Here is a 57,671-nt window from a genome sequence, read left to right on the forward strand (position 1 = left end):
AGATGCCGTGGGAGCCTTGGCGTAGTTGCCAGCGGACCAGTTCGCGTAGTGAGTCGTGGTCGAGGGCGCCCTCGTCGGTGAAGGGGGTCACCACCGGGGCGATGGACCCACGGATCGACGCGGGGTCCGATCGGAATTTCATGAGGCTTCTCCTTGGGTACGGGTATGCGCCACCACGGCGGCCGGGACCGGCCGCCGTATGCTTGCCCGGCCACAGGTCAGCAGGGGTTCCCGGCTCCTGCACTTCAAATCATATACGACATCCTTTAGGTTATGGCATATGCCAAAATATCGACAAACCCCTCCAGACGCCTACACGACACGCATCACGTCCAGAGTGGAGAGGAGACCCCGATGACGCAGATCTCGGACGGTCGTCACCGGCCAGGCAGGAAGGCCGTGTGATGGGAGAGATCGTCCTGGCGGCCAAGATCACTCATGTGCCGTCCATCTGGCTGTCCATTCAGCCCGGCAAGCACTTCGGCATCCGCCGTCCCGCCGAACTGGCCCTCGCCGAGGTCGGCCGGCGGGCCCGCGAGCGCGGCGCGGACACCTTCCTGGTGGCCGACACGCACTGGATGAACAGCATCGGCTTCCATTTGAACGGCAAGGAGCGGCACCGCGCCACCTATGTCAGCCACGAGCTGCCGCACTTCATCCACGACCTGGCCTACGACTACCAGGGCGATCCCGAGCTGGCCGAGCTGATCAGGGAGGAGATCGTCGCCGGCGGCCAGAAGGCCCGCGTGCACACCTACGAGGACCTCGGCCTGGAGTACGCCACGCTGGTCCCGATGTACTTCATGAACGAAGACTCCGGCATCCGGGTCCTGCCCATCGGCTGCAACATCTACTCGACCGTGGAGGAGAACCGCCGGATCGGGGAGGCGCTGCTGCGGGCCGTACGGCGCAGCGACCGCAAGGTGGCGTTCCTGGCCAGCGGCTCCCTGTCGCACGCCTTCCCGCCCAACGAGATCGCCGAATCCCTCCTGGACGACGTCAGCAGTGAGATCAACAAGAACGTCGACCAGGCGGTCCTCGCGATGTGGAACGAGGGGCGGATCGCCGAGTTCCTGGACATGCTGCCCGACTACAACGCGCGCTGCACCGGAGAGGGCGCGATGGCCGACACCGCGATGCTCTTCGGGCTGCTCGGCTGGCGCGACTACACCGGCCGCGGCGAGCAGCTCTGCCCGTACTTCGGCAGCAGCGGCACCGGTCAGGTGGTGGTGGACTTCCCGGTCCCCGCGATGCGCTCCTGAAACGATCCCGCCAAGGGGCCGGCGATCCCGCCCCGCCTCCGGACGGCAGTTTGTCCTACACTGGTAGACGAACGTGCCGGATGGCGTGATCGCCGTGCCCCAGGGGCCCGCAGGGAGGTGCCGAATGCCCAAGATCATCGACCATGACCAGCGTCGCAGCGACATCATCGACGCCACATGGGAGCTGATCGTCAAGGGCGGCATCGAGGCGGCCACCATGCGGGAGATCGCGAGCGCGGCCGGATTCGCCAACGGCGCGCTCAAGCACTACTTCCGGAGCAAGGAAGACATCATCGAGGCGACCTACGAGCGCGCGCTCGCGATGATGAACGAATACGTCTCCATCGAGGGCCGCCGCGGCCTCGACGCCCTGCGCGCGATGTGCGAGGCCGCCATGCCCATCGACGAGGACCGCATCCTCGCCGGCCGGATACTGCTCACCTTCTGGCACACCTCGCTGTGCAACCCCAAGCTGCACGACAAGTACCTGGAGCACCTGCGCGCCTGGCGCGGCACGCTGCACCGGCTGATCGGCGAGGGCCGGGCCGACGGCGACATCGTCACCGCGCTGCCCGACGAACAGCTCGTGGACGAGATCGTGCTGCTCAATGCGGGGGCCAACGTGATGAGCCTGGTCGGGCCCGATTTCTCCACCCTTGAGTTGCAGCGGCGCCACCTGGAGTCCTTCTTCGAGCGGCTCACCCGCCCCTGACGGCAGGTGCGCGCCGCCCCAGTGGGACGGCGCGCACGTTCAGGCGAACACCTCGCGCAGGTAGCCCGCCACCTGCGCGTGCGAGCGGCCGGAGGCGGGCAGCGCGGTGTAGAGCCCGAAGAACCCGTGGATCTGCCCGTCGTACCTGGTCAGTTCGGCCGGCACGCCGCACTCGCCGAGCCGCCGCGCGTACGCCTCGCCCTCGTCCCGCAGCACGTCGAACTCCGCCGTCATCACCAGCGCCGGGGGCAGCCCGGCCAGGTCGGCCGCGCGCAGCGGCAGCGCGTACGGCCGGTCCAGGTCGGCGGGGTCGTGGACGTACTGCTCGAAGAACCACCGCATGATCCCCGCCGTCATCCCGAACCCCTCGGCGAAGGCCGTGTAGGAGCCGAAGCCGTCGTCGGGGTGGCCGAAGACCGGGCAGATCAGCACCTGGGCCGCCAGGCGGGGGCCGCCACGGTCCCTGGACATCATCGAGACCACGGCCGACAGGTTGCCGCCCGCGCTCTCCCCGCCGATCGCCAGCCGCCCGCCGTCCACGCCGATCGACCCGCCGTGCGCGGCCAGCCACTCCACGACGGCGTAGCAGTCCTCGGGCGCGGCGGGGAAGGGGTGCTCGGGCGCGAGCCGGTACTCCACGGCCACCACCGCGACCCCGGCCCCGTTGCACACCGCGCGGGAGGACACCTCGTTCTCCTCGATGGAGCCGATCGTCCAGCCGCCGCCGTGCAGCCACACGAAGGCCGGCACCGGGCCGCCGGATTCGGGCAGGTACACCCGCACCCGGATGTCGCCGCCCGGCCCCGGCACCAGGTGGTCGGTGACCGAGCCGACGGGTTCCAGGTCGGCGGGGAGGTCGATCCCGGCGGCGAAGGCGGCGCGCAGCTCCGGCGCGGACAGTGGCATCGGCGGCGCGCCGCCGCCCGTCTCCGGCGCCATGGCCGCGAGCAGCCCGGCCACGGCCGGGTCCAGTGGCATGGCGCTACTCCTTTCCGGCCGCTTCGGCGACCAGCACGCGGGGGCTGCCGGGCAGGGCCAGCCGGTCCACGGGCCGCCAGCCGGCCTGCTCCAGCCAGCCGCGGACCTGCGACTCCTCATAGACGACGGTCCCGTCGATCACCAGGTACTCCCCGGCGTGCAGGGCGTCGATGGGCCGCTGCCGCTCGTCCTCGTCGAGGAAGAAGTCCAGCAGCAGCAGCGTCGCGCCGGGCGCGGCGGCGGCGCGGGCGTTGCGCAGGATCTGCTCGTTCTGCCCGGCGTCGAAGCGGTGGACGACGTGGTTGACCATCACCAGGTCGAAGGAGCCCTCCGGCCGCGCGGTGGGGGTGGGCTCTCCGGTCACCACCGCCCGGTCGGCGAACCCCGCCTGCTTCACCTGCTCGGCCACCGCGCCGGTGAAGGACGGGTCGTAGACGAAGGTGGCGCGCAGGCCGGGGTTGGCGCGCAGCGCCTCCAGGGCGAACCCGCTGGAAAGGCCGCCGAGGTCCAGCAGGTTCGCGTACCCGGAGAAGTCGAAGGCGGCGCCCAGCATCCTGGCGTGCAGGGCGTTGTAGGTCATGACGCCGGACATGAACGTGCCCCAGCGCTCCTCGTTCATCCCGAGGTCGCCGGGCGCGGTGGTGTCCACGGTCTGGTCGAACTGCAGCCAGTGGCCGTAGCTGATCTCGTTCAGGAAGGTGAGGAAGGGGCCGAGGTCCAGTTCGGACCCCTCGCCGGTCAGGTACGCCGCCGCCTCCGGGCCGAGCCCGTAGCGGCCGTTCGCGCGGGTCAGCAGCCCGAGGGCGGACATCGCGTCGGCCAGGATGCGGGCCATGCGCGGGGTGACCCCGGTGGCGTCGGCGATCTCCGGCGCGCTGCGCTCGCCATCGGCGAGGGCCTGGAACAGCCCGATGCGGCGGGCGGCGAAGAGCTGCTTCGCGCCCATGTAGCCGATCGCGATGTCGACGATCCGGTCCGGGGAGGGTGGTGTGGATGTGCTCACGGAGTGCTCTTTCTTTCGTGGATCGACGTGCGGGTCTTCCTTCGCGCGTCGCCCGCAGCTAATCTCTACGCGCGTAGACGTTAACCATAGGGATGATCGCTCCCCTGCGAAAGCCTCCGTCTACGAACGTGGAATAACCGTTGACAGTGGGGATGCGGTCTGTCAACCTTTGTAGAACTATCTGGCCGGACAAGGATTTCGGCAGCTCAATGCGGGTGCGGACAACCCTGCGGAGCGTTCCATTGACCGGTGCCAGGAAGGGAACTCTCGCGCATGTCGCTGCTCAATCTGACGGATGTGACGATCGGCGTCACCCAGGACACCGCAGGACACGAAGAACGGCTCGACCTCGTCCACGGACTCACCCTCGATGTCGCCGCAGGGCAGACGCTCTGCGTCGTCGGGGAGTCCGGCAGCGGCAAGACCGTGACCGCCCTGTCGGTCGTCCGCCTGCTGGAGTTCGTCGCCCCGGTCTACACCGAGGGCGAGATCGCGGTGGGCGGCGTCGATGTGACCCGGCTCGGCGCGGAGCAGATGCGCGCGTACCGGGGCGCCAGAATCGGAATGATCTTCCAGGAGGCGCTCGACTCGCTCAACCCCGCCCAGCGCGTCGGCGCCCAGCTCCTGGAGGCGTACCGGCCCGACGGCGTACCGGCGCGCGGCGGCCCCAAGGTCCGCCGGGCGGCGGAGGCCAAGGCCAAGGCGCTGCTGGCCGAGGTCGGGCTCACCGACACCGCACGGATCATGGCGCTGTATCCGCACCAGATGTCCGGCGGCATGCAGCAACGGGTCATGATCGCGATGGCGTTGATGTCCGACCCCGACATCCTCATCGCCGACGAGCCGACCACCGCGCTCGACGTGACCACCCAGGCCGAGATCCTGGCGCTGTTCCAGCGGGTGCAGCGCGAGCATCGGACCGCCTGCGTCTTCATCACCCACGACATGGGCGTGGCCGCGGAGATCGCCGACCGGATCGCGGTCATGTACCGCGGCAGGCTGGTGGAGATCGGCGACAAGCTCGACATCCTGACCGCCCCGCGGCACCCCTACACCAGGGCGCTGCTGGAGTGCGTGCCGCGGCTCGGCGTGAGCCGGCGCGAGGGCTTTCCGACGATCTCGGAGGCCAGGCTCAGGGCGGTCACCGAGGGGACGGCCGGCCGCGACGAACCGGTCACCGAGACCCTGCGCCTGCCCGACGCCCCCGCCCCGGTGGGGGACACCCCGCCCCTGGTCATCGACCGGGTCACCAAGGTCTACGGCCGAAGGTCGCGCCTCGCCCGCAGGCCGCCGGTGCGCGCCGTGAACGAGGTCTCGCTGGAGATCGCGCCCGGCGAGTTCTTCGGGCTGGTGGGGGAGTCCGGATCGGGCAAGACGACCCTCGGCCGGATGGTCGCCGCGCTGGAGACGCCCACCTCGGGCCGGATCGCCTTCGGCGAGCACCAGGTCACCCCGGCCGGGCTGAGCGGGAACGAGCGGGCCTTCCGCCGCCAGGCGCAACTCGTCTTCCAGGACCCGCAGAGCTCGCTCGACCCACGGCACACCGTGGCGCGGATCATCGCCGAGCCGCTGCGCGAACTCACCCCGTTGCGCGGCGGCGAACTGGACCGCCGGGTGGCCGAGCTGATCGACGAGGTCGGCCTGCCCGCCGGCTGCGCCGACCGGCTCCCCGCCCAGTTGTCCGGCGGCCAGCGGCAGCGCGTCTCCATCGCCCGCGCCGTCGCCGCCCGCCCGCGGCTCATCGTGGCCGACGAGCCCACCTCCGCCCTGGACGTCTCGGTACAGGGGCAGGTCATGAACCTGCTGCTGCAACTACGGCGCTCCCACGGCATCAGCTTCCTGTTCATCACGCACAACCTCAGCCTGGTGCTGTCCGTCGCCGACCGGGTCGGCGTGATGTACGGCGGCGACCTGATCGAAACCGGTACACCCCACGAGATCGCCACATCCTCCGCCCACGACTACACCCGCCGCCTGCTGGCGGCCAACCCGGACCTGTCGGCGTACGTCGGCAGGCACGGTCACCCCAGCAGGTGACCCCCCTCGAACCATTAGCGAGAACCGAATGAACGTGCTCAACAGCCGACCGCGCCGCCTGCGGGCCGGGCTGGCCGCCGCCGTCACGGCAGGCGTCCTGCTCCTGGCCGGATGCGGAGGCGGCGCCGCGCCGTCCGCCAACACCGCCGCCGACGCCGGACCGCCGGTACGCGGCGGGAACCTGATCGTCGCCGTCCCCACCGATCCGCAGTCCCTCGACATGGTCGCCAACCCCGGGCAGGTGACCGCGCACATCGGCAACCTGCTCTACGAGAAGCTCTTCGAGGTCGACAAGGAGTTCGCGGCCAGGCCCATGCTGGTCGAGACCTACGAGACCAGCTCCGACCGGCTCACCTACACCTTCAAGTTGCGCAAGGGTGTCACGTTCCACGACGGCAGCCCGCTCACCGCGGAGGACGTCGTGGCCAGCCTGCAGCGCTGGCTGAAGAGCCACGTCACCGGCCAGCAGGTCGCGCCCGACGTGGTGACCCTCAAGGCCGACGGCGACGACACGGTCGTGCTGAAGCTGAAGGAGCCCCGCTACCCGCTGATCGACGAGCTGGCCAGCCCGGGCGCGGAGATCTACGCGGCCAAGAACCTCGAGGGCGTGCCCGCCACCGGCTTCACCGACAAGGGCGCGATCGGCACCGGGCCGTACAAGCTGGCCTCCTGGGACATCGGCCGGCAGGTCGTGCTGGAGCGCTACGGCAACTACAAGTCGCGTGCGGACGAGGACTGGGGCGGCCAGGCCGGCGCCAAGCAGGCCTACCTCGACACGATCACCTACAAGGTCGTCGCCGACCAGGACGCCCTGGTCAACGGCCTGCAGACCGGCCAGTGGCAGCACGCCATGCCGGGCAACGACCAGTACACCGCGCTCAAGGAGAACGCCTCCGTCGTGGTGGGGAACGTGGCCGGGGCCAACCAGAACGTGATCATCCCCAACCACGCCAAGGGCTCCAAGTTCGCCGACGTGCGCGCTCGCCAGGCGCTCAACCTGCTCATGGACAAGCCCGCCATGAACGCGGCCACCGGCGGCGGCCCCGACCTCACGGCCGCGGTCGGCGCCATGGTCTCCGAGGACAACGCCGCCCTGTACTCCACCGTCGGCGACGAGGTCTACAAGCAGCACGACCCGGCCAAGGCCAAGGAGCTGTTCGCGCAGGCCGGTGTCAAGGCCGGTGACACGGTACGGATCGTGACCTCCAACAGCTACCCGCAGTTCGCCCAGTGGGCGGTGCTGCTACAGGACCAGCTCGCCCAGATCGACATCAAGACGAAGATCGACACCTACGACTTCCCGACGATGCTGGGCACGATCAACAAGGACCCGGGCGGCTGGGACCTGACCACGCTGTTCTTCAACGCGGCGCTCACCTCCCCGTCGCAGATGCCCGCGGTCACCCTCGGCGCGTTCAACGGCTCGGCCTCGCCGGAGATCGCCGCGCTGGTCCGCGAGTACAACGCGGTCACCTCGCCCGTGCAGGCCAAGGAGGTGATGGACAAGCTCCAGGCGCTGGTGTGGGAGCAGTTGCCCGTCATCACCCTGAGCCAGTCCAGGCTGTACGCGGCCTGGTCGCCCGAACTCAAGGGCTACGACGGGTTCTACCGCGTCTTCTGGAACTCCTGGCTGAAAAAGTGAGAGGGGGCGGACATGGCGGCACTTCTGCTGCGGCGGCTGCGTGACCTCGTACTCATCCTGCTGATCGTGGGCACGATGATGTTCTTCGTCGTGCGCCTGATGCCCGGCGATCCCGCCATGGCCATCCTCGGTCCGACGGCGAGGCCGCAGGACGTCGAGGCGCTCCGGCAGAGCATGGGCCTGACCGGCTCGCTGTGGAACCAGTACCTGAGCTGGCTGGGCAACGTCGTGCAGGGCGACTTCGGCACCTCGATCACCTACCATGCGTCGGTGATCCCCGTGGTGGCCGAGCACTTCCTGCCGACGCTGACGCTGGCCGTGATCAGCACGGCCGTCAGCTTCGTGGTCGCGGTGGTGGTCACCTTCTGGAACGCGGTCGCGCCGCGCAACCCGGTGGCCGCCCTGCTCACCAGGCTGTCCGGGCTGGGCATGGCGATCCCGGACTTCTGGATCGCGCTGATCTTGGTGCTGGTGTTCGCGGTGACGCTGCGCTGGTTCCCCTCCAGCGGGTACGTCAGCATCCTCAGCGACCCGGCCGCCGCCGCGCCGACGCTCGTGCTGCCGGTGATCTGCCTGGTCATCGGGCAGTCGGCGCTGTTCATCCTGACGCTTCGGGAAAGCGTGCTCGGCGAGCTGCCGCAGACCTACCTGCGCACCGCGCGGGTCAAGGGGCTGTCGGAGCGGCAGGTGATGCTCGGCCACGTCCTGCCGAACGCGCTCATGCCGCTGGTCACCCAGCTCGGCAGCAACTTCGCGATGATGATGGGCGGCATTGTGATCATCGAGTCCATCTTCGTGATCCCGGGCCTCGGCTCGCTGCTCCTCGGCGCGGTGTTCACCCGCGACTTCCCGCTGGTGCAAGGAGTGACGTTGTTCGTGGCGCTGATGTTCGTGCTGGTCAACCTGCTGGTCGACCTGTCGTACGCGCTGCTCGACCCGAAGGTGCGTGTCTCGTGACCCCCACCGCCCAGATGGCCGTCCCGGTGTCCGGGCGGGCGGCCTCGCCGCTCGCCCGGACGCTGCGGCGCAACCGGCTGCTCAGCGCGGCCACCGCGCTGCTCGTCCTGATCATCCTCGCCGTGGTGATCCTGCCGCCGTTCCTGCCGGACGCCAACGCCACCGACCCCGTCCACCGGCTGCTGCCGCCGTCCGCCGACCACCTGCTCGGCACCGACTCCTACGGCAGGGACGTGTTCAGCCGGCTGGTGTCCGGCGGGCGGGCCTCGCTCGGCCTGTCGGCGCTCATCACGGTGTGCGCCGCGTTCACCGGCATGGTGATCGGCCTGGTCAGCGGGTTCTACCGGGCGGTGGACGCGGTGGTCATGCGGATCATGGACGCCTGGATGTCGTTCCCCGCGATCATCTTGGCGATGGCGCTGGCGATCGGCCTGGGGGCCAGCATCTGGACCGAGCTGATCGCGCTGACCGTGCTGTTCACGCCGTTCACCGCCCGGGTGATCCGCAGCCGGGTGCTCAGCGTGGCGGCCCGGCAGTACATCGGGGCGGCCAGGGTCTCCGGGATGCGGCCCGCCAAGATCCTGGTGGTCCACGTCCTGCCCAACGTGCTGCCGCTGGCGCTGGTGCAGGTGGTGATCCTTTCGGCGTCGGCGATGCTGGTGGACGGGGCGATGAGCTTCCTCGGCATGGGCATCGCGCCGCCCACCCCGACCTGGGGGAACATGATCGCCGAAGGGCGTTCCTACCTGGTCCAGGCGCCGTGGCTGATCGTGGTGCCGGGCCTGGCGATCATGGCGTGCGTGCTGCTGCTGAACCTCATCGGATCCTCCATGCGCGACGTGGTGGACCCGCGCGCCAGAGCGCTCGGCGACCTGCAACGGCTGCGGGCGCGCGGCGCCGCGCGGTGAGACCCACCGCATTTTCGGCAATATCCCACTCAACCCGTTGAAAGCGATGAAGGTGACAATACCCACGAAGACCACCGCCGCCGTGCTCACCGAGCACGGCGGGCCGCTGGACCTTTCCGACGTGCCGCTGCCCGGCGAGGTCGAGCCGGGCGCCGCGCTGGTCCGCATCACCTGCACGACGCTCTGCGGCACCGACGTCCACCTGTGGGCCGGGCAGATGACGTTCCCCGGGATGCTGCCGATGATCCTGGGCCACGAGATGATCGGCGAGGTCGTCGCCGCGGGGGAGGGGACCACCGACGCGCTCGGCCGCCCGCTCGGCCCCGGCGACCGGATCGGCTGGTCGGAGTCCACCTGCGGGCGCTGCCACGGGTGCGCCGTGCTGCGCGAGCCGGTCGCCTGCGCGAGCCGCGGGTACGGCTTCATGCAGCGCTCGGACCGCCCGCCGTACGCGACCGGGGGCCTGGTCGAGTACTGCTACGTGACGCCGGGCGCGGCCAAGCTGCTGCTGCCCGGCGACGTCAAGGACACCTGGGCGGCGATGTCCGGCTGCGCGGCCAAGACGGTGCTGCGCGCGGTGGACCGGGCGGGCGGCATCCGCGCGGGCTCCACTGTGGTGATCCAGGGCGCGGGCGCGCTCGGCATCTTCGCCACCGCCGTGGCCCGCCTGTCCGGGGCCGGGACGGTCGTGACCGTGGGCGGCCCGGACGACCGCCTCGCCGCGGCCCGGCGGTTCGGCGCGGACGCCACCGTCTCGGTGGACCTCGGCAAGGACGAGCGGATCGCCCGCCTTCGGGAACTCACCGGCGAGCGCGGCGCGGACTACGTCTTCGACCTCGCGGGCGCGCCGACCGTCGCGGAGGAGGCCGTCGCGGTGGCCGCCCAGCGCGGCACCATCGCCGTCGTCGGGACGACCGGGCCGGGGCTCACCGGCGTCCCGCTCGGGACCGTGATGGGCAAGGAGCTGACCGTGGTGGGCTCGCTCAACGGCGACATCGCCGACTACCACCGGGCGGTCGGCTTCTTCCAGACGTTCGCCGCCCGCATGCCGTGGGACGAGCTGTTCAGCGAGCCGGTGGGGCTGTCCGGGGCGAGCGCGAGCGTCGAGTCGATGTCCCGGCTCGGCCAGATCAAGGCCGTCATCGACCCCCGCCTGCCGTGAGACGCAATGAGAGTTGAGGAAAGGGTGAAAGTGAACGACACCACCATCCCGCGCCGCCGGATCGGCCGCAGCGAACTGGAGACGGGGGTGCTGGCCCTCGGGTCCTGGCACACCTACGACCGCATGGACTTCCGCGACGCCGCCACGATGATCCGCGAGGCGGTGGACGCGGGCATCGACCTGTTCGACGTCGGCGTGTACGGCTTCCCCGGGATGCCGCCGGTGTTCACCGACATCATCTTCTCCGCGCTGGTGCGCGCGGCCGGGCTGCGCCGCGAGGACTACCTGCTGTCGTCCAAGCTGTGGCTGGAGGGCTACCCCGAGCGCAGCCTGCGCGCGCAGATGGAGAACGCGCTGTTCCGCGTGGGCGCCGAGCACGCCGACCTGGTGGTGCTCGGCGACGTGCGGGACGAGGGGATGAACCTGCACCGGCTGGTCCTGGACATGGCCGAGCTGTGCGCCGCCGGGCTGGTCAGGACGTGGGGCGTGAACAACTGGTCGGCGGCCAACGTGCAGACGCTGATCAACGCGGCGGCCGGGGAGGGCGTCGCGGGACCGGCCATCGCCCAGCTCAAGTACAGCGTCTCGCGGCGCTCGATCCCGGACGGCGGGCCGTTCGCGCGGATCTTCGAGCAGGGCGTCGGCCTGCAGTCCTCCGACGTGCTCGAAGGCGGGGTGCTGCTCGGCAAGGGCGTGGACCGCCAGGTCGGCCGCGACCCCGGCGGGATCAGGCAGAAGATCGCCGGTTCCGCCCCCGAGCTGGCCCGGATCGCCGCCGACCTGGGGGCGACCGCCGCGCAGGTGTGCGTGGCCTTCACGCTCACCCACCCCGCCAACGTCACCACCCTGTTCGGGGCGACGAGCCTGGACCAGCTACGCGACAACCTGGCCGCCGTGGAGCTGGTCGAACGCGTCGGGGCCGCCGAACTGCGGGCGCGGGTGGAGCCGCTGTGGGCGGACAAGGACGTCGTCGATCCGGAGGGCCCGTGACCTCACCCGCCGGGCCGCCCGCAGGCAGCCGGGGGTACGCGGGCTTCGGCGGGACGGCCGCCGAGCTGACCTCCCGGTCGAGCCCGTGGTGGCCGCCCGCCCGGCGGGCCCGCCCCGGCTCGCCGAACGTGATCGTGGTGCTGGTCGACGACCTGGGCTTCAGCGACCTTTCGCCGTTCGGCGCGGAGATCGACACGCCGTACGTTCAGGCCCTCGCCGACACCGGCTACCGGCTCACCAACTACCACAGCACCCCGCTGTGCTCGCCGTCCCGCGCGGCCCTGCTGACCGGACTCAACCCGCACCGCGCGGGCTTCGCCATGGTCGCCCATGTGGACCCGGGCTACCCCGGCTACCGCATGGAGATCCCGGACGACGTGCCGACGCTGGCGGAGTCGTTCCGGGCGGGCGGGTACGCGACGTTCATGGTCGGCAAGTGGCACCTGACCGCCGAGTCGCGGCTGCACGACGGGGCCGACAAGGGCTCCTGGCCGGTGCAGCGCGGCTTCGACCGCTACCACGGCTCCATGGACGGCTTCACCTCGCTGTTCCACCCGCACCGGCTGATCAGCGACAACGGCCCCGCGCCGGACCAGGAGTACCCCGACGGCTACTACCTGACCGACGCGCTCACCGACCGGGCCATCGAGATGATCAACGGGCTGCGGGCCGGCGACGCCGCCAAGCCCTTCTTCCTGTACTTCGCCCACCAGGCCGTACACGGCCCGGTCCAGGCCAAGGCCGCCGACATCGAGAAGTACCGGGGCCGCTACGACGCCGGCTGGCACCGGATGCGCGAGGAGCGCTTCCGCCGCCAGCTCGCCGACGGGCTGTTCCCCGAGGGCACCGAGATCTCCGGCTCCGATCCCGCCGGCACCCTCGGCGTGCCGCCGTGGGACGAGCTGAGCGCGGAGCAGCGGGCGCTGTACGCCCGCCACATGGAGGTGTACGCCGCGGCGGTGGACGCCGTGGACCAGAGCCTGGGCAAGCTGGTCGAGCACCTGCGCCTGATCGGCGAGTACGACAACACGATCATCGTGGTGACCAGCGACAACGGCGCCACCGGCGAGGGCGGGATCGAGGGCACCCGCAGTTACTTCAGCCGTTTCGTGAACCTCCCCGGGCTGCCCGCCGAATGGTGCCCCGACGTGCCGCGCGACCTCGGCCTCATCGGCGGGCCGCGGGTCCACGGGCACTACCCGCGCGGCTGGGCGCACGTGTCCAACACGCCGTTCCGGTACTACAAGGGCCACACCCACGCGGGGGGCGTCCATGTGCCGTTCCTGCTGTCCTGGCCGGCCGGGCTGCCCAGGGCGCAGGGCGACAGCGGGGTCAGGGACCAGTACGCGTACGTGACCGACGTCGCGCCCACCCTGCTGGCGCTGGCCGGGGTGGACCGCCCGGCCGAGCGCGGCGGGCGGCCGGTCCAGGACGTGGACGGGGTCGCCTTCGGCCACCTGCTGGCCGATCGGCGACAACCGAGCCGGCACCGCTCGCAGTACGTCGAGTGCGCGGGACGGCGCGGCTACTTCGAGGACGGCTACAAGATCATCGATGCCTCCCCGCCCGGCACCGGGGACAACTGGGAGCTGTACGACATCGCCGCCGATCCCGCTGAGACCACTGACCTCGCCGCCGCCGACCCCGCCAGGGTCGCCGCGATGTCCGCGAGCTGGCACCGCGCGGCCTGGCTGAACACCGTCTTCCCGCTGGTGGACGACCCCGCCGCGCTGAACACCCGCCCCTCCACCGAACTGGCGCTGTCGCGGCCGGTGACCATCCATCCGGGCACGCCGGTGCTGGAGCGCTACCGTTCCAGCAAACTGACGACGCTGCGCTCGTTCACCGTGGAGGCGTACCTGGACCACCGGCCCGGCGACGAGGGCGTCATCGTGGCGCACGGCGACCAGGGCGGCGGCTACGTGCTGTTCGCCGAGGACGGCGAGCTGCGGCTGACCTACAACGCCTACGGTCTGCCGCTGCGGGCGGCCGGGCCGATGCCCGGCCCCGGCCCGGTCACGGTGACCGCCCGCTTCACCGCGCTGCCCGAGATGCGCTGGGACATCGACGTGCGGGCGGGCCAGGACCGGGTGCTCGGGCTGGCGGCGGTGCCGCAACTGCTCGGCATGGCCCCGTTCACCGGCATCAGCGTGGGATTCGACCACGGCGGGCCGGTGGACTGGGAGCTGCATGAGCGCCGGGGGGTGTTCCGCTACCGGCGCGGGCTGCTGTGGGTGCGGTACGTCCCGGGGGAGAAGGCCCCCTACAACCCGGAGATCATCGCCATGGTCGAGGAGGCCGCGCGGCGCGCCATCGACTAGCGCGCCGCGCCGGCGGCCTCACAGGTGGTAGGAGTACTCCCCGAACTCCCAGTCGGTGACGTGCCGCCGGAAGCGCGCGATCTCGTCGCGCTTGTAGGCCAGGAACGAGGCGGCGAACTCCTTGCCCAGCAGCTCGGTCAGCTCGGTGTCGGCGGCGAAGGCGTCCAGTGCCTCGCCGAGCGTCATGGGCAGCAGCGCCGCCTTGGACCGGTCGTATCCGTAGCCGACCACGGGCGCGGGCGGCTCCTCGGCCGCCCGCACGCCGAGCAGCGCCGCCGCGATCGTGGCGGCGATCACCAGGTAGGGGTTGGCGCTCGCGTCGCCCAGCCGGACCTCAAGCCGTGACCCCGCCCCCCGCTCCGGCGGGACGCGGACCATGGCGCTGCGGTTGTCCAGCCCCCAGTCGATCAGCCAGGGGGCCGCGGTGTCCGGGCCGAACCGCTTGTAGGAGTTGATCGTCGGGTTGGCCAGGGCGGCCAGCGCGGGCGCGTGGGCGAGTACGCCGGCCATCGCGTGCCTGGCCGCCGCCGCGAGCCCGTACGGCGCGGCGGGGTCGTCGAAGACGTTGCGCCCGTCCTCGTCCACGCACGAAAGATGCAGGTGGAAGCCGGACCCGCCCTGGTCGTTGAACGGCTTGGCCATGAAGGTGGCCAGCCGCCCCTCGGCGCGGGCCAGCTCCTTGACCGCCGTCTTGAACCAGAACGTGCGGTCGGCGGCGTCGAGCGCGGCCGAGTGGGTGAGATTGATCTCGAACTGGCCGCCGCTGAACTCGTGGTTGCCCGCCGACACCCCGATCCCGAGGTCCCGCAGGTGGCGCAGGGTCCGGGTGAGGTGCCCCGCGGGGTCGCCGCGGCGGCCGGCGGTGTAGACGTCGCCGGTGTGGTCGGCGTAGGGCCGCCAGCCGCCGTCCACCGGGTCGCACAGGAAGTATTCGAGCTCGGGGCCGACGACGGGGCGCAGGCCGAGTTCGGCGCACCGGGCCAGGACCCGGCGCAGCACGTCGCGGGGCGACTCGGGGGCGGGCGCGCCGGTGGCGGGGTCGATGACGTCACCGTGGCACCAGGCCACCCCCGGCTCCCACGGCAGCGGGGTGAGGGTGGACAGGTCGGGAATGACGTTGATGTCGGGCAGACCGGCGTCGAGCCCGCCGCTGACGTCCACGGTGTCGCCGCGCGGGCTGGTGTGGTACACCGCCCGGCAGAAGGCGAGCCCGTGCTCGCAGACCGCGGGCAGCGATTCCAGGAGTACGTCGCGGGCTCGATCGGCCCCGGTGAGGTCCGGGTAGGTCACGCGAACCACATCGACGCCGCGTTCGGCCATGCGGTTGATGTGCTCCTGGACCTGGGCGGATGCTGGACCGCTCACAGGCAGATCTCCTCGGAGGGCACGTAATCGTTTGAGGTCAAACGTAATGGTCTCGCATCGCGGGCCGCAAGGTGTTGACCGCGCCGGTCCGCGAAACCTATTTTGTTTGGAGCCAAACGATATATCCGGGAGGACCACCGTGGCGAGTGTCCGCGGCTACTTTTACCCCAAGACGGCGACGGGCCGATCGTCGCTCATCCCCGAGCCCCCGTGGCACTACTCGGGCGACCTGCTGACGATCGAGTACCGCACCGACCCCGCCCGGGTGCGCGAACTGCTCCCCGAGCCGCTGGAACTCGCCCCGGAAGACCCCGGCGCGGTGGCGCTGATCTGGGCCGACTGGCAGTCCTGCGGGGCCTTGCGGGAGGAACTGCTGGACCCGGTGCGCGCGCAGTACAAGGAGGCGTTCGCCGTCGTGCGCTGCTCCTACCGGGGGCGCGTCTACTCCAGGTGCGTCTACATCTGGGTGGACAAGGACTTCGCCGTCGCCCGCGGCATGCACCAGGGATATCCCAAGAAGCTCGGCTCGATCCACCTGACCCGCTCGCATCCGTACGGGCCCGCGCCGCGGATCGAGGCCGGCGCCAGGTTCGGCGCGACCCTGGCGGCGGCGGACCGCCGCCTGGCCCAGGCCGTCGTCACGCTGCGCGAACCATCCGAGACCGCCGGGTTCGTCAACGGCCACCCGATGGCCCACCATCGCTGGCTGCCCGCCATCGGCAAGGGCGGCGGCCTGGCCCTGGACGAGCTGGTGGAGGCCGGGGCGGCAGCCTTCGAGGGCGGCCAACCGTGGACGGGCGACGCCGAGCTGGAACTGTTCGACTCGCCCACCGAGGAGCTGTCCCGCCTCACCGTCCACGAGCCCATCGGGGCGTACTACCGCCAGATCGGCGTCGTGTGGGACGGCGGCACCCTCCTGGAATCCGGCACCTCGGGCGCGGAGTAGCCCGCCCTGACCTTGGAGACACCCGACATGTCCGAACAGATCTCGGTCGGCGGCACGACCGTCGACACCCGGCACTGGATCGGCGGCCGGCGAGTCGCCTCCGCCGCCACCTTCACCGACGTCTCGCCCATCGACGGAGCCGTCCTCGGCGAGATCTCCCGGGGCGGCGGCGAGGAGGCCGGCGCGGCGGTGGCCGCCGCCGCTGCCGCCTTCCCCGGCTGGGCCGCCACCTCCCGCGAACGGCGGGCCGCGCTGCTGCGCGCCATCGCCGACGGCGTGGAAAAGCGCCTTGAGGAACTGGCCGTCGTCGAGACCCTCGACAACGGCGCGCTGTTGCGCTCCCACCGGCGCGGCGTGATGCCCAGGGTCGCGCACAACTTCCGCTTCTTCGCCGAGTGGCTGGAAAGGCTCGGCCACGACGACTTCGACACCCGTGGCCACACCAACCACGTGAGCTGGGACCCGGCCGGGCCCTGTGTCCTGATCACCCCCTGGAACGCTCCCCTCATGCTGGCCACCTGGAAGGTCGCCCCCGCTCTCGCGGCGGGCAACACGGTGGTGCTCAAACCGGCCGAGTGGTCGCCGCTGACGGCCTCACTGCTGGCCGACATCGCCGCGGACGCCGGGCTGCCCCCCGGGGTGCTCAACGTCGTGCAGGGGTACGGCGCGGAGGCCGGGGCGGCGCTCGTCGAGCACCCCGGCGTACGGCGGATCAGCTTCACCGGGTCGGTGCCGACCGCCCGGCACATCTCCGCAGCCGCCGCGCCCAACCTCACCCCGCTCAGCCTGGAACTCGGCGGCAAGTCGCCGCTGCTGGTCTTCGACGACGCCGACCTCGACCTCGCCGTGGACCTGGCCGCCGAGCAGTACGACAACGCCGGGCAGGTCTGCCTGGCGGCCACCCGGCTGCTGGTCCACGCGCCGATCGCCGCGGAGTTCGCCCGGCGGCTCACCGAACGCGCCGAAGCGCTGGTCCAGGGCGACCCCAGGGACGAGGCCACCGGCATCGGCCCCCAGATCCACCCCCGCCAACTGGAGAAGATCGACGGCTTCGTGCGGCGCGCGGTCGCCGATGGCGCCCGGGTGCTGGCCGGCGGCGGCCCCAACACCGCCCTCGGCGGCCTGTACTACCGCCCGACCCTGCTCACGGACGTCCGGCAGGACTCCGAGATCGTCCAGGAGGAGGTCTTCGGCCCGGTCCTGACGCTGCAGACCTTCGACACCGAGGAGGAGGCGGTGGCGCTGGCCAACGACACCCGCTTCGGCCTGGCCGCGACCCTCGCCACCGGCGACCGGGCCCGCGCCGAGCGGGTCACCTCCCGCCTGGTCGCCGGAACGGTCTGGGTGAACTGCTTCTTCGTGCGCGACCTGCGCGCGCCGTTCGGCGGCTCGCGGGAGTCCGGCATCGGGCGCGAGGGCGGCGACTGGAGCTTCGACTTCTACTGCGACCTGAAGAACACCGTCAGCGCTCCGGGGGGATGGCGGGACAATGGGTGAGATCGTCGGCGCGGGGCTGCTCGCGCACGTCCCGACCATCGTGCTGCCCGAGGCCACCCGCCGCGAGCTGAACGACGGCAAGGAGATCAGCCTGGTCACCGGCCTGCGCGAGCTGCGCGAGGAGGTCTTTTCGACCCTCGACTACGACACGGTGGTGGTCCTGGACTCGCACTGGGCCACGACCGTGGAGTTCGTGGTCACCGCGCACGCCCGGCGCGCCGGGCTGTTCACCTCCGAAGAGCTCCCGCGCGGGATGTGCCGGATGCCCTACGACTTCCCCGGCGATCCCGAGCTGGCGCACAGCGTGGCCTCCTTCGCCGGCGCGCACGGCACCTGGATCACCCCCATCGACGACCCGTACCTGCCGATCTACTACGCCACCACCAACCTGTGGAAGTACCTCGGCGAGGGGCTGCCGGACAAGCGGTGGGTCAGCATCGGGGTGTGCCAGACCGGTGACATGGAAGACCACCTGCGGCTGGGCCGGGCGCTGGCCGACGGCATCGCCGCCGTCGGGCGCAAGGTGGTCCTGATCGCCTCCGGCGCGCTTTCGCACACTTTCTGGCCGCTGCGCGAACTGCGCGCGCACGAGGCCAGCGACCCCTCGCACATCTTCACGCCCGAGGCCAGGGCCGCCGACCTGGAACGCATCGGCTGGTTCAGGGAGGGCCGGCACGATCTGGTGCTGGAGACCATGCCGGAGTTCCGCAGGTACAAGCCCGAGGCCGGGTTCGGGCACTACCTGATGATGGCGGGGGCCCTCGGCGAGGAGCGCTGCACGGCCCCGGCGCGGCAGTACGGCGAGTACGAGAACTCCATCGGCACCGGGCAGGCCCTGCTCTGGTTCGACCGCCCGCGCGACGGCTGGGCCGCCGCCCCCGCGTCCCTGGGAGGGGAGCATGCCTGAGTACCGCCGGATCCTGCTCGACGGCGCCGCCGTGCGGGTCGTGCGCGAGGGCGACGTGCTCGTCTCGCCGGACGGCCGCGGCGTCCCCGTGGAGCAGGCGATCCACCTGCCGCCGGTGGAGCCATCCAAGATCATCGCGGTGCACCTCAACCACCGCAGCCGGGTGGCGGAGTTCCAGATCACCCTCCCGGCCGCCCCGACCTACTTCCACAAGCCGACCTCGGCGCTGAACGCGCACAACGGCGCGGTCGTGCGGCCGGAGGGCTGCAAGTGGCTCAACTACGAGGGCGAGGTGGCCATCGTCATCGGCCGGACCTGCCGCAACGTCTCGCCGGAGGAGGCGGGGGAGTACATCGCCGGGTACACCGTCGCCAACGACTTCGGGCTGCACGACTTCCGCGACACCGACGCCGGTTCGATGCTGCGGGTCAAGGGCTCCGACACGCTGTGCCCGCTCGGCCCCGGCCTGGTCACCGACTGGGACTTCCGCGGCAAGTACCTGCGCACGTACGTCAACGGCACGGTCGTCCAGAACGGCTCCACCGACGAGATGGCCTGGGACATGAACTACCTCGTCGCCGACATCGCCCGCACCATCACCCTGCTGCCCGGCGACGTGCTGCTGTCGGGCACCCCGGCCAACTCCCGGCCGGTCGGCCCGGGCGACGTGGTGGAGGTCGAGGTGGAGGGCCTGGGCAGGCTCACCAACCGCATCGTGACCGGCCCCGTCCCGGTACGGCGGGACGTCGGCGCGCAGCCGACCGAGTCGGAGGAGGTGCTGTCCACCGCGCTCGGCGGCGACTGGGAGTTTCGCGGGATACGGCCGCCCCGGCGCGGATAGCTATAATTCGGGCCCGAACGAGCGGCGTGAGGAAGTGACAGGACCAGGTGACAGGTCAGCGTTCCATCACCGAGACGGAGAAGCTGGTCCAGGGCAGGCTCGGCGGGATCGCCATCCGGCACGAGCAGATGGCGGTCGTGGCCAACATCCACCGCGCCGCCGCCGCGGTGCGGCAGCACCTGGAGAACTCCGTGCTGCGCGACGTGGACCTGACCTGGACGGGCTTCGTGGTGCTCTGGGTCATCTGGATCTGGGGCGAGTCGGAGTCGCGGCAGGTCGCCGAGGAGGCGGGCATCTCCAAGGGCACGCTGACCGGTGTGTCGCGCACCCTGGTGTCGCGCGGGCTGATCGCGCGCTCCGAGCACGCCGGTGACCGGCGGCTGGTGCTGCTCGGGCTCACCCCGCGCGGGGAGGAGCTGATGCGCCGGGTGTTCCCCGACTTCAACGCCGAGGAGGCGTTCGTGGCCGAACGCCTCACCCCCGAGGAGTGCCTGACCACCGCGGACGCGCTGCGCCGCATCGTGCGCCAGGTGGAGGAGCACGGCGAGGAGCGGCGGCTGCACCTGCTCGGTGGCGCGCGCCCCGCCCCGCGCCGCAGCGGGCGCCGCCCGAAGGCGTAGCCGGGCTAAACCCGCTCGCGCGCGGCGCGCACCAGGCCGTCGAACAGCGCCTGCTGCGCGGGGTCGCGGGCGGCGGTGTCCTCCGGGTGCCACTGGACGGCGGCGAACCAGCCGGGCAGCGCCGTACCCTCAGCGCCCTCGACGGTGCCGTCGGCGGCGTGCGCGGTGGCGGTCAGGCCGTCGCCGAGGCGGTCCACCCGCTGGTGGTGGTAACAGGACGCGTCCAGCTTGGGCACGCCGGTGACCCGTCCGAGCAGCGATCCCGGCCGCAGGGCGACCGGGTGGACGACATGGCGGTGCTCCAGGCCGGGGCCGCCCATGTCCTGGTGCAGCGTGCCGCCGAGGGCCACGTTGACCACCTGCATGCCGCGGCAGACGGCCAGCGCCGGCATGCCCGCCTCCAGCGCGTACCGGGCCAGGGCGAGGTCGAAGCCGTCCTGCTCGTCGTCCACGTCGTAGACGTCCTCGTGCCGGTCGGCGGCGCCGTACCGGTGCGGGGCCACATCGCCCCCGCCGGGCAGCAGCAGGCCGTCGAACCTGGCCATCCTGGCGGCCACCTCGCCGGGGTCGGCAAGGCCGCCCGGCGCGTGCGGGTGCAGGGTCGCCGGCTCCCCGCCCGCCCGCCACACCGCCTCGACGAGGGCCCTGGCGCTGACCTCCGCGGCGTAACGCAGCGCCGAGGCGGAGGCGGAGAACCGGGCCGGTACGGCGATCAGCGGTCTCATAGCTGGATCCAGGTGGTCTTCAGCTCGGTGTACTTCTCCAGCGCGTGCACGGACTTGTCCCGGCCGTTGCCGGACTGCTTCATCCCGCCGAACGGCACGGTCAGATCGCCCTCCTCGTAGCAGTTCACCCACACCGTCCCGGCCCGCAGCGCCCGGGACACCCGGTGCGCGGTGCGCAGGTCGGCCGTCCAAAGGCCCGCGGCCAGTCCGTACTCGGTGGCGTTGGCCAGCGCGACGGCCTCGTCCACGTCGTCGAAGACGAGCACGGACAGCACCGGCCCGAAGATCTCCTCCCTGGCCAGCCGCATGCCCGGATCCACCCGGTCGAAGACCGTCGGCTGCAGGAAGCTGCCGGAGGCGGGAATCCGCTCGCCCCCGGCGCGCAGCCGGGCCCCGGCCGTGATCCCGGCCTCGATGTGGCCGAGCACGCGTTCCAGGTGGCGCTCACCGGCCAGCGGGCCCATCTCGGTCGCCGGGTCGAGCGGGTCGCCGACCACCAGCGCGCGGGCGCGTTCGGTCACCGCCGCGGTGACCTCCTCGGCGATCGAGCGGTGGACCAGCAGCCGGGAGGGGGCGGTGCACATCTCGCCCTGGTTGAAGAACACGCCCCAGGCGGCGGTGGCGGCAGCCGCCGCGAGGTCGGGGGCGTCCGGCAGGATGATGTTGGGGGACTTGCCGCCCAGCTCCAGCCAGACCCGCTTGAGGTTGGAGTCGGCCGAGTAGCGCATGAACTCCCGCCCGACCGGCGCGGAGCCGGTGAAGGCCAGTACGTCCACGCCGGGGTGCAGGCCGAGCGCGCGCCCGGCGGTGGGGCCGTCGCCGCAGACGACGTTCAGCACGCCGGGCGGCAGCCCGGCCTCGGTCGCCAGCCTGCCCAGCTCCAGCGCGGACAGCGGGGACAGCTCTGAGGGCTTCAGCACCACCGTGCAGCCGGCGGCCAGCGCGGGCGCGATCTTCCAGGAGGCCAGCGTGAGCGGGAAGTTCCACGGCACGACCGCGCCGACGACGCCCGCGGGCTCCCTGGTGACCAGGGCGAGGGCGTCGGGGGCGACCTGGGGCGCCTCGTCGGACTGCTTGCCGGCCAGTTCGCCGTACCAGCGGAAGGTGCCGATCGCGGCGCGCAGCTCGATGGCGTACGCGTCGCTGATCGGCTTGCCCATCTCCAGCGAGACCAGCAGGGCCAGCCGCTCGCGGTGCCGCTCGATCAGCTCGGCCAGCCGCAGCAGGGCCCGGCCCCGCTCGGCCGGGGCCATGCGCGGCCAGGGGCCCTCGTCGAAGGCGCGCCGGGCGGCGGCCACCGCGAGCCCGATCTCGGCCTCACCGCCGTCGGCGACCTCGGCCAGCGTGCCCCCGTCGCGCGGCGAGACGACCGGGAAACCGGCCGCGGCGCCGGGCAGGTCCTCGCCGTCGATGTGGTGGCGGGTGGCCGGGGCGAGGGCGGCGGCCATGCCCAGCCACTCGTCATGGGAGATGTCCGTGCCCGGCATTTCGGCCCCGTCCTTCCGTCTCACCGCGTCTGCTGGTGAACGAGAATGTATGGGCCCAAACGATTCTCGTCAATGCGCGGCGAGGAACGCGGCGGCTAGGCGTCGCCCAGGATCTCCACGTACCCCTCGTCGCCGTTGACCCGGATGAGCTGGCCGTCCTTGATGCGCTTGGTCGCGTCCTCCACGCCCGCGACGGCGGGCAGGCCGTACTCGCGGGCGACCACCGCGCCGTGCGTCATCACCCCGCCGACCTCCATGACCAGGCCCTTGACCGACACGAACAGCGGCGACCAGCTCGGGTCGGTGAAGACCGTGACCAGGATGTCGCCCTCCTGCACGTCGGCCTCGTCCATCTTCAGCACCAGCCGGGCCCGGCCCTCGACGACGCCGGAGGAGACCGGGCTGCCGCTCAGCGCGCCCTCCGGCCTGTTGCCCGGCTCGTACTCGCCGCTGATCACCTCGCCCTCCGAGGTGATCACCCGGGGCGGGGTCAGCTTCTGGTAGACCTCGTGCGCCTCCCGGCGGCTGGTGATCAGCGTGTAGTCCAGCTCACCGGTGTTGACCACCTTCCTGAACTCCTCGATGGACAGGAAGTACACGTCCTCCGGCTCCTTGATCACCCCGCGGTCCACCAGCAGGGCCGCCTCCCGCATGAGCGCCTGCTTGTAGATCTCGTAGCGCAGCAGCAGCGAGTGCTTGGAGTATTCGCGGTAGCCGATGAAGTGGCGGATCAGGCTCATCTTCTTGGCGGCCTTCTTGGCCTTGCCCGAGCCGCCGGGCAGCTTGCGCAGCCGGGCGAGGAGGTCGTTGATGGTCTGCTCGGCCAGCGCGCGACCTCCCTCGGCCTTGCGGCGGGCCTCGCCCGGCGCGAAGTTCTCGATGTTGCCGAGCAGCAGCGGGACCAGCAGGGTCGGGTCCTCGGTCCAGCGGGTCCTGGTGATGTCGATGTCGCCGGTGCAGTGCATGCCGTACAGGCGCAGGTAGTTCTGGAGGGCGACGCGCACGGTCTCGCCGCCCTTGACCTCGGCGAGCCCGCTGTAGAAGGTCTCCCGGCGGGCCGTCTTGAGGTACCGCACCACGTCGGGGTGGCGCCGCACGATGTCGGAGACCTCCAGCAGGTCAAGGCCCATCGCGGCGACGACGTTGTGGTCGGCGGACCTGCCGACCGCGTCGGCGGCGTTCTTCACCCCCAGCCAGTCGTCCATGTGCTTGTTCACCCAGTTCACCGACTGGATGCCGAGGAACGCCGCGGCCACGCTGCGCGGGTCGAAGGTCAGCTCCGACAGCACGTCATGGTCGTCGATGATGACCTCGAACAGCTCGTCGCCGGTCTTGCCGGCGATGTTCTGGCGGAGCCGTTCGACCGTCGCCTCGGTGTGCGCGATCAGGTCGGGCACGACGCGGGGGTCGTCCTCGCGGGCCAGTTTGAGGTACTGGCGGGCGATCGGCATGAGGCCGCCCTCGCCGAAGTCCAGCATCGAGGTCTTGCCGCGCGCCAGCGAGCCGATGAAGTCCTTGTGCGTCAGCACCGCGCGCAGGGCGTTGGCCATCAGGGCGTCGACCTGTTGCAGGCTTTTGATCATCGCGGGCCGCGCCCAGAGCGAGGCGAGCTCGGCGGAGACGTCCTTGTAGAAGCGGTTGCCCGCCACGACGCCGGCCGTACGGCCCAGCTTGTCGTGCAGCAGCGTGAAGAACGACAGGCCGAGCGGGGCGAACGCGTCGGTCATCATCTGCCGGTGCCCGTAGGAGACGAACACGTGGTTCTTGCCGTCGTGGGTGGGCGGCACCGGGTAGAGCGTGGTGATGGGCCTGCTCTGCAGCACGTGGAAGGTCCCCTCGAAAAGGGCCCACTCGATGTCCTGCGGCGCGCCGAAGTGCGCCTCGATCTGCCGTCCCAGGCGTTCCAGCAGGAGGATCTGCTCATCGCCGAGCGTCTGGGCGTTCTGCCGCGCGGGCTCGATCGGCCGCTCCTCCGTGCCGCCGGTGGGGGAGGCGTGCATCTCCATCGTCTTGGTGGCGACCCGCTTCTCGATGATCCGCCCCGCCCGCACCCGGTAATTGTCGGCGTTGACGAGTCCGGAGACGAACGCCTCGCCCAGGCCGAACCCGGCGTCGATGGAGACGACCGTGCGGTTTCCGGAGATCGGGTCGGCGGTGAACATGATGCCGGCCGCCTCGGGGAAGACCATCCGCTGGACGACCACGGACAGCCGGACCGCGCGGTGGTCGAAGCCGTTCTGGATGCGGTAGGCCGTCGCGCGGTCGGTGAACAGCGAGGCCCAGCACCGTCGTACGGCGTCGAGCACGGCCGCGGTGCCCCGTACGTTCAGGTAGGTGTCCTGCTGGCCGGCGAACGAGCTGGAGGGCAGGTCCTCGGCGGTGGCGCTGGAGCGCACCGCGAACGGCACGTCCTCCCCGCCCGCACGGCGGAGGTGGTCGAGGATGTCGCGGCCGATGCCGGCGGGCACGTCCAGTGCCTCGATCGCGGCGCGCAGCCGCGTGCAGGCCGCGGCGATGGCCTCCCGGTCGTCGGCCCGCAGCCCCGCCAGCCCGTCGATCATCGCGCCGATGGCGGCGTCGCCCTCCACCACCTCCCGGTAGGCGTCGGTGGTGACGCAGAACCCGTACGGCACGTTGACGCCGTCGATCCCGGACAGCTCTCCGAGATTGGCGCCCTTGCCGCCGACCAGTCCGATCGCGGACTTGTCGATGTCGTGGAAACCGAGCACGTAAGCGCTCATGGCTGATTCCCGTCTCTCTCATGTGTGGCCGGCTCGCGCGGAACCGGCGCCGGGGCCGCCGGGGGTGTTGACCACATCTCCGGCGTAATTACAATACAGTACAGCTCTGCATTTAAATAGCCGGGTCCATCGAACCGCCCGGCGCCCCAAGCGAAGGAAGCCATCGATGGCAGCCAAGATCTGTCTCGTCACCGGAGCGTCGTCGGGCATCGGCCGCGCCACCGCCCTGGAACTGCGCAGGGCCGGCCACGTCGTGTACGGCGCGGCCCGCCGCGTACAGCGGATGGACGACCTGCGGCGGGCCGGCGGCCACGCCGTGGCGATGGACGTCACCGACGAGGGCGACCTCGACCGCGTCGTGCGCACGATCCTCGACGAACAGCACCGGATCGACGTGCTGATCAACAACGCCGGGATCGGGCTGCACGGCGCGATCGAGGACATACCGATCGACAAGGCCCGCGCGCTGTTCGAGGTCAACCTCTTCGGCCCAGCGCGGCTCACCCAGCTCGTCCTGCCGCACATGCGCGCGCAGCGCTCGGGGACGATCGTCAACGTCTCCTCGATCGCGGGCAAGATCTCCCTTCCGCTCGCCTCCTGGTACCACGCCTCCAAGCACGCCCTGGAGGCCCACTCCGACTCGCTGCGGCAGGAATGCCTGCCGTTCGGGATCAAGGTCGTGGTCGTCCAGCCGGGCATCATCAAGACCGAGTTCGAGGACGAGACGCCGCGTGAACTGCGCGAGGTCTCCGGGAGCGGGCCGTACGGGAGGCTGGCCGAGGCGATGGCGAGCCGGGCCGAGGGCACCCACAAGGCGTCCGACCCCGCCGTGGTCGCCCAGACGATCAGGAAGGTGCTCGAACTCCGCACCCCCAAGCCGCGCTACGCCGTGGGCTACATGGCCAAGACGATCCTGACACTCAACCGGCTGCTGTCCGACAGGAGGTTCGATGCCATGGTCACCAAGATCGGCTGACGGCGCTTCCGATGGCAAAGACTCTCCCTCCGCCGCTGAATACACTGGTGCGGCCAGGCCGGCACCGTCTCGTTCGCGTAGCAGGAGTGATGGGCCCCACGACATGACCGACGTCGCGCGAACCCCGCGTCTGCGCGGGCGGCCCCGCAGCCAGGAGGTCGACACGGCGGTCCTCACCGCCGCGCTCGACCTGCTGATCGAGCGCGGCGCCAGCGAGACCAGCATCGAGCAGGTCGCCCAGCGGGCGGGGGTGACCAGAGCCACCGTCTACCGAAGGTTCACCGACAAGACCGCCCTGCTGATCCAGGCCATCGAGTCGGTACACCAGAACCACGACCCGGACACCCTGGAGTGGCCCGACATCGAGCACATGCTGGACAACTGGGCGACCTACCTGAGCAACCCCCGCAACCGCCGCATGCTCCGCCGCCTGTACGGCGCGGTGGACGACTACCCCGAACTCCTCCAGGCCTACCGCAACGCCCACGGAGGCCGCCGCGCCGAGGCCACCCGAGGCGCGCTCCGCCGCTCCTGCGACCAGGGCCGCCTGCCCCGCGTCACCGACGTCCGCGTCCTTCAGGAGATGCTCAACGGCGCGGTCCTGCACCACCTGGGCGCCTACCCCGACACCATCGGCGCCCCGATGATAAAGGACTTCTTCGTGGCGATCCTCCAGCAGACCGGCTACACGCCCCCCGGCCGGCCATGAGGCTCACTGCGGCACCTGGCAAGGGTCCTCGTCGTACCGCCTGCCGTCGAGCGCCGCCCGCAACGCGTCCGCGAAGCGGCCGAAGTCCAGATTCTCCGATGCCAGCTCATTGACGATCACCCGCCGCGTACAGTTCCGGAATACCTCACTGAACGTCGCATAGTGCGTGGCGGGCGGCCGAGCCACCGCCCCCTCCACCGCACGGCGGATCACCGCGGCGAACTCGCTCAACTGCGCGGCGGTGATGTCGGGCGGTTCGATGTCATCGCCCGCGACGGGTGTGGGTGGAGCCCCTTCCCCCCAGGGCAGCTCCTCGCAGGTACGGGGGGTGGTCCGGTACGTCTCATAGACGACCTTCACCACCGGGGCGTAGCCGCCACAGGCGAACAGCCGCTCCTGGATCTCGGCCCCGGCGAGGAACATGATCAGCTCACGCGCCTCGGAGTACTTCGCCGAGTTCGAAGAGATCGCCAGGTCGGAACCTCCAAGGACGCCCGCCCCGGGAACAGGGCTCACCGTGAACATCGGTTCACTGCCCTCGTCCAGCATGGACGGGCTGGCGGCGAGCCGATGAAAGTAGGACGGCCAGCTCAGCATGTAGCCGGCCTCCCGGTTCTCGAATGCCGTGAGGCTCGCCTCCTCGTCCATGAACTCCGTGTGCTTGACCAGCGTGTTCTTACGCAGCATCCAGTTCAACCGGCGCAATGCCGAAAGCGCGAGCCCGGCGTTCTCCGGCTCGTCGAGCACGATCTCGTCCCCATCGTCGATCTTCGCCCCGCCGGCGTGTAGCGCCTGCAGGATGTTCACCGTTCCGCCCTCGTAGTCGCCGAGCTGGGCGGCCAGCTTGTAGATGCTCACCAGAGTCGCGAAGTGGGCGGGCGTGCGGGCGGCGGGCAGGCCGGACCGGCGGAACAGCAGTTGCGAGTCGGTGTAGAAGGGCACGGCATACTGCCGGCCGTCGACGAGACCCGTGTCGAGCGGCTTTTCCAGGAACTGCGCACGCTCCTGCGGCCGGAGCCTGATCTCGCGGACATACCCGCGCCGGGCGAACTCCGTCACCCAGGCCACATCGAGGGCGAGGATGTCGAAGGCGCAGCTACCGGCCTGTGCCTTGGCGACCATCGCGGCACGCACCTCGTCGGTGTTCTTGTCCAGCTCGATGATCGTCACGTCCTTGCTGGACGGGTTCCGGCTGTTCCATATGCCGATCATGTCGTGGCGAAAGCCCCCTTTGCTCACATCGTTGCCGGTGGCGAGAGTGAGCCCGGGCTTCTTCGGGCACTTCGGGGCAGGGGCGGCGGTGCCGCGTGCCCCGACCGTGATCATCGCCGCGACGAGGGCGGCGCTCGTGAGCACCGCCCAGGTGACACGTCTGGTCCTGCTCTGGCTCCGCCACCGGCGAGCGGACTTCCGGCCACGGCCGTCGTTTTCGTGAACCGCGGTCATCGATCTACCACTTCCGCAGGTGCGTGATCATTGTTCGTAGTGCGTTCTCGACATCGGGGCCGGACTTCACGCAGACCAGCCGCTCGGCGCGGAGGTCCCGTCCGTGGGTCGGGCGGCGGGGGCAGACACCGTCTCCGATCACCAGGATGTACAGGCCGCGTAACTTCGGGTTCTCGGCGATGGCCGCGGCGATGGCCTTCTCCGGGGCACGTTCCCTTTCCCGGCCCAGCGGCCCGCCATCGGTGATGACCGCGACCGTGAAGCCATCTTCGTGCTCGCCGAGCAGCCTGATCATCTCGGACACGCGGCCATCGGGCAGGCCGGGCTCGGGCGCGGTGATGCGCTGCACCCACTGCGGCAACTGGACCCGCGGTTGGAAGCTCGACGAGTCGCGGACAACGGTGGCGTCCCCGTCCTTGTGGAACCGCCCCAGCGAGATCCGGTCCCTGTCGTTGAGGATCGAGCCGATCGCGGGTAACGCCTCACGCGTTCTGGCGAGCAGGTCGGCGGGTTGCCGGGACATCGACCCGGAGACGTCGACCATCAGCTCCGTAACAATCCTGGGCACCTTCTTCGCGAAATCCTCGTGCGCGCGTTCGAGCGCGTCCGCGTCAGTGGCACGGCCACTTCGCGCGGCTTCGGGGCCGCGATTCTCCGGTCGTCCGCAGGTTCCCGGGGCGGCGTCGAAGAGTGGATGGGCGACGAGCCAGCAGTGGAACTCGCCGATCGCCCGGCGCCGTTCCGGATTCTCAGGGGTGTCGGTCCAGTTGATCGTGACGAACGGATAATCCAGGGTCGAGAGGTCCGGGGAGGAGAGCGGGCGCAGATTGAACTTTCCGGCGTCCGGGCGAGAGACCCTGCACCCTTTCTGGTCGATACCTGATTCGTTGTAGCCGAGAACGGCGTGCTCCGGGATCAGCAGTGCCGTCTTCCCCCACTCATCGTCACGCGTACGAGTGACCTCACAGATCAGATCGATGACGCTGCCGCCGCCACGCGCCGTGTTGGCCGCGGCGTTCGCCTGCCCGGCGGTCATGAGGTCGGCCGCGGCGATGAGACCGGCCGTCGAGGTGCCCGGTTGCGGGTGCAGGGGCGGGCCGACCCTTCGGGTCACTTCCCGAAGCGGCAGGCCGGGGGAGAGAGCCAGCTCGTCCGCCTCCTGGGCGCGCACGGCGGCCACCAGGCGATCGGAGCCCACCGACCGGCCCAGGTCCAGTACTCCGGCCGACCTCAGGACACCCTCCACATACCCGACCTCTCCTGTGCTGTCCGCGATCCAGGCGTCCGGGTACAGGCCCAGGGCGTTCTGGTGAGTGTCGGGCACCTGTGCGTTGTCATGGCGCCAGTCATTGGCCAATCCACGGATCAGGTCGGTCATCGGCGGGGTGGAACTCACCAGGATCTGGTACTTCGGGCAGCCGTTCACGCCGGCCGTCCGGGTGAACGCGGTGGCCTTGTCACGTACCTCGGAGATGTTCTCCGGTGCGGTGATCACGCTGAGCTGGAGCGCCTCGCCGCAGGGTGGTGGCCGCACCAGCCGGTACAGGGCGGCCACTCCCTGGGGGGCGTAGACGACCGCTCCGTACAGCATCATGGCCACCCAGATGGCGGGCATCGGGAACACGGCGGCCCTCCGCGACAGGGCGCGAACACGCCGCCCCCACACGCCGCGCCGTTCGCGGTGGCGAGGGACGCAGCGACCGAGCGCCGCCCGTACCCGCGGGGGAACCTTGGCGAGGATGGCCTCCCGCGTTCTTTTGCGCAGTAAGAGACTTAGTGCCAGCCCGATAATCGGACAAAGGGCTAATAGCCCTAAAATAGAGGGCGAAGCGACCGGATTAATGGATGCCCATATACCATTGATGATCAACCCGACGATCGTGGCGACGGCGGAGTCCGCCGCCGTCTGCCCGATCGATCTGTTGTTCGGAGGTCGTGGCCCGCCCTCTCGGCTGCCGGTGCCGTCTTCTTCGGAAGGAGGGGACGCGGTCATCGGGTGCCCGTCGACGAATGCGGTGGGTTTCCTGGGGCGACCGCGGCTTGCTTGATCTTTCGCGAAACAGCGGCAACCGGCAGGAATCATAGCCGCCATACCGTCTTATGACATTACAGTCCTTGTTCCCGCTCTATAAATCGCCGTCCGATTGAATGGGAAGCTTATTCGCGTTTCATTCGGGGCCTGAGGTGCTGGTGCTGACAGCGAGGACCTTCAGGTTGGGGGCCGGGGTGGTGGTGAGGGAGACGGCGTCGCGGGTGGGGTCGGTGGGGATGGCGATGTGCCAGATGTGGACCTTGCGGCCGTCGGCCGTGCCGTTGGCGTGGTAGCGGGTGTCGGCGGTGATCGCGGGCTCCTCGCCGAAGTGGGGTGACGGGCTGGCCCAGTCGGTCACGTTCAGTGGTGACTTGGTGGTCGTGCCGTCGGCGTAGGTGATGGTGACCTCGGTGCGCTGGTCGCCGTTGACGGCGGTGGCCAGCAGGTGGAGGGCCGTGTAGCGGCCCGGGGTCAGGTAGGTTCGCTGGCCGCGCAGGCTGTGGAAGTTGGCGGTGGTGCCGGTCGTGGCGGGGATCACGTAGTCGTGGCCGGCCACGGTGCGGGTGCCGGGGGCGGGCAGTTGCTCGGCGGGCAGGCTCCAGCCCTTGCCGTCGAGGTCGCCCTGGGATTTGGCGTCGGTGGTGGCCACGCCGTCCACGTCGTACTGGAGCCGCTGCCCGCAGTACGCGCCGGACGGGACGCAGCGGCCGGGGAGGTTGGGCACCGGGGCGCCGGCGGCCGGGACGTGGTCGATCGGCAGGTCGCGCTCGGCCGTGCCCCACGTCCGGTCGGGTGTCGCGCCCACGGTGACCGCGACGTGGCCGCCGTGCCGGACCAGGGACTCGGGCAGCCAGGAACGGGTGGCCGGCCGCCCGTTGACCCGCACGCCCTGGATGTGGATCGCCTCCGGCGAGGCGGCGGGCGCGGTCACCGTGATGGTCTGCCCGCTGCCGCGCCTGATCTCGGCCTTGGTGAACATCGGGCTGGACAGCAGGAGTTCGGCGCGGGCCGGGGTCTGCGGGTACAGGCCGAGGGCGGCGAACACGTACCACGCCGACATCGTCCCGAGGTCGTCGTTGCCCGGCAGGCCGCCCGGCCCGGTCTTGTAGACCAGCGAGGCCATCGCGCGGACCGTCTCCTGGGTCTTCCACGGCTGCCCGAGGGCGTTGTAGAGCCAGGGGGCGTGGATGCCGGGCTCGTTGGTCGGGTCGTACCGGAACCCGTCGCCCCCGGTCGCCCACGAACCGTCCGGGCGGTGGAAGAACGCGTCCAGCCGTTCGGCCGCCCGCGCCCGGCCGCCCATCGCGGCGGCCAGCCCCGACACGTCGTGCTGGACCATCCAGGTGTAGGTGGCGCTGGTGCCCTGCGCGAAGCCGGAGTCCGAGGTCGGCGAGAACGGCCAGGCCCACGTGCCGTCCGCCCTGCGCGCCTGCTGGTAGCCGCCCTCGACGCCGGCCGACGGGTTGAAGGTGTTGCGCCACCAACCGGCGCGGGGCAGCAGCGCGGCCCGCTCGGAGCGCTCACCGAGCCGCCCCGCCCAGTCGGCGAGCGCGAAGTCGGCCGCCGCGTCCTCCAGCGTCTCGGCCGCGCCGCCCCAGCAGTGGCAGGTGTCCTGCGGGGCGTAGCCGAGCCGCAGGTACTCGGCCAGGTTGGGGCGCTGCCCCTCGCACTGCCCCGGGCAGCCCGCGTCCGACAGGCCGTCGGGGTGCGGGACGGTCGCCTGCCGCACCAGCGAGCGGAACGCGCCGCGCACGTCGAAGTCGCGCACCCCGAAGGCATAGAACCCGGCCAGCGTGGGGGCCGACGGGTCGCCGGTCATCACGTGCGTGGGGCCGTTGACGTGCACCCAGCGGTCCCAGACGCCGCCGTTCTGCCGCGCCAGGTTGTACAGCGACTGCGCGAAGTCGCCCGCGACCCTCGGGTCGAGCAGCGCGAGCAACTGGGTGTGCGCGCGGTACTGGTCCCAGCCGGAGAAGTTGCCGTACTGCGCCCGCTGCCCCCACCCCAGCCGGTGTACCCGCCGGTCGCTGCCGAGGTAGGTGCCGTCCACGTCGCTGGTGACGTTGGGCTGCAGGAACGAGTGGTACAGCGCCGTGTAGAACGTCGTGCGCAGGTCCGCCGGCCCGCCGGTGACCTCGATCGAGCGCAGCCGCCTGGCCCACTCCGCGCGGCCCCCGGCGGCCACGGACGCGACGTCGTCGTGGCGGCGCACCTCGCGGGCGAGGTTGCGCCGGGCCGCGTCCAGGCTGGTGTAGGAGATGCCGACCTTCACCCGCACGTCGGTGTCGGAGGTCGTGTCGAAGGAGACGTATCCGCCCGATCCGCGGCCCGCGCGGTCCGCGCCCGTCGCGTACCCCTCACCGCCGCCCGCCGTCGTGCCGCCCGGCCGCAGGTCGCCGTCGACCCAGGTCCCGGTGCCGGAGAAGGCGCGGTCGAAGGTCGCCACGAAGTGCAGCCGGTAGTAGCTCTTGCGGTTGTTGGTGCCGCCGTTGGCGCGCCGCCCGCAGAAGGCGCCGGTCAGGACGGAGCCGGTGACGGTACGCGCGGCCGGATCGATCTTGATCTCCGCGTCCTCGCTGCCGTTGAGCGAGTTGGACACCCGGAACAGCAGGCTCGCGGCCGAGCCGCGGGGGAAGGAGAACTCGCCCACGCCCGCCCGGGTGGTGACCGCGAGGTCGGCCTTGGCGCCGGAGTCGAGCGTCACGGTGTACCGGCCGGGCGTGGCGGTCTCGTTCTCGTGCTTGAAGCCGGAGGCGTAGACGGCGTCCTTGGTGTCGGCCGTGGGGGAGGAGGCGACCGCGCCGACGTGCGGCATGATCGGGATGTCTCCGGCCGCGCCCGGGTGGCAGCCCGCCCCGTTGACGTGGGTCAGCGCGAATCCCCGCACCCGCGGCGTGTTGTAGGCGTAACCGTTGGACCCGGCGGCGTTGGTCTGGTCGCCCGCCGTGTTGGTCGGGCTCCACGAGATCATCCCGAACGGCCGTACCGCGCCCGGGTAGGTGTTGCCCCCGCCGGCCGACCCGATCAGCGGATCGACGTGCGCGACCGGGTCCGAGACCGGGGATGGATCGGGCGTCGCGGCGGCCGGCGGCGAAACGCCCACACCGGCGAGCAGGACGGCGGCGGCGACGGTGAGGGTGGCACACGAGCGAAGGGAGAGCACTGGGCGATCTCACTGATCCATCGTGACGAGAACATGAATGATCGTGCACATTCGCCCGTCGGCCGGCGGAACTGTGCGCACGTCCGCCGACCGGCCCGGCCGCGCCTCAGGGCACCCGGCCGACCCCGCAGAGCACGCCCACGCCCCCCGGGCCGCTGATCGACGGGTCCAGGGCGACATCGCCGCGCCAGTCGTTCGCGGCCACAAGACCCGGCTCCAGCAACTCCAGGCCCTCGAAGAGGGCGGCGACCTGGTTGCGCCCGCGCAGCGTCACGTTCCCGGCGGTGGTCTTGCTGTAGAGCCGGCGGCCCTCGGCCACCACCTCGCGGTCCAGCTCGCCCGCCGTCACATGCGAGATCACCAGGTAGCTGCCCGAGGGCACGGAGTCACGGATGGTGCGGATGATCCCCTGGACCTGCTCGTCGTCGGGGAGGAAGTGGAGCACCGCCACCATGAGCACCGCAAGCGGGCGCCGGAAGTCGAGATGCGCGGCGACCTCCGGATGGCCGAGGATGGCCTTCGGCTCGCGCATGTCGCCCTTGACCACGATGGTGTCGGGGGTGTCGGCGAGCAGCGCGCGGGCGTGGGTCAGCACGATCGGGTCGTTGTCGACGTAGACGACCTTGCTCGCGACGCCGGAGCGCCGGGCCACCTGGTGGACGTTGTCCTGGGTCGGCAGCCCGGTGCCGATATCGAGGTACTGGTCGATCCCGATCTCGGCGAGCGCACGTACGGCCCGGCCCAGGAACGCCCGGTTGGCCCGGGCCGCGTCCTTGGCGTTGGGGGAGAGCCGCACGATCTGCGCGGCGGCCTCACGGTCGGCGGCGAAGTTGTCCTTGCCGCCGAGCAGGTGGTCGTATATCCGCGCCACGCTCGGCACCGTCGGATCGACGCCCACCGGGGCCTGCTCCCGCTCGATCATGTCCACTCCTGGAAACTCGCGCCTTTACGGATCTTAAAGGAACCCCGAAGGGACGGTAGGCGGCGGGTCCAGGTGTGTCGATCGCCGGGCCCCCGATGTTCGGGTGCTCGCCATCGGCCCGTCACGCGTGGGCGGGACAGTGCTGCGGTCACCACCGACCGATCGGCGGCCGAGCAGGATGAGGAACGAGCGACATATGAACGGCAAGAACAACGTTGTCGAGGGCGTCGGGCGCAGGGGACTACTACGCGCGGCGGTCACCACTCCCGTGGCCGCGGCGGGAGTCGCGTGGGCGGGCACACCCGCCGGGGCCGCCGGGGGCGCGGAGGCCACCGGGTTCGGCCGGGGGCGGTTCGACCCGCACAGCCCCCGGTTCACGATCGCCGTACTGCCCGACACCCAGTACCTCTTCGACGAGGACAGCTCCGACCCCGAGCCGCTGCGGGAGACCTTCCGCTACCTCGCCGACCGGCGGGAGGAGCGGAACATCGCCTTCCTGGCGCACCTCGGGGACGTCACCGAGCACGGCAGCGCGCACGAGATCGGCCTGGCCGACCGGGCGTTCCGCGCGGTGGACGGGCGCGTGCCGTACAGCGTGCTCGCCGGCAACCACGACGTGAACTCCCGGACCGACGACCAGCGCGGCGACACCCCCTACCTGCGGGCCTTCGGGCCGCGCCGGTACGCCGGGATGCCGACGTTCGGCGGCGCGTCGCCGGACGGCTACAACAGCTACCACGTCCTGACCGCCGCGAACCGCCGCTGGCTGGTGCTCGCCCTGGACTGGCGGATCTCCGACAAGGGACTCGCCTGGGCGCAGGGCGTCATCGACCGGCACGCCAGGCTTCCCGCCATCCTCACCACGCACGAACTCGCCATGGCCGACGAGCAGGGCCAGGCCCGGCTGTCCGACCACGGCCGGCGGCTGTGGGACCGGCTGATCCGGCGCAACGACCAGATCTTCCTCGCCCTGGGCGGGCACTACTGGCCGCCCGGGCGGACCGTCCTGAACAACGACGCGGGCAACCCCGTCCACCTCCACCTGGCCAACTACCAGGACCGCTACTACGGCGGCGCGGCGATGATCCGCCTGTACTCCTTCGACCTCGTCCGCGACACGATCGACGTGGAGACCGTCTCCCCCTGGCTGCTGTCCGAAAAGCCCGGCCGCCGGACCCTTCTGGCCGCCGAGAACCTGGAACTGACCGGCCCGGTGGACCGCTTCAGCCTCGAACTCGACGCCGCCCGGCGTTTCGCGGGCTTCGCGCCCGCGCCGCAGCCCGGCCCGCGCCCGCCGCGGGCGGTGATGCCCAGGGGCACCGCGGCCTACTGGCGCTTCGACGCGGCCGGCCTGCCCGACGCGGGCGCGGCGGGCAGGCCCGTGCCGGACGGCGCCGTCGTCCGCGACCTCAGCGGCAACGGCAACGACCTCACCGTCACCCGGCTGCACGACAGCGCCGCCGGGGCGCTGACCTGGTCCGATGAGCACCACGGCGACCAGCCGGCGCACGCGAGCCTGCGCTTCGACGGCGGCAAGTCGCCCGACCGCGGCGCGGTGCTCAGGACGGCGGCCGGCGCGCGGCTGAACGCCGCGAAGTTCGAGTCCGGGTACACCATCGAGGTGTTCCTCAAGCTCCCCGAGCCCTTCGAGGGCGACCACGCCTGGATGGGCATCCTGAGCTGGGAGGGGCGCAGCGGGGACGCGGGCAAGTCCAGCGGCTGGTCCCCGGACGAGCCGACGTGCAGCCTCAACCTCTCACCAGAGCGGTTCCTGCAGTACGTCGTCTACCCGGTGGACCGGGACGCGGACCCGACCTCGTGGAGCCACACCCTGCCGACCGGCCGCTGGACGCATGTGGCGGTCGTCAACGACGGCAGGCGTACGGTGGTGTACGTGGACGGATCGAAGATCGCCCGCAATCCCACGCAGCCCTCGAAGGGGATCTCCACCCTGGGCAAGCCGTTCGCGATCGGCGGCACGCAGTTCGCCGAGCGGTACGGTCAGGGCTACTACGGCTGGATCGGGGACGTGCGCATCGTGTCCCGCGCGCTGCGCCCCGCCGAGTTCATGACCCCGTCCGCACCGGGACCCCTCCCGGAGTCGGCTGGATAGAACCACGGTGAACACCGCGAATCTACCGAAAGGGGAACCAATGCACCGGCTGCTCATCACCCTCCTGACCCTCGTGACGATCATGGTTCTGGCGCCGGCCGTCACCGCCGCTCCGGCCCAGGCCGCCGCGGCCCGGCCCAACCTGCGTGCCTGCTACGACGGCAAGTGCAAGTTCACCTTCACCAGGCCGGTCAGCTTCCGTGTCGCCAAGCGGTACCGCCTGGGCAAGGTGCGCGTCGCCCGGGTGTACGTCAGCGCCTTCGGCTCCTACGCGGTGCGGATCTCGGCGCCCGGCCTCGCCTCCACCCTCGGCGAGGGCGCCCGGGGCACCCTCAACGGCCTGTCCGTGCGCGTGCTGTCGATCACCTCCAGGGGCGCGACCGTCCGCTTCACCGGGTGACCGCAGGGTCGCCCTCCAGCAGGTCGAGGTGCGGCGGGACCAGCGTGGTCGACTCCACCAGGCCCTTGAGCAGGTTGTGCAGCAGGTTGTTCTCGTAGGGGCGGCCGGAGGAGGCGTCGTGCAGCAGCGGATACGGGAAACCGCCGGCCTGCAGCCGATGGCGCACCGCCTCGATCCGGTGCTCGATAGTGCGCACCCGCCATTTGTCGTCCGGGCGCAGGTAGGCCAGCCGGTCCGCGGCCTGCTTGTAGGTCAGCGGCCGGGGGGCCTCCTCGTACAGCAGGTAGTGCTCGCCGAGGACCACCAGCAGCAGGCGCTCGGTCTCGCTCAGCTCCCAGATCCTGGGCGGGATGGTCTCGGCCTGGTGGCGGTTGACGCGGGTCTCGCCGTCCTGGCCGGTGACGTACAGCTCCACCAGATGCTGGCGGTAGCCCGAGCCGCGGATGAACAGCGGGGTGTAGCCGTCGGCCAGCGGGACGGGCTCGGTGGAGCTGTGCATCATCCGGTCGCGCGGCAGGCGCATCAACTGGTGGCCCAGGTTGCGCAGCCACCAGCGGCCGGTGCGGTAGGTGAGTTCGGCGTGCCGGCGGCTGACCGACAGGTCGTCCACTCCCACGCTCAGATCGACGTCCGGGCGCTCGGCCCGGCCCAACCGGACGGTACGGCCGGGCCGCGGCCCCACCCTGATGCCCGCCACGATCGTGCGGGCGTGCAGTGTCCCGGGGCGTGCCGGGTCGACGCCGTGCGCGAGGCTGTCGGGAACGCTCATCGATTCGCCTCCTTGGTGCTCGTCGGACGCGCGCTCTGGCAAGGGTCTCTCGATCAGTCCGGAGCGGTCCCGGACGGGCGCTCAGCCGGCCCGCAGCCGGGCGGTCGCCGGACCGGCGAGGCCCCGGGCCATCTGGCACAGCCGGTCCATCGGCCGCGACCCGCCGACCGCCAGGCGCACCTTCTCCACCGCGATGCGGCCCCGGTCGTCGGTGTAGGAGCGGTACACCACCTGGACCAGGCACGTCTCCTCACCGTCGCCCTCCGCCTCGACGAACGCGGGGTAGTCGTTGAACCGGGCGGGCGTGCCGTCGTCTCCGGCGCTGGGCGGCTGGTCGCGGTCGAACCGCAGGTCAACCCAGGTGTCGCTGGTGGTGCTGCGCCAGCCGCACTTCCAGCCGCCGAACCCGACATCGGGGCTCCTCGCGTCGATGCCGGGGACGATCTCCAGGGACTCGGGGCGGAGCAGCGCGCAGGCGTCCCGGTGCACCAGGGAGTTGGCGGGCAGCGGCGAGGTACGGCGGCCGATCGGGCCCCTGCCGAGCGTGCCGGCCGCGTGGGTGGCGGCGGAGTCGGCGATGGCGCACAGGTCGGCCTTGCCGGGCTCGTCCCAGCTCTCCCAGTCGGCGGACAGCCTGACCAGGGTGTCGGTCACGCCGGGCATGAGTATCGTGCGCGCGCACTCGTCGCTGTCGGTGTCGACGTTGATGATCGCGACACCGCGGATGGTCTGGGCCGGCGGGGCCAGGTCGGGGGAGGGGTCGTGGTCCAGCCACACCTTGACGTCGATCGCGCCCCCGGTGGGCGGGGACAGAATGACGTCGCACCGGTCGAAGTTGCCGTAGTCGGGGTCGAGCCGTGCCCGGCCGAAGCGGCCGAGCTGCGCGGGGTCGAGCAGCGTGCAAAGGTCGGCGGTGGGGGGAGCGCCGATCCAGGCGGCCCAGCGGGCGGGCGTGATACTCGGCGCGGACGGGGACACGGCGGCGGACACTCCATCGCCCTCGCCACCGGCGGCCATCGGATAGATCACGAGCCGGCCGACGATGATCAGTCCGGCGAGCACGGCCAGCGTGGCGGCCAACGGCAGGGGCCGCACCCACCGCCGCGCCCCCGAACGCCCCGCCCTTCCGCCGCCCCCGGACGCCCCACCGGCGCCGGAGGCGATGACGGCTTCAGAGGCGGCACCCACCCCGAACCCAACACCCCCACCGGACGCCCCGCCCCCACCGGGCGCCCCGGCCCCGCCGGATGCCCCGCCCCCGCCGGACGCCCCGCCTCCACCGGGCGCCCCGGCCCCGCCGGATGCCCCGGCTCCGCCGCCGCGAGGTGTCGCGGGTGCGCCGGGCGGCCCTGCCGCGCCTGGTGTCGCGGGTGCGCCGGGTGTCCCTGCCGCGCCGGGTGGCCTGGGTGTACCGGGGGTTTCGGCGCCGGTGGCGGCCCGGGCGGGGGTGATGGGCTCCGCTGGGACGGACCAGCCGGCGATCTCGGCGAGGCGTCGGCGGGCCTCGCGGACGTCCGGGCGTTCGCGGGGGTCGCGTCGCAGCATCTCGCCCAGTGGCTCGGTGAGCGGCCCGACGTCGGCGGTCAGGACGATGGGCGCCCGCACCGCCTCCCAGGCCGTCATGTCCGAGTCAGAGGAGTCGTCGCCGTGGTCGCCGGCGCCCCGGCGCGGTGGCTTCCCGGCGACCAGCGCGTACACCGTGGCCCCCAGCGAGAACACGTCCGATCTCGGCTCCGGGCGGCCCATGATGACCTCGGGCGCGGCGTAGGCAGCCGTGTAGCTGATCGCCCCGTTGGGGCTGATCGTGCTCCGGCCGCCGACCCGATACGCGGCCCCGAAGTCGGCCAGCTTGGCGGTGCCGCCGCCCGCGTCGACGATGTTGCCCGGCTTGACGTCGAGATGCACGATGCCCTCGGCGTGCAGGGCGGCCAGGGCGTGGGCCACCTGCGCGCCCGCCAGCGCCGCCTCCGTGGGCGACATCGGCGAGCGGTCGTCGAGGTTGCCGCCCGGCACGTGTTCCATCACCAGCCAGGAGGTGTCGTCGTCAGGGTCGTGCAGGGCGTCGTACAGGGTGACCACGTGCGGGTGGTTGAACGCGGCCAGCGCCCGCGCCTCCGCCTGGAGGCGGTTGAAGCCGGTGGTGTCCACCACGATGCGTTTGAGCACGACATCGCGGTTGAGATTGTGGTCCTTGGCCAGCCACACCTCGGTGAGACTCCCGCTGAGCAGGCACTTGACCAGGCCATAGCGCCCGCCGACCGTCGAGCCCTCGCGCACCGCCGTCTCCCCTCACTGATCGTACGGGACAGCGCACGCTCCGAATCTACTGTCCTGACGGGCGATCCGATACCGTAACCGGCGCCCTTCTGACGGCTTCTTCCCCGGTTCGCCCGGTGGGAGGAGCCCGCGGGCCGGGACCGGTCCCCCGGACGTGTGCATAGCCTGCCCCGGCGAGCGTGCGGCACGAGGCCGCGCGCCGCCCGGTGAAGGGGGGCGGTGTGGCGTCGCCGAGCGCGGTCTGGGCGCGGCTGAGGCAGTTGCGGTACCCGCGCGAGTTCCGCATCCGGGCCGCGGCGTGGCCCGATGACGTCCTGGCGGCGTTCGAGCGGGCGCTTCGGGCCGAACCGCCACCCGGCCCGGCGGACGTACGCGACGACACGCTCCCCGGCCCCTCCCTGGCCGACGTCGTGACCAGCATCTGGCGGCTGGAGCGGCGGCTGCGCCGCCTTCCCGGGGAGACGCGTACCCTCACCCGGCACCTGGAGGCGGCCTGGGACGCCCTCGCCCAGGCCGGGGTCAAGATCCAGGACCACCTCGGCGATCCCTTCGACCCCGGGCTGTCGATCAAGGTCCTGTCCTACCAGCCCGCGCCGGACCTCGACCGCGATCGGGTGGTCGAGACGATCCGGCCCAGCGTCCACCTTAACGATCATGTGATTCAGCGAGGAGAGGTGATCGTGGGAACCCCGGACCCCGTAGCGAAGGAGGCCGCCCCGTGATCAGGACCACCATCGACTACGGCATCGACCTCGGCACCACCACCAGCGCGATCGCCGTGCTGAACGGCGGCGACGTCCAGGTGATCAAGAACAACCACCAGTCGGAGACCACCGCCTCGGCGGTCTGGATCGACCAGCGGGAACGGCTGCACGTGGGGGAGATCGCCAAGCGGCGCAGCGAGCTGGATCCGTGGAACACCTGCGTGGAGTTCAAGCTCAGGATGGGCCTGAGCGACCAGGCCAAGACCTTCCCCAACGGCGACCGGTCGATGACGCCGGAGGAGCTGTCGGCGGAGGTGCTGAAGTCGCTCAAGGGCGACGTCGCCCAGCGCGGGGACGAGCACCTGCGGGCGGCGGTGGTCACGGTCCCCGCGGCCTTCGAGCTGAGCGCCTGCGAGGCGACCAAGCAGGCGGCCAGGCTGGCCGGGCTGGAACACGCGCCGCTGCTGCAGGAACCGACCGCCGCCGCCCTGGCGTACGCGTTCCAGTCGCCGGGCGACAAGGCGTTCTGGCTGGTGTACGACCTGGGCGGCGGCACGTTCGACGCGGCGGTGGTCAACATCAGGGACGGCGAGTTCACCGTGGTCAACCACCGGGGCGACAACTTCCTGGGCGGGAAGCTGATCGACTGGCGGATCGTCGAGGAACTGTTCATCCCGGCCCTGATCAACGAGCACCGGGGCTTCGCCGGCCTGGGCCGGGGCGAGCCGCGCTGGCTGGGGGCGATCGCCAAGCTCAAGCAGGCCGCCGAGCAGGGCAAGATCCAGTTGTCCCGGGCCGACTCCGTGCCCGTCACGCTCGACCTGGAGGACGAGCGCGGCGACCGCGTGGACTTCCTGTACGACCTGCGGAGGGCCGACGTGGAGCGGCTGACCGAGCCGTTCGTCGTGCGATCGGTCAACCTGTGCAGGAAGGCCCTGGACGAGCGCGGGCTCACCCCCGCCGACATCGAGAAGGTGCTGCTGGTCGGCGGCCCCACCCTGTCGCCCTACCTGCGCGAACGGCTGGCCGACCCGCGCCAGGGCCTCGGCATCCCGCTCGACCACAGCCGCGACCCGGTCACCGCCGTGGCCATGGGCGCGGCCATCTTCGCCGGAACCCAGCGCCTGGACATCCTGGAGCCGCTGCCCGTCCCGGCCGCCGGGGAGTACGCCGTCGAGCTGGAGTACCAGCCCATGGGGGCCGACACCGAGCCGCTGGTCGGCGGCCGGGTCTCCGGCGCGGACACCGCCGGATTCACCGTCGAGTTCGTCAACGCCGCCGCCGAACCGGCCTGGCGCAGCGGCAAGATCGCGCTGGCCGACGACGGGACCTTCACCGCCACCCTGTGGGCGGGCAAGGAACGCGCGAGCACGTTCACGATCGAGCTGCGCGACGCCTCCGGCACGCCGCGCCCGGTCACCCCCGGCCGGCTGACCTACACGGTGGCCGCCGTCGAGCCTCAGCCGACGCTCACCAACGCGGTCGGCGTCGGCCTGGAGGGCAACGAGGTGGTCTGGTTGCTGGAGCGGGGGACGCCGCTCCCGGCGCGGCGCAGGTACCTGCTGCGCACCACGATCGCGCTCAGCAGGAGCCAGAACCAGGGCTACATCCGCATTCCCATCCTGGAGGGCGAGCACGAACGGGCCGACCGCAACCGGCGGGTCGGCCGGTTGCAGATCGATCCGGGCCAGATCACCCGCGACGTGCCCACGGGCAGCGAGGTGGAGTTCTCCGTCACGGTCGACGAGTCCCGGCTGGTCGTCGCCCGGGCGTACATCCCGCTGCTGGACGAGGAGTTCGAGCACGCCATCGAGCTGCGCACCGAGACCACGCCCGCGCACGACGAACTGGCCGGGAAGGTCCGCGCCGAGCGGCGCCGGCTGAACGACGTGCGCACGCAGGTCCGCGACATCGGCGACGCCCGGGCTGGGGCGATGCTCGACCGGATCGACGCCGAGGGAACGGTCCAGGACATCGACCGGCTGCTCGACGCGGCCCGCACCGACCAGGAGGCCGCGAGGAACTGCGGCGCCCGCCTGCTCGACCTCCAGATCGCCATCGACGAGGTCGAGGCGATGGTGCGGTGGCCCAGGCTGGTCGGCCAGGCCAAGGAGGTGCTGGCCGCGGCGCGCGAGGTGGTGGAGAACAAGGGCGACCCGAACGACCGCCGCTCCTTCGCGACGCTGGAGTCGTCGCTGCGGGAGGCGATCACCGCGCACGACGCCGCACTGCTCGAAAAGCGCATCGAGGACCTGGCGCAACTGGCCGTGTACATCCTGGACCGCACCGACGAACTGCCCATCATGCGCTTTGAGCACCTGCGGAACCTGGAGCCGGAGATGCGCGACCGGCGCGAGGCCGCGCAGCTCATCGCGACCGGCAGGAAGGCGATCGAGCGGGGCGACATCAAGACCGTGCGCTACGTCAACCGGGAGCTGGAGGGCATGTTCCCCACGCCGCCGCCGCTCGACCTGACCAGCACCGTCGCGCGGGGCTCGTAGGGAGCGGCGCGCATGTCCCTCACGATCGCCAGGGAACTCGCCCTCGCCCAGGCCCGCGTCCTGGCCCGGGCCGGCCGCCTCGACGAGGCCGCCGAACTGCTGGAGGACCCCGGCCAGGAGAGCGGCGTCGCCACGCTGGACCTGCTGGCCCGCATCCACGCCCAGCGCGGTGACCTCGATCTGGCCGACCGGTACTGGGCCGAGGCCGAACGCCTCGCCCCCGGCCGGGCCGGCATCGCCGCCGGGCGGCGCCGGATCGCGGCCCTGCGCCCGGCCTCCGGCCGCCGTCCGCGCGGGCGGCCACTGCGCGCGGCCGGCGCGGTGCTCGCCGCGGTCGCCGTCCTCGCCCTGCTCATCGACATCAGGTTCCAGGCCGCCGCACCTCCTCCGGTCGCCACCGTCGCCCTGCCCGCCTCCCCGCCTTCGCCCGTGCCGTCGCCGTCCGAGGTCGGCGTGCTGGACCGGATGCGCCTGCGGATCCCTGGCGTGCGGGTGCGGCGGTCGCCGGGGGAGATCTCGGTCGCCTTCCAGGAGCCCCTGTTCAGCCGGGGCACCGTGCTGACCCGGCGGGGGCGGGCCGTGCTCGACCGGCTCGCCGCGAGGCTGGCCGCGCACGCCGGGGCGATCGAGGTCGCCGTGATCGGGCACACCGACCGCCAGGTCATGCCGCCCGGCGGCGAGTACGCGAGCAACACCGAACTCGGCCTCGCGCGGGCCGTCGTGGTCCGTGAGATCCTCCGCGCGGGGGCGCGGATTCCGACGGCCGGGTTCGCGCTGTCGTCCATGGGCGGGACCATGCCGCCGTTCCGCGGCGACGCGCGCAACCGTACGGTCACCCTGCGCATCTCCGGAGCCGAAGGATGACATCGCAGCGCCTGCGACCGGACCTGTACCGGGAGAACGCCTTCCGGATCACCGGGCTCCCCGTCCGCGCCACCCCGCGCGACATCCGGCGGCACGCGGAAAGGCTGCGCCTGATGGGACGGCTGGGCAGGTCCGAGGCCGATCAGGGGGTCCTGCCGCTCCCGGTTCCCCCCGACGAGGACGCCGCGCAGCGGGCGGTCCAGCGGCTGAAGGACCCGCCGGCGCGGCTGGTGGACGAGCTGTTCTGGCTGTGGCCCACCGGAGACGGTGACCCGGCCATGGCCGCGCTGGGCGAGGGCAGGCCGCAGGAGGCCCTGCGACTGTGGGAGGCCGCCCCCGCCGAGCCCGTCGTGACGCACAACATCGCGGTGCTCGCGCACGTCCAGGCCCTCGACGCCGCCGAACTCGGCCCCGAGACCCTGCGGTCCTGGAAACGCGCCTACGAGTACTGGGCGAAGGTGATCGGCGATGACGCCTTCTGGGAGTCGATGACCGCGCGGGCCGCCGAGCTCGACGACCCCCGGCTGACCGCGGGCACGGTACGCGACCTGCGCGCGGACCTGCCGGCCGCGCTGCTGTCGATCAGCGCGCAGCTCACCGCCACGGCGGTCCGCGACGGGCGGGTGCCCGACGCGCGCGAGCACACCGGCCTGATGTACGCGTCCGGGTTCCCCGCCGGCACCGCCGACGACGCGCTGCGCGCCGCCGTGGACCCGGAGATCTCCCGGATCGGCACACTGTGCGACAACGCCGGGCAGGCCCTCGCGGCCGGTCCCGCCAACGGCGACGAGGTGGCCGAACGGCTCCTCGACGACGCCGGACCGCTGCTCGACGTGCTCTACGGCGTCCTGCCCGGCGGGCACTGGACGGCGCGCAACGCCGGGGACGACGTGGCCAGGACGGCGCTCGGCTGCGTCGTCTCCTACGCCAACCGGAAGGGCGACTTCCAAAGGGCCCTCGACCTGCTCGGCCGCGCTCTCGCGGCGGCGGGCACCGACCTCGTGCGGGAGCGGATCGAGGAGAACCTGGAGATCATCCGCGGCAACCTGAGCCACGGCCGCTGCTTCCTCTGCGGGCGGGAGGCCGACCCGGATCGCCCGCTGGAGCAGGCGATGCACGGCGAGGTCAGGCGGATGAAGTGGAGCCGTCATGTCTCCTGGAAGACCCTCACGGTCAGTGTCCCTTGCTGCGCCCGGTGCCGGGAGCGCGACCAGCGTGGTGTCCTCGCGAGGGGCCTGATCGCGCCGCTGATCCTCGCGACGGCCTTCTTGCACGGGCTCAGCCCCGTTCTCGGCGCTATGCTCCTCGGGCTCACCGGGGTCGCGGTGCTCCTGACGCTGGGCGCTCTCCTCAGGCGGCGAAGGCTGAGGACGTTCGAGCCGATCAAGGAACTGCGCAAGGGCGGCTGGAACTTCGGCGACCGGCCGAAAGGGCTGTGAACGCGGTCAGGGCCGGTCGCCGCATCCCCTGCGGCGGCCGGCCCCTCTCGCGCGGGTCAGAACCAGGCGGTCTTGAAGGTCGTCAGGACGGCGGCGTGGTCGGAGGTCCACTCGTTGCCCCGGTGGTCGGGTACGGCCTTCGGCGCGCCCTCCACCAGCGTCTCGGACCCGGTCACGCGCAGCGGGCCCTTGTAGTAGACGAAGTCGATCCGGTCCTGTGGCTCCGGCTCGCCCTTGTGCGAGTCATGGCCGTAGCCGCCGGTGAACACCGGGTAGATCGGCGACCAGGTGATGCCCGGGTCGGTCACAGGGTCGCGGTTGGCGACCCGGTAGGAGTCGCGCAGCCCGGCCTGCTCCGGCAGCACCGAGGCCGGCCACGGGACGCTCTGGTAACCGCAGCGGCGGGTGGCCGGGGTCCAGTCCAGGTGGGAGGCGGCGTTGAAGTCGCCGGTCAGCAGCACCGGCGTGCGCCACGCGGCGGCCAGGTCGGGGCGCATTTCCTGGAGAACGGCCTTGATCTGCGGCGTGCGGCCGGAGCGCTCCTCGTTGGCCAGCAACTGCTCCTGGGTCATCTTGCCGAAGCACGCGTCGTAGGGGCCGTAGGGGTTGTAGCCGAGGTGGACGTTCCAGATCACGACCTCCTGGCGGGGTTCCAGCCGCACCCGCACCCTGGTCGCCACCGACAGCGGGCCGCCGTCCACCGGGGGCTTGCGGTCGACGATCGGATACCTGCTGATCACGCCCAGGTCGGTGCCCGCCTGGTGATGGTCCCAGCCCAGCGACTCGGCCAGCTCACGGGTGGAGGCCGCCGAGGTCTCCTGGAGGCCCACGACGTCCACGTCGGACCTGAGCAGGAACCGGAGCTGCTTCTCCCGGCCGTTGTCCACCTGGCCGCCGCCGTGCCAGAGGTTGAAGCTCATCGTCTTCAGCTCCGGCACCAGCTTGTGACCGGGCGGCCGGACGTCGATGCCGACGGTCGCCGTGCCGGTCTCGCCGCGCGCGTTGCGCGCCTCGACGCGCAGCGGCCGGGGGCGCAGCGAGTCGCCGAGCCGCGGGGTGCCGGTGATCCGGCCGTCGGCCGCCACCTGGGCCCACCGGGGGCCGTCGATCTTGCGGAAGGCGAGCCCCTCGGTGTCGCCGCGGACCAGCCCGCCCACGGTCGCCTGGTACGGCGCGAGCACGCGGGCGTTGCGCAGGTCGAAGGTGTCGGTCACGAAGTGCAGCGGCGCGCTACTGGTGATCCGCACCTTCACCGGCGGGGCGAACCACTGGTAGCCGTCCTCGGCCAGGGCGAAGACGATGTAGTTCCCCGGGTCGAGGCCGTCGGTGGGCAGGGTGGCCTTCCCGCTCGCCTCGGTGACGTAGACCCAGCGGACCGACGGGCCGACGTACTTCTGGTCCACCGGGCCGTTGCCGGGGTCGGTGTACAGGCCGAGCCAGTTGGTCGCGTGCGGGCGGGGCGTGCTGTAGGCCGCCTCGATCGGGTCGCCGCCGCGCACGGCCGGCGCGGCGAGTGTGAGCGTGCCCTCAAGCTCGGCCGAAGCCGGGGTCACGGTGGTGAGCAGGACGAGTATCGCCAGTGCCAGCGGCGTGAGCCAGCGCATCCGCGCCTCCTTGATCATCACCCAGCAGGGTGACGGGGCCCGGTGACGGGCGCGTGTACGCCCCGCTGCGAACTCCTGGCGGCCATCGGAACCTCCGCCCCGCCCCGGCGGCCTGGAACACCCCCGGCGTGATCCCGTAGACGCGCAGGAACCACCGGGTCAGGTGGCTCTGGTCGGCGAACCGGCCCGCACGGCGGCCTCGGAGATCGGGGTGCCCGCGGCCCGGAGCCGGAGCCGGCGCTGGTAGTCGCTGGGGGCCATGTGCTCGCCGAGCCGTTCATCGCGATGCGCTCGGGCTACCTCATGCACCGCTTCATCCACCGCCTGACCAAGGGCCGCCAACCGGCCTTCGCCTACTCGGTGGACGGGGCCGAGACGGGCAAGGTGATGGTCGCGGAAGGGCTCGGCGTCACGCTGCTGCCCGACTACAGCGTCATCGACGACCCGGTCGAACGCGGCGGGGTCATCACCCACCGGCCCCTGGCCGCCGAAGCCGATGACGTGCTGCTCACCGCCCAGCACGCCCGCACCCGCCATCTGAAACCGGGTGAAGTCCGGCTAAGTCCGGCCAAGTCCGGGTACCGATCCAGGATGCGGTCCTTGGAGGTGGCGATGCGACCGATCCCCCTGCCGGAGATCGACTCCTCGATGATCGAGCTGGTGGGCGGTAAGGCCGCCGGGCTCGGCGAGATGATCAGAGCGGGTGAGCGGGTCCCCGCGGGCTTCTGCCTGACCGCCGGGTCCGGGCCGCTGCCGGAGGAGGAACTGCTGCGCGCCTACCGGGGGCTGGGCGGCGGGCCGGTCGCGGTACGCTCCAGCGCCACCGCCGAGGACCTGCCCGAGGCGAGCTTCGCCGGCCAGCAGGACACCTACCTCGACGTGGAGGGCCCCGGCCCGCTGCTCGACGCGGTCCGCCGCTGCCTGGACTCCCTGAACACCGAACGCGCCGTCGCCTACCGCGCCAGGGCGGGCATCGGCGAGGCCGCCATGGCCGTCGTGGTCCAGCGCATGATCGACCCGGTGGCCGCCGGCGTCATGTTCACCGCCGACCCGATCACCGGCTGCCGCACCCGGATGGTCGTCGATGCCGTCCCCGGCCTGGGCACCGGCGTCGTGGACGGCACCGCCGTACCCGACCACTACGTCATCGGCCACCGGACACCGCCTCCGGCGGCCCCCGGCGGATGCCTGTCCGGCGGGCGGCTCGCGGAACTGCGCGACGCCGGGCTGCGGCTGCAACGGCACTTCGGCTCGCCGCAGGACGTCGAGTGGGCCTTCGACGCGGACGGCACGCTCTGGCTCCTCCAGTCCCGGCCGATCACCACCCTGTTCCCGGCCCCGCCCGAAACCGGCGACACACGGCTCTACCTGGAACTGGGGCACCTGCAGGGGATGCTCAGGCCGATCACGCCGATGGGGCTGTCCATGATCAAGCTGGGTGCCGGCATGTGGTTCACGGGCGCGGGCGCACGGGTCGATCCACGCGACCCGATGCCCCGGCTGATCACCATCGGCGGCCGGCTGTACTTCGACCTGACCGACTTCGTCCGCAACGCCTACCTGCGCAGGCGGCTGCGAGCCTCGCTGGAGGTGTACGGCCCGCGGGTGCAGGGGGCCGTCGAGCGCATGATGGGCGACCCGCGGTTCGCCCCGCGCCGCGGCCTGCCGTTCCGGCTCGGCAACGCCGCGAGGATGGCCCTGCGGGTGGCGCCGGGCGCGGTCGCCGGCCTCGCCGCGAGCCTGGCCCGGCCGGACGCCGCGCGGGCCCGGGCCCATCGCGCGCTCGCCGAGATCGAGCGCCGGGCCACCCCGCCGCCCGAACCGCTCACCTCCGCCGAACGGCTGCGCTGGGTCGTCGAGGAATCCCAGAGGGCGGTCATGAGCGTGGACATGCAGGGGCTGGTCTGGCCGCTGGCGACCGGCATGCTCCTCGGCGCGGCGCCGTCCGCGCTGCTCGGCGGCGTGGCCACCGGTGAGGAACTGCACGCCGTGCTCGGCGGCATGCCCTACAACGTGACCACCGAGATGGACCTCGCGCTGTGGCGGGTCGCCTCCGCGGCGCGGGAACACCGCGACCTGTTCGCCACCACGCCACCGGAAGAACTCGCCGCGAGGTACCGCGCCGGGGATCTTCCGGACATCGGGCTGGCGGGATTCCTCGCCCGTTACGGCATGCGCGCCGCCGCGGAGATCGACGTCGGCGTCCCCCGGTGGGAGGACGACCCGGCCCCGCTGTTCGCCACGATCGCCAACTACCTCCGGCTGGAGGACCCCGAACTGGCCCCTGACCGGCGGTTCGCGCGGGCCGCGGCGGGCGCGGAGAAGATGATCGGCACGCTGGCGCGGCGGGCGCGCCGGGCCAGGCCGGTACGCGGGCGCCTCGCGACCTTCTGCATGCGCCGCGCGCGCAAGCTCACCGGGCTGCGGGAGCTCGCGAAGTTCGCCTGGCTGCCGGCGCTGCGGGCGGCGCGCCACCAGCTTCTGGCGATCGGTGCCGATCTGGCCGCCCGCGGCCTGCTGGAGCGCGGCGGCGACATCATGTTCCTCGACCTGGCCGAGGTCCGCGCCGCCGTGCATCGCGGGGCCGATCAGCGGGATCTGGCGGCGGCCCGCCGGGCCGAGTACGAGCGCGAACTGCGGCGGGTCATCGTGCCGGGGGCGCTGCTGTCGGACGGCACCGACGTGGAGGCGCTCGCGCCGCGAGAACCCGCCGAGGAGGGGGTGCTGCGCGGGATGGCGGGCGCGGCGGGCCGCGCGACCGGGCGGGCACGGGTGATCCACGACCCGGCCGGCGCGCACATCGAACCGGGCGAGATCCTGGTCGCCCCGACGACCGACCCCGGCTGGACCCCGTTGTTCATGACCACGGCGGGGCTGGTGACCGAGACCGGGTCACCGGTGGCGCACGGGCCGACCGTCGCCCGGGAGTACGGCATCCCGGCCGTCATCTGCGTCCGCGACGCCACCCGCGAGATAGAGACGGGACGGCTCATCACGATCGACGGCAGCGCGGGCACGGTCCGCCTGGAGCCCGGCGACCCGCTCCCATGAACAGCGGCTTGGTCAGCCTGGCCCGGCGTCCCAGTCGCGGGCGAGGTCGGTCAGGAAGCGCCGGGTCGCGCGCATGGGAGCCGAGCTGAGCCGGTAGCGCACGCGGCGCCGCTCGCCCTGCTCCGGGCGTACCAGGCCGGTCACGGTCAGCAGGGTCAGGTGCTTGGCGATCGCCTGCCGGGTGATCGGCAGGCGGAGGGCCAGCTCCGTGGCGGTGGCCGGTCCGCCCGCGGCCAGCTCGGCCAGGATGGCCCGGCGGCTCGGGTCGGCCAGAGCCACGAACACCTGCTCGGCGACCTGCTCGGCGTCCGGCTCGATGGCCGGCCCGGTGTGATCGGGAAGTCCCATGACGGCCTCCGGCGAGTGGCGACCGCGTGATCGCCAGCCTATGGCAACCACTTGGTTGCGTCATTGACTCTATAGCTGGTAGTACTACAGCTTGTAGAGTCTAGCGGACCCCGATGCCGCCCGCCGGAGAACTGTGGTGAACGCGGCTCAGCGGCCTTCCGTCTCGTAGCCGCCGCAGGCGAAGACCAGTGGCGCGGCCCCGGTGCGTGCCGGAGTGACGCTGAGCACGTCGCCGATGAACAGGGTGTGGTCGGCGACCGGGATGCGCCGCCCGATGCGGCAGTCGATGGCGAGCAGGCCGTCCGGCAGCACCGGGTTCCCGGTGATCGGGGACGGCTCCCACGGCACCCCGTCGAACTGGCTCATGCCCATCGGCCGTTTCGTGGCGAAGCGCTCGGCCAGGTGCCGCTGGTCGCTGGCCAGGATGTTGACCGTGTAGCAGGCGGCACTGTGCAGGATCCCGTGCGTACGGCTCTGCGTGCCGAGCGACACCAATAAGGTGGGCGGCCGGGTGGAGACCGACAGCACCGTGTTCAGGGTCATCGCGTGCGGCAGGCCGTCGTGGCGCGTGGTGAGCACCGCGACCCCGGTGGCCAGGTGCCGCATCGCCTGCCGGTGCTCGTCCGCGGTCACCGGGCGGTGCAGCGTGCCGGGCCCCTGCGGGTGCGGCGTCACCACAGCGGAGCCTTGGGCGCGGGGCCGGCCAGAGCCGGGAAGTGCGGGAGCACCTGCTCGGCCAGCTGCGCGACGGCCTCGGCGGCGGGCCGGGCGCCGTGCTGCACGCCGAGCGCCATGTGGTTGATCCCGGCGTCCTGCCAGTGGCCCAGCGCCTCGATCAGCGCCTTGGTGCCGATGCGCAGGACGAAACCGCCGCGCAGCGGCCGGGGTGGGTGGTTCTCATCCTCGACCAGTTCGATCCACTCGTTGGTGGCCACGGGCTTCCACTCCCCGCCGGGGATGAGGTCCCGCCAGGCCGCCGCGCGGCGGCCGAGCGCGATGGCGCCCGCGGCCGAGGTGGTGTCTCCCGGGTACGTCAGCCAGCCGTCGGCGTTGCTCGCGATCCACTCCGGCTTTTGCCGCGAGGATCCGGTGACCAGCAGCGGGATGCGCCTGCTGACCGGCTTGGGCAGCAGGTCCACGCCCTGCATCCGCCCGAGGGGGGAGTTGATCGCCGGTGAGCTCGACTCCAGGAGGGTGCGGAACATCTCCACGGCCTCGCGGTAGCGGTCGCCGCGCGTGTCGAAGTCCACGCCGTAGGCGGGGAACTCGACCGGCCGGTCTCCGCTCGCCGCGCCGAGGATCAGCCGCCCGCCGGACAGATGGTCGATGGAGGCGGCCTGCTTGGCCAGGTCGAGAGGGTGGCGCAGGGTGAAGATCGCACTACCGGCGGCCAGCGCGGCCTGGCTGGTGTGAGCGGCCAGCCAGGTGAGGTAGGTCCAGGGGTCGTAGACCTGGCCGACATCGCCGAAGGCGGGATCGGCCAGCGGAATGTCACGCACCCAGATGGCCGAAAAGCCGGACCGGTCGGCGAGTTTCACCGACTCTGCCTGCCCGGCCATCGCCTCCATGTCGCCCGCGTACTGCCACAGCGGAAGGAAGAGCCCGACGGTCAGGCGCCCGGGGGCGAACATCCGGCGGTACCCGGGGTGATCGTCGAACAGGGTGGCGTCAGACATGCCGTTTCTCCTAGTTAGAGCGTTCGTTTTAGTGACTATAGCAGCAGTAGAACGAGCGCTCTATCCACTAGGATGGGGCCATGAAAGCATCGCCGATGGTCTCTGCCCACCCCGACGCCCAGGCCGACACGCGGACTCGGATCGTCCGCGCCGCTGCCGCCCTCATGCAGCGGCAGGGCTATGAGGCGACCGGCATCAAGCGCATCGCCGCCGACGCCGGCGCCACGCTGGGCTCGGTGTACCACTTCTTTCCCGGAGGCAAGCAGGAGCTGGCCGTCGAGGCGCTGCGCTACGGCTCCCAGGAGTTCACCGACCTGTTGCGTACCGGCCTCGACAGCAGCGACGATCCGGCCGAGGCGGTGGCCGAGTGCGCCCGGCTGATGGCTCAGACCCTGCGCGACTCCGACTGGGCCGACGGATGCCCGGTCGCGGCGACCGCACTGGAGTTCATCGGGCGCTCGCCCGCGATCCAGCTCGCGTCGGAGGAGGCGCTGGGGCAGTGGCGCGAGCTGGTGGCGGTCAGGCTCGTCGCCGCCGGCATCCCGGGCGATGACGCCCGGGACCTGGCCTGCACGGTGCTCAGCACGCTGGAAGGGGCCGAGCTGCTGTGCCGCGTCTCGGCCAGCGAGCAGCCCCTGCACATCGCCGCCCGCCACCTCGCCCGGCTGATCAGGGCCTACTGAGCGGCGGTCAGCGGGCCGGCGCGGCCCAGAAGCGCTCGTGGTTGCCGATGGTCGACAGCGAGCGCGGTTCGGCCCGATCGAGGTAGAGGGTGCCGTGCAGGTGGTCGGTCTCGTGCTGGGCGATGCGGGCTGGCCAGCCGGACAGCTCCGCCTCGTACGGGCGTCCGGCGCCGTCGAGGGCCGCGAGCCGGACCTTCGCGTGCCGCGGCACCACGGCCGTCAGCCCCTCCACGCTCAGGCATCCCTCGTGGAACGCGTGGTAGCGCGACCCCAGCGGGGTGACCACGGGGTTGATGAGTTCGAGCCGCGGCTGGGGCCGGCGTTCCCGCTCGGCGGCGATCTCCGGCGGCACCTCGGCCGGGTCCTCGATGACGGCCAGGGCCAGCGGGATGCCGATCTGCGGGGCGGCGAGCCCGACCCCGACGTCCGGCAGGTGCCGGAACATCGCGTCGAGCAGGTCGCGTAGCAGCGCGTCGCCGAGCTGGCCGTCGTACGGCTCGGCCGTACGGCGCAGCACGGGATCGCCGATCTGGGTGATGGACCAGGGCCGGGGTGCCGACAGCAGGGCCTGCACCTGCTCGATCAGCTTCATGGGAGAGGGTCCTTCCGGTCGTCGGTCGTTTCAGCAGCCGGTGAGCAGACGGTAGAGCACGCGGGTGCCGAACCGCAGCGCCTCGACCGGAACGCGTTCGTCCACCCCGTGGAACAGGGCGGTGAAGTCCAGGTCGGGGGGCAGCTTCAACGGCGCGAAGCCGAAGTTGCGGATGCCGAGCCGCCGGAAGGACTTGGCGTCGGTGGCGGCCGGAAGCATGTACGGCAGCAGCCGCGCCCCCGGGTCCTCCGCGCTGATCGCCGCGGTCATCGCGTCCACCAGCGCGCCGTCGAAGGTGGTCTCGACCGGCGGGAGGGTGTCCCAGTCCAGCTCGACGTCGGGCCCGAGAACCCTGGCCAGCTCGGCCTCGAAGGCGGCGGACCGGCCGGGGAGCATCCGCCCGTCCACCGTGGCGTGGGCGACCGACGGGACGACGTTGGCGGCGTGCCCGGCCTGGAACATCGTGACGTTGGCGGTGTCGCGCAGGGTGGCGCCGATGAGCCGCGACAGGTTGCCCAGCCGGGCGACCGCCGCCTCAGGGTCGTCCTCGTCGAACGGCACGCCGGTCAGCTCGCCCACGCCGTGCAGGAACTCGCGTACCGGATCGGTGAGCACCAGCGGGAAGCGGTGTGCCTCCAGCCGGGCGACCGCGGCGGCGAGCCCGGCCACCGGGTTGTCGGTGTGCAGCATCGACCCGTGCCCGGCGGTGCCGGTCACCTTGAGCCGCAGCCACATGGCCCCCTTCTGGGCGGTCTCCACCAGGTAGGCCCGTACGCCGTCGCCGAAGGTGACCGAGAAGCCGCCGACCTCGCTGATCGCCTCGGACGCGTCCGCGAACAGGTCGGGACGGTGGTCGACCAGCCAGCGCGCGCCGTGGAAGCCGCCGGCCTCCTCGTCGGCGACGAACGCGAAGATCAGGTCGCGGGGCGGCACCACGCCGTCGCGCCGCAGGGCGCGCGCGACGGCGAGGGTCATCGCGACCATGTCCTTCATGTCGACCGCGCCGCGGCCCCACACGTACCCGTCGCGGACCTCGCCGGAGAACGGATGCACCGACCACTCCGCTGGGTCGGCCGGTACGACGTCGAGGTGGCCGTGGACGAGCAGGGCCCCGCGGGAGGGGTCGGCGCCGGGCAGCCTGGCGATCACGTTGCCCCGGCCGGGCGCGCCGGACTCCAGGTAGGTGACCTCGTAGCCGGCCTCGGTGAGCCGGCCCGCGACGTACTCCGCGGCGGCGCGCTCGGTGCCGGCGGCCGTGGGGTCGCCGGGGTTGGTGGTGTCGATGGCGATCAGTTCGCTGCACAGCGTCACGACCTCCGCGACCGCCGCCTCGACCCCGGCGGGCCCCGCCCCGGCCGGTGCCCCGGCCCGTGACTCAGCCGGCGCCATCGCCGGGCACCCGAGCGGCCTGGAACATCGTGGTGCGGCGCAGCCGGAAGCCGAGCCGTTCGTAGAGGCGGATGGCGTTGGTGTTGCTCGCCGCGGCGTGCAGGAACGGTGTCTCGCCGCGGGCGCGGACGCCCGCGGCGACCGCGAGCACCAGCCGCGCCGCGAGGCCCTGCCCGCGATGTCCGGGGTGGGTGCAGACGGCGCTGATCTCGGTCCAGCCGGGCGGGTGCAGGCGCTCGCCCGCCATCGCGACCAACCGGCCGGCGCGGCGGATTCCGAGATAGCCGCCGAGTTCGATGGTGCGCGGCAGGAACGGGCCCGGCTCGGTGAGCGCGACCAGGGCGAGCATCTCCGGCACGTCGGCCGGGGTGAGCCGGATCGCCTCCTCGTCGGGGAGCGCGGCCACGTCCTCGCCGGTCATCTGCACGCCGGTGCCCCGCATGACCAGTTCCCACCCGGCGGGCGGCGGGGCCTCCACGGCCGAGTAGGAGAACAGGCCGCCGGGCCCGACCAGGGCCGCGATGTCGGCCCAGTCGCGGGCGGCCGGCGTCTCGGGCAGGCCGAGGAAGGGCGACACGTCGGTGGGATAGCGCAGGATGTCGCCGCGCCGCTCGGCGAGGTGCGCGTGCGGGCCGGTCAGCGCGGCGCGGACCGGGTTGTCGAGCGGGTGCGGGCGGGGGCCCGCCGCCGCGTCCTCCTGGACGCCGGTCGTGGACGTGCTCATGCGGCCAGGTGCTCTCTGGCCGCGTTCGCCGCGCGGTGGGTCGAAGTCGCCATGGTCATATGTCGGCCTTTCTGCGGGGTGATACGACCCTATTTGTCATGACGGCGCCGGCAGGTCGAGGTGCTCGCGCAGGGTCGTCCCGGTGTACTCGGTGCGGTAGACGCCGCGCTCCTGGAGTTCGGGCACCAGCTTGTCCACGATGTCGGCCACCGACGACGGGAGCAGGTGCGGGCTGATGTTGAAGCCGTCCACCGCCCGGGTGCGCACGTAGTGCGCCCACTCGTCGGCGACCTGCGACGGCGTGCCCACGAAGGTGTGCTGGCGGGGCGCGACCTTGCGGACGAGTTGCAGGATCGACAGGTTCTCCCGTTCGGCCTGCTCCCGCCAGCGTGCGATCAGCGCGAGCTTGCCGGTGCGCAACTCGATCGGGATCGTGCCGCGCGAGGGGTCCAGCTCGCCCTGGTCCGGTTCGATGCCGGGCAGCGGCCCGTGCGGGTCGTAGGCGGAAAGGTCGGTGTTCCAGTACTGCTCCAGGTAGGCGATCGCCCGCGGCGGCGAGAACTGCTCGTCGTCCACCCACCGCGCGCGTTCCGCGGCTTCCTCGGGCGTGTCGCCGAGGATCACCGCGGCGCCGGGCAGGATGCGCACCGCGTCCGGCGGGCGGCCGTGGCGGGCCAGCCGGGCGCGCAGGTCGGCGGCGTAGGCGACGGCCTTGCCGTACTCGGTGTTGGCCGAGAACACCGCGTCGGCGTGACGTGCGGCCAGTTCCCGCCCGCCGTCGGAGTCGCCCGCCTGGAACAGCACCGGCCGCCCCTGCGGCCCGGCCGGCACGGTGGCCCGGGCGCGCAGCCGTACCAGGCCCGTGTCGCGGTCCACCTTGCGGATCGCCCCCGGCCGCGCCCAGGACTCCGCCGCGCCCGACCCGGCGATCGCGTCCGGCTCCCAGGAGGCCCACAGTTCCTTGGCCGCCTCCACGAACTGCGCGGCCCGCTCGTAGCGCCGCTCGTGCGGGAGCCAGCCCGCCTGGCGGAAGTTCCCGCCGGTCCAGGCGTTGTCGGTGGTCACCACGTTCCAGCCGGCCCGCCCGCCGGACAGCAGGTCCAGGCCGGCCAGGCGGCGGGCCAGGTCGGCGGGGAAGTTGTAGGTCGTGTTCTGGGTGGCGACCAGCCCGATCCGCTCGGTGACCGCGGCGAGCGCGGCGAGCTGGGTGATCGCGTCGGGACGCCCGGCGATGTCCAGTTCGTACACCCGCCCCCGGTTCTCCCGCACGCGCAGCCCCTCGCCCAGGAAGAAGGCGTCGAACAGCCCGCGTTCCAGCAGGCGCGCCACGTGGACGAAGGTCTCGATGGCGACGTGCGGCGCGGCCCCCGGGTCGGTCCAGATGAGCTGGGAACCGACGCCGGGATAGAACACGCCGAGGTGTAGCCGGGCGCGCGCGTCGTACGGCGCGCCGGTCGGGGTGGAGGAGGTCATCACGGTCCCCTCAGGCGGTCGTGCTCGCCGCGACGGCGAAGCGGTTTTCCGGGCGGGGCAGGCCCAGCGTCGTGCGCAGGGTCGCGCCGGGCTCGGGGGCGGTGTGCAGCCCCTCCGCCGCGAGCGCGGGCAGCACCTCCCGGATGAGCACCGGCAGATCGACGGTGAGCACGGCCGGGTGCAGGCGCACGCCGTCCACGGCGGGCGCGAGCGAGCGCAGCAGCGCCACCAGCCCGCGGGCCGGTCCGATGTAGCGCGACCGGCGCGAGTCCGGCCACGCCGTGGCCGCGTCCAGGGCGGCGAGCCGCCGCTCTCCGGGCTCGGCGGCGTCCAGGACGACCTCGACCTCGGCGAAGGCGAGCGGCGCGCCCGCGCTCCTGGCACGCTCGGCCCGCCTGGCGATGGCGTCGGCGTCGGGCTCGTTGATGAGCACCACGTCGGCGAGGGCGTCGATTTCGAGGTCGGCGGGCGCGAGCACGACGACCTGTCCCTGCGGCGGGCGGGGCGTGATGAGCGGCCCGGACACGGTGAAGGTCGCGCCCGTGTAGTTCACGTGGTGGACGCGGCCGGAGTCCAGGTACCGGCCGGTGGCCACGTCCCTGATCACCGCGTCGTCCTGCCAGGAGTCCCACAGCAGGCGGGCCGCCTCGACGACGTCGGCCGCCTCGCGCCGGGCCGCCTGCGGCGCGGGCGGCTGCGCGCCGATCGTGGCGAG

At 72.0% G+C, this 57,671-nt stretch carries 46 protein-coding genes (1 of these 46 running past the window's edge); 24 read left to right on the forward strand and 22 right to left on the reverse strand.

Features of this window, described 5'->3' with window-relative positions; genetic code table 11:
• On the reverse strand, positions 1 to 142 hold a 142-nt coding region (locus ACH34R_RS36900; protein ID WP_397566367.1), incomplete at its 3' end, for a dihydrodipicolinate synthase family protein.
• 262 nt (positions 143 to 404) lie between these two features.
• Here ACH34R_RS36900 and hpaD point away from each other — a divergent pair.
• Positions 405 to 1,262 (forward strand): 3,4-dihydroxyphenylacetate 2,3-dioxygenase, encoded by an 858-nt coding sequence (gene hpaD, locus ACH34R_RS36905; protein WP_111166207.1) that lies wholly within the window; start codon positions 405 to 407, stop codon positions 1,260 to 1,262.
• 124 nt (positions 1,263 to 1,386) lie between these two features.
• Positions 1,387 to 1,974 (forward strand): TetR/AcrR family transcriptional regulator, encoded by a 588-nt coding sequence (locus ACH34R_RS36910; RefSeq protein ID WP_397566226.1) that lies wholly within the window; start codon positions 1,387 to 1,389, stop codon positions 1,972 to 1,974.
• A 39-nt stretch (positions 1,975 to 2,013) separates the two neighbouring features.
• Here ACH34R_RS36910 and ACH34R_RS36915 read toward each other — a convergent pair whose 3' ends face one another.
• Both ACH34R_RS36915 and ACH34R_RS36920 read right to left on the reverse strand, forming a co-directional pair.
• Complete coding sequence (locus tag ACH34R_RS36915) at positions 2,014 to 2,952, reverse strand: alpha/beta hydrolase (RefSeq protein ID WP_397566227.1); 939 nt, start codon at positions 2,950 to 2,952, stop codon at positions 2,014 to 2,016.
• Between the two features lie 4 nt (positions 2,953 to 2,956).
• Positions 2,957 to 3,955 (reverse strand): methyltransferase dimerization domain-containing protein, encoded by a 999-nt coding sequence (locus ACH34R_RS36920; protein WP_397566228.1) that lies wholly within the window; start codon positions 3,953 to 3,955, stop codon positions 2,957 to 2,959.
• Positions 3,956 to 4,228: 273 nt separating this feature from the next.
• Here ACH34R_RS36920 and ACH34R_RS36925 point away from each other — a divergent pair, with 273 nt between their 5' ends.
• From ACH34R_RS36925 to ACH34R_RS36955, 7 genes are read left to right on the forward strand one after another with little or no spacing between them, the layout of a single operon-like run.
• Positions 4,229 to 5,992, forward strand: coding sequence for a dipeptide ABC transporter ATP-binding protein (locus ACH34R_RS36925; RefSeq protein WP_397566229.1), 1,764 nt, complete (start codon positions 4,229 to 4,231; stop codon positions 5,990 to 5,992).
• A 28-nt stretch (positions 5,993 to 6,020) separates the two neighbouring features.
• On the forward strand, positions 6,021 to 7,634 hold the full coding sequence (locus ACH34R_RS36930) for an ABC transporter substrate-binding protein (RefSeq protein WP_397566230.1): 1,614 nt from the start codon (positions 6,021 to 6,023) through the stop codon (positions 7,632 to 7,634).
• A 12-nt stretch (positions 7,635 to 7,646) separates the two neighbouring features.
• Positions 7,647 to 8,591 carry an ABC transporter permease gene (locus tag ACH34R_RS36935; protein ID WP_111166212.1) on the forward strand — a complete coding sequence of 315 codons (945 nt, stop codon included), beginning with the start codon at positions 7,647 to 7,649 and terminating at the stop codon, positions 8,589 to 8,591.
• Entirely contained in the window at positions 8,588 to 9,499 is a 912-nt protein-coding gene (locus tag ACH34R_RS36940) for an ABC transporter permease (RefSeq protein WP_397566231.1), read from the forward strand. Before ACH34R_RS36935 ends, ACH34R_RS36940 begins: the two co-directional genes overlap by 4 nt.
• Before the next feature lie 46 nt (positions 9,500 to 9,545).
• Positions 9,546 to 10,661: a zinc-binding dehydrogenase gene (locus ACH34R_RS36945; protein WP_397566232.1), complete on the forward strand. Its 1,116-nt coding sequence runs from the start codon at positions 9,546 to 9,548 to the stop codon at positions 10,659 to 10,661.
• Positions 10,662 to 10,691: 30 nt separating this feature from the next.
• Positions 10,692 to 11,651: an aldo/keto reductase gene (locus tag ACH34R_RS36950; RefSeq protein WP_397566233.1), complete on the forward strand. Its 960-nt coding sequence runs from the start codon at positions 10,692 to 10,694 to the stop codon at positions 11,649 to 11,651.
• Positions 11,648 to 13,972 (forward strand): arylsulfatase, encoded by a 2,325-nt coding sequence (locus ACH34R_RS36955; RefSeq protein ID WP_397566234.1) that lies wholly within the window; start codon positions 11,648 to 11,650, stop codon positions 13,970 to 13,972. The genes ACH34R_RS36950 and ACH34R_RS36955 overlap by 4 nt, the downstream gene beginning before the upstream one ends.
• A gap of 18 nt (positions 13,973 to 13,990) precedes the next feature.
• On the opposite strand, the gene ACH34R_RS36960 is transcribed toward ACH34R_RS36955, so the two are convergent.
• Positions 13,991 to 15,337 (reverse strand): glutamine synthetase family protein, encoded by a 1,347-nt coding sequence (locus ACH34R_RS36960; RefSeq protein ID WP_397566235.1) that lies wholly within the window; start codon positions 15,335 to 15,337, stop codon positions 13,991 to 13,993.
• 139 nt (positions 15,338 to 15,476) lie between these two features.
• On the opposite strand from ACH34R_RS36960, the gene ACH34R_RS36965 reads away from it, so the two are divergent.
• Genes ACH34R_RS36965 through ACH34R_RS36985 form a run of 5 tightly spaced genes read left to right on the forward strand, consistent with a single transcriptional unit; the run spans position 15,477 to position 20,148 of the window.
• On the forward strand, positions 15,477 to 16,283 hold the full coding sequence (locus ACH34R_RS36965) for an acetoacetate decarboxylase family protein (protein WP_397566236.1): 807 nt from the start codon (positions 15,477 to 15,479) through the stop codon (positions 16,281 to 16,283).
• A gap of 27 nt (positions 16,284 to 16,310) precedes the next feature.
• The gene (locus tag ACH34R_RS36970; protein WP_397566237.1) at positions 16,311 to 17,780 is read left to right on the forward strand and encodes an aldehyde dehydrogenase; all 1,470 of its coding nucleotides are present in this window, start codon (positions 16,311 to 16,313) and stop codon (positions 17,778 to 17,780) included.
• Positions 17,773 to 18,687 carry a 3,4-dihydroxyphenylacetate 2,3-dioxygenase gene (locus ACH34R_RS36975; protein ID WP_397566238.1) on the forward strand — a complete coding sequence of 305 codons (915 nt, stop codon included), beginning with the start codon at positions 17,773 to 17,775 and terminating at the stop codon, positions 18,685 to 18,687. Before ACH34R_RS36970 ends, ACH34R_RS36975 begins: the two co-directional genes overlap by 8 nt.
• Positions 18,680 to 19,528: a fumarylacetoacetate hydrolase family protein gene (locus ACH34R_RS36980; protein ID WP_397566239.1), complete on the forward strand. Its 849-nt coding sequence runs from the start codon at positions 18,680 to 18,682 to the stop codon at positions 19,526 to 19,528. The genes ACH34R_RS36975 and ACH34R_RS36980 overlap by 8 nt, the downstream gene beginning before the upstream one ends.
• Positions 19,529 to 19,575: 47 nt before the next feature.
• The gene (locus ACH34R_RS36985; RefSeq protein WP_397566240.1) at positions 19,576 to 20,148 is read left to right on the forward strand and encodes a MarR family winged helix-turn-helix transcriptional regulator; all 573 of its coding nucleotides are present in this window, start codon (positions 19,576 to 19,578) and stop codon (positions 20,146 to 20,148) included.
• 5 nt (positions 20,149 to 20,153) lie between these two features.
• Here ACH34R_RS36985 and ACH34R_RS36990 read toward each other — a convergent pair whose 3' ends face one another.
• The 3 genes from ACH34R_RS36990 to rph all read right to left on the reverse strand — a co-directional run bounded on the left by ACH34R_RS36990 (position 20,154) and on the right by rph (position 25,101).
• Positions 20,154 to 20,873, reverse strand: a complete 720-nt coding sequence (locus ACH34R_RS36990; protein WP_397566241.1) for a gamma-glutamyl-gamma-aminobutyrate hydrolase family protein — start codon at positions 20,871 to 20,873, stop codon at positions 20,154 to 20,156.
• Positions 20,870 to 22,360 carry an aldehyde dehydrogenase gene (locus tag ACH34R_RS36995; protein WP_397566242.1) on the reverse strand — a complete coding sequence of 497 codons (1,491 nt, stop codon included), beginning with the start codon at positions 22,358 to 22,360 and terminating at the stop codon, positions 20,870 to 20,872. Before ACH34R_RS36995 ends, ACH34R_RS36990 begins: the two co-directional genes overlap by 4 nt.
• Before the next feature lie 95 nt (positions 22,361 to 22,455).
• The gene (gene rph / locus ACH34R_RS37000; RefSeq protein WP_397566243.1) at positions 22,456 to 25,101 is read right to left on the reverse strand and encodes a rifamycin-inactivating phosphotransferase; all 2,646 of its coding nucleotides are present in this window, start codon (positions 25,099 to 25,101) and stop codon (positions 22,456 to 22,458) included.
• 166 nt (positions 25,102 to 25,267) lie between these two features.
• Between rph and ACH34R_RS37005 the strand changes: the two genes are divergently transcribed.
• Both ACH34R_RS37005 and ACH34R_RS37010 read left to right on the forward strand, forming a co-directional pair.
• Positions 25,268 to 26,077, forward strand: coding sequence for an oxidoreductase (locus ACH34R_RS37005; protein ID WP_397566244.1), 810 nt, complete (start codon positions 25,268 to 25,270; stop codon positions 26,075 to 26,077).
• Between the two features lie 103 nt (positions 26,078 to 26,180).
• The gene (locus ACH34R_RS37010; protein WP_397566245.1) at positions 26,181 to 26,786 is read left to right on the forward strand and encodes a TetR/AcrR family transcriptional regulator; all 606 of its coding nucleotides are present in this window, start codon (positions 26,181 to 26,183) and stop codon (positions 26,784 to 26,786) included.
• 3 nt (positions 26,787 to 26,789) lie between these two features.
• Here the strand turns inward: ACH34R_RS37010 and ACH34R_RS37015 are convergent, their stop codons facing one another.
• From ACH34R_RS37015 to ACH34R_RS37030, 4 genes are all read right to left on the reverse strand, one after another.
• Positions 26,790 to 28,142, reverse strand: coding sequence for an extracellular solute-binding protein (locus tag ACH34R_RS37015; RefSeq protein WP_397566246.1), 1,353 nt, complete (start codon positions 28,140 to 28,142; stop codon positions 26,790 to 26,792).
• Between the two features lie 94 nt (positions 28,143 to 28,236).
• Positions 28,237 to 30,225: a hypothetical protein gene (locus ACH34R_RS37020; protein WP_397566247.1), complete on the reverse strand. Its 1,989-nt coding sequence runs from the start codon at positions 30,223 to 30,225 to the stop codon at positions 28,237 to 28,239.
• 175 nt (positions 30,226 to 30,400) lie between these two features.
• Positions 30,401 to 33,427, reverse strand: a complete 3,027-nt coding sequence (locus ACH34R_RS37025) for a GH92 family glycosyl hydrolase (RefSeq protein WP_397566248.1) — start codon at positions 33,425 to 33,427, stop codon at positions 30,401 to 30,403.
• A gap of 106 nt (positions 33,428 to 33,533) precedes the next feature.
• Positions 33,534 to 34,349: an SAM-dependent methyltransferase gene (locus ACH34R_RS37030; protein WP_397566249.1), complete on the reverse strand. Its 816-nt coding sequence runs from the start codon at positions 34,347 to 34,349 to the stop codon at positions 33,534 to 33,536.
• 196 nt (positions 34,350 to 34,545) lie between these two features.
• On the opposite strand from ACH34R_RS37030, the gene ACH34R_RS37035 reads away from it, so the two are divergent.
• Both ACH34R_RS37035 and ACH34R_RS37040 read left to right on the forward strand, forming a co-directional pair.
• Positions 34,546 to 36,462, forward strand: a complete 1,917-nt coding sequence (locus ACH34R_RS37035) for a LamG-like jellyroll fold domain-containing protein (RefSeq protein WP_397566250.1) — start codon at positions 34,546 to 34,548, stop codon at positions 36,460 to 36,462.
• Positions 36,463 to 36,502: 40 nt separating this feature from the next.
• Positions 36,503 to 36,862 (forward strand): hypothetical protein, encoded by a 360-nt coding sequence (locus tag ACH34R_RS37040; protein WP_397566251.1) that lies wholly within the window; start codon positions 36,503 to 36,505, stop codon positions 36,860 to 36,862.
• Here ACH34R_RS37040 and ACH34R_RS37045 read toward each other — a convergent pair.
• Positions 36,852 to 37,631 (reverse strand): FHA domain-containing protein, encoded by a 780-nt coding sequence (locus ACH34R_RS37045; protein WP_397566252.1) that lies wholly within the window; start codon positions 37,629 to 37,631, stop codon positions 36,852 to 36,854. The genes ACH34R_RS37040 and ACH34R_RS37045 overlap by 11 nt on opposite strands.
• An 81-nt stretch (positions 37,632 to 37,712) precedes the next feature.
• Complete coding sequence (locus ACH34R_RS37050; RefSeq protein ID WP_397566253.1) at positions 37,713 to 39,908, reverse strand: serine/threonine-protein kinase; 2,196 nt, start codon at positions 39,906 to 39,908, stop codon at positions 37,713 to 37,715.
• Between the two features lie 221 nt (positions 39,909 to 40,129).
• On the opposite strand from ACH34R_RS37050, the gene ACH34R_RS37055 reads away from it, so the two are divergent.
• From ACH34R_RS37055 to ACH34R_RS37070, 4 genes are read left to right on the forward strand one after another with little or no spacing between them, the layout of a single operon-like run.
• Positions 40,130 to 40,630: a hypothetical protein gene (locus ACH34R_RS37055; protein WP_397566254.1), complete on the forward strand. Its 501-nt coding sequence runs from the start codon at positions 40,130 to 40,132 to the stop codon at positions 40,628 to 40,630.
• Entirely contained in the window at positions 40,627 to 43,113 is a 2,487-nt protein-coding gene (locus ACH34R_RS37060; protein ID WP_397566255.1) for an Hsp70 family protein, read from the forward strand. The genes ACH34R_RS37055 and ACH34R_RS37060 overlap by 4 nt, the downstream gene beginning before the upstream one ends.
• Before the next feature lie 12 nt (positions 43,114 to 43,125).
• Entirely contained in the window at positions 43,126 to 43,977 is an 852-nt protein-coding gene (locus ACH34R_RS37065; RefSeq protein WP_397566256.1) for an OmpA family protein, read from the forward strand.
• Positions 43,974 to 45,416, forward strand: a complete 1,443-nt coding sequence (locus ACH34R_RS37070; protein ID WP_397566257.1) for a hypothetical protein — start codon at positions 43,974 to 43,976, stop codon at positions 45,414 to 45,416. Before ACH34R_RS37065 ends, ACH34R_RS37070 begins: the two co-directional genes overlap by 4 nt.
• A gap of 56 nt (positions 45,417 to 45,472) precedes the next feature.
• Here ACH34R_RS37070 and ACH34R_RS37075 read toward each other — a convergent pair whose 3' ends face one another.
• On the reverse strand, positions 45,473 to 47,020 hold the full coding sequence (locus ACH34R_RS37075; protein WP_397566258.1) for an endonuclease/exonuclease/phosphatase family protein: 1,548 nt from the start codon (positions 47,018 to 47,020) through the stop codon (positions 45,473 to 45,475).
• A 261-nt stretch (positions 47,021 to 47,281) separates the two neighbouring features.
• On the opposite strand from ACH34R_RS37075, the gene ACH34R_RS37080 reads away from it, so the two are divergent.
• Positions 47,282 to 50,071 (forward strand): PEP/pyruvate-binding domain-containing protein, encoded by a 2,790-nt coding sequence (locus ACH34R_RS37080; protein WP_397566259.1) that lies wholly within the window; start codon positions 47,282 to 47,284, stop codon positions 50,069 to 50,071.
• A gap of 12 nt (positions 50,072 to 50,083) precedes the next feature.
• Here the strand turns inward: ACH34R_RS37080 and ACH34R_RS37085 are convergent, their stop codons facing one another.
• From ACH34R_RS37085 to ACH34R_RS37095, 3 genes are all read right to left on the reverse strand, one after another.
• A complete protein-coding gene (locus ACH34R_RS37085) occupies positions 50,084 to 50,419 on the reverse strand; it encodes an ArsR/SmtB family transcription factor (RefSeq protein WP_397566260.1) in 336 nt (111 codons plus the stop codon).
• Positions 50,420 to 50,566: 147 nt separating this feature from the next.
• A complete protein-coding gene (locus ACH34R_RS37090; protein WP_397566261.1) occupies positions 50,567 to 51,097 on the reverse strand; it encodes a flavin reductase family protein in 531 nt (176 codons plus the stop codon).
• A complete protein-coding gene (locus tag ACH34R_RS37095; protein ID WP_397566262.1) occupies positions 51,091 to 52,095 on the reverse strand; it encodes an LLM class oxidoreductase in 1,005 nt (334 codons plus the stop codon). The genes ACH34R_RS37090 and ACH34R_RS37095 overlap by 7 nt, the downstream gene beginning before the upstream one ends.
• 80 nt (positions 52,096 to 52,175) lie before the next feature.
• Here ACH34R_RS37095 and ACH34R_RS37100 point away from each other — a divergent pair, with 80 nt between their 5' ends.
• Positions 52,176 to 52,778: a TetR/AcrR family transcriptional regulator gene (locus ACH34R_RS37100; protein ID WP_397566263.1), complete on the forward strand. Its 603-nt coding sequence runs from the start codon at positions 52,176 to 52,178 to the stop codon at positions 52,776 to 52,778.
• A gap of 7 nt (positions 52,779 to 52,785) precedes the next feature.
• Here the strand turns inward: ACH34R_RS37100 and ACH34R_RS37105 are convergent, their stop codons facing one another.
• The 5 genes from ACH34R_RS37105 to ACH34R_RS37125 all read right to left on the reverse strand — a co-directional run.
• Positions 52,786 to 53,370, reverse strand: a complete 585-nt coding sequence (locus ACH34R_RS37105) for a peptide deformylase (RefSeq protein WP_397566264.1) — start codon at positions 53,368 to 53,370, stop codon at positions 52,786 to 52,788.
• A 30-nt stretch (positions 53,371 to 53,400) separates the two neighbouring features.
• Positions 53,401 to 54,759, reverse strand: coding sequence for a M20/M25/M40 family metallo-hydrolase (locus tag ACH34R_RS37110; protein WP_397566265.1), 1,359 nt, complete (start codon positions 54,757 to 54,759; stop codon positions 53,401 to 53,403).
• Positions 54,746 to 55,483, reverse strand: coding sequence for a GNAT family N-acetyltransferase (locus ACH34R_RS37115; protein ID WP_397566266.1), 738 nt, complete (start codon positions 55,481 to 55,483; stop codon positions 54,746 to 54,748). Before ACH34R_RS37115 ends, ACH34R_RS37110 begins: the two co-directional genes overlap by 14 nt.
• A 96-nt stretch (positions 55,484 to 55,579) precedes the next feature.
• Entirely contained in the window at positions 55,580 to 56,956 is a 1,377-nt protein-coding gene (locus tag ACH34R_RS37120; RefSeq protein ID WP_397566267.1) for an NtaA/DmoA family FMN-dependent monooxygenase, read from the reverse strand.
• A 10-nt stretch (positions 56,957 to 56,966) separates the two neighbouring features.
• Positions 56,967 to 57,671, reverse strand: partial view of an LLM class flavin-dependent oxidoreductase gene (locus ACH34R_RS37125; RefSeq protein ID WP_397566268.1) — the 3' portion only. It continues 417 nt past the right edge of the window; only the last 705 of its 1,122 coding nucleotides appear in the window; its start codon lies beyond the right edge, outside the window; its stop codon occupies positions 56,967 to 56,969.

The sequence above is a fragment of the Spongiactinospora sp. 9N601 genome (assembly GCF_044326295.1).
Taxonomy (GTDB): domain Bacteria; phylum Actinomycetota; class Actinomycetes; order Streptosporangiales; family Streptosporangiaceae; genus Spongiactinospora; species Spongiactinospora gelatinilytica.

Bases quoted from the DNA above. Each gene is read 5' to 3' on its own strand.
- ACH34R_RS36935 (WP_111166212.1), top strand. From the start codon at position 7,647: ATGGCGGCACTTCTGCTGCGGCGGCTGCGTGACCTCGTACTCATCCTG.
- ACH34R_RS37035 (WP_397566250.1), top strand. From the start codon at position 34,546: ATGAACGGCAAGAACAACGTTGTCGAGGGCGTCGGGCGCAGGGGACTA.
- hpaD (WP_111166207.1), top strand. From the start codon at position 405: ATGGGAGAGATCGTCCTGGCGGCCAAGATCACTCATGTGCCGTCCATC.
- ACH34R_RS37105 (WP_397566264.1), bottom strand. From the start codon at position 53,370: ATGAAGCTGATCGAGCAGGTGCAGGCCCTGCTGTCGGCACCCCGGCCC.
- ACH34R_RS37115 (WP_397566266.1), bottom strand. From the start codon at position 55,483: ATGAGCACGTCCACGACCGGCGTCCAGGAGGACGCGGCGGCGGGCCCC.
- ACH34R_RS37010 (WP_397566245.1), top strand. From the start codon at position 26,181: ATGACCGACGTCGCGCGAACCCCGCGTCTGCGCGGGCGGCCCCGCAGC.
- ACH34R_RS37065 (WP_397566256.1), top strand. From the start codon at position 43,126: ATGTCCCTCACGATCGCCAGGGAACTCGCCCTCGCCCAGGCCCGCGTC.
- ACH34R_RS36930 (WP_397566230.1), top strand. From the start codon at position 6,021: ATGAACGTGCTCAACAGCCGACCGCGCCGCCTGCGGGCCGGGCTGGCC.
- ACH34R_RS37095 (WP_397566262.1), bottom strand. From the start codon at position 52,095: ATGTCTGACGCCACCCTGTTCGACGATCACCCCGGGTACCGCCGGATG.
- ACH34R_RS36975 (WP_397566238.1), top strand. From the start codon at position 17,773: ATGGGTGAGATCGTCGGCGCGGGGCTGCTCGCGCACGTCCCGACCATC.
- ACH34R_RS37100 (WP_397566263.1), top strand. From the start codon at position 52,176: ATGAAAGCATCGCCGATGGTCTCTGCCCACCCCGACGCCCAGGCCGAC.
- ACH34R_RS36970 (WP_397566237.1), top strand. From the start codon at position 16,311: ATGTCCGAACAGATCTCGGTCGGCGGCACGACCGTCGACACCCGGCAC.
- ACH34R_RS37120 (WP_397566267.1), bottom strand. From the start codon at position 56,956: ATGACCTCCTCCACCCCGACCGGCGCGCCGTACGACGCGCGCGCCCGG.
- ACH34R_RS37075 (WP_397566258.1), bottom strand. From the start codon at position 47,020: ATGCGCTGGCTCACGCCGCTGGCACTGGCGATACTCGTCCTGCTCACC.
- ACH34R_RS37085 (WP_397566260.1), bottom strand. From the start codon at position 50,419: ATGGGACTTCCCGATCACACCGGGCCGGCCATCGAGCCGGACGCCGAG.
- ACH34R_RS36915 (WP_397566227.1), bottom strand. From the start codon at position 2,952: ATGCCACTGGACCCGGCCGTGGCCGGGCTGCTCGCGGCCATGGCGCCG.
- ACH34R_RS36945 (WP_397566232.1), top strand. From the start codon at position 9,546: ATGAAGGTGACAATACCCACGAAGACCACCGCCGCCGTGCTCACCGAG.
- ACH34R_RS36990 (WP_397566241.1), bottom strand. From the start codon at position 20,873: ATGAGACCGCTGATCGCCGTACCGGCCCGGTTCTCCGCCTCCGCCTCG.
- ACH34R_RS36925 (WP_397566229.1), top strand. From the start codon at position 4,229: ATGTCGCTGCTCAATCTGACGGATGTGACGATCGGCGTCACCCAGGAC.
- ACH34R_RS37005 (WP_397566244.1), top strand. From the start codon at position 25,268: ATGGCAGCCAAGATCTGTCTCGTCACCGGAGCGTCGTCGGGCATCGGC.
- ACH34R_RS36980 (WP_397566239.1), top strand. From the start codon at position 18,680: ATGCCTGAGTACCGCCGGATCCTGCTCGACGGCGCCGCCGTGCGGGTC.
- ACH34R_RS37110 (WP_397566265.1), bottom strand. From the start codon at position 54,759: ATGGCGCCGGCTGAGTCACGGGCCGGGGCACCGGCCGGGGCGGGGCCC.
- ACH34R_RS37040 (WP_397566251.1), top strand. From the start codon at position 36,503: ATGCACCGGCTGCTCATCACCCTCCTGACCCTCGTGACGATCATGGTT.
- ACH34R_RS37045 (WP_397566252.1), bottom strand. From the start codon at position 37,631: ATGAGCGTTCCCGACAGCCTCGCGCACGGCGTCGACCCGGCACGCCCC.
- ACH34R_RS36910 (WP_397566226.1), top strand. From the start codon at position 1,387: ATGCCCAAGATCATCGACCATGACCAGCGTCGCAGCGACATCATCGAC.
- ACH34R_RS36995 (WP_397566242.1), bottom strand. From the start codon at position 22,360: ATGCCGGGCACGGACATCTCCCATGACGAGTGGCTGGGCATGGCCGCC.
- rph (WP_397566243.1), bottom strand. From the start codon at position 25,101: ATGAGCGCTTACGTGCTCGGTTTCCACGACATCGACAAGTCCGCGATC.
- ACH34R_RS37070 (WP_397566257.1), top strand. From the start codon at position 43,974: ATGACATCGCAGCGCCTGCGACCGGACCTGTACCGGGAGAACGCCTTC.
- ACH34R_RS37020 (WP_397566247.1), bottom strand. From the start codon at position 30,225: ATGACCGCGTCCCCTCCTTCCGAAGAAGACGGCACCGGCAGCCGAGAG.
- ACH34R_RS37030 (WP_397566249.1), bottom strand. From the start codon at position 34,349: ATGATCGAGCGGGAGCAGGCCCCGGTGGGCGTCGATCCGACGGTGCCG.